The sequence below is a fragment of the Pseudomonas sp. NPDC096917 genome (assembly GCF_044762555.1).
Taxonomy (GTDB): domain Bacteria; phylum Pseudomonadota; class Gammaproteobacteria; order Pseudomonadales; family Pseudomonadaceae; genus Aquipseudomonas.
Window position 1 is genome coordinate 1 of the sequence record NZ_JBIWEO010000026.1, and the last position, 54,229, is coordinate 54,229.

A 54,229-nucleotide genomic window follows, 5' to 3' on the forward strand; every position below is an offset into this window, starting at 1 on the left:
GACAAAGACCGCAGCGGCCATCATCAGCTCGGTACATATGGCAAAGCTGAGTGTGATGAAGAATAAGCTAATGAACTAACCGCTCGAGACACTAGGTTCGCTATTTTGCGCCTATGCCATCACCAGATATGGGTCTCGCATTCCGTTGTTGATCTGTGCGTCCTTGGCCGCCCTGAGCGCTTTCGCGATGTTGGGCCTCGATATTAGTAATAACGCGGGTTTAGCCATTGCTGGCTTTGGGATCAACGGTTTCTTTGTTAATGCCGTACAGACTTCGCTCTATGGCTTGTGCGCTTATGTCTATCCGACAGAAGTTCGTGCAACTGGTATGGCTACAGCCCTGGCGTTCGGTAGGCTGGGGGGGATTTTGAGTGCTTTCATTGGAGCGGCCGTGATCACTTATGGGGGGATCTCTGGCTTCCTCGTAATGCTCGGCGCCGGCATGGCCGCCTCTGCCTTCGCGTTGTTGCTCGTACGCAGTCACCTGCCTAGCAAGAAACGATCCGGTCGCTTTGCCACTGCCAATGCGCATTAGAGAATCGTAGTGGCGCCATTTTTAAAACTAATACCCAGAGGGCGACCATTGTAGGTCCTCTCCGAAGACTAGAGGTGGGCCGAAGACTGACTCACCACTATTTTGAATGAAAACCATCTGTTTCATGGGAATAAAAATAATGAATCCCGCATACATTCACGCCCGTAAAAAGCTGATGCTGGTCATGATCATAATTTGCGCACCATTGTTCTCCTCTCTTGCTGCGGCCGATTTTATAAATGACAGTAAGGCCCGAATTGAAATGCGTAACTTCTATCTCAACCGCGATTTCCGTGAGGACAATGCACCGCAAGCTATGGCCGCTGAATGGGCCCAGAGTTTCACGGCACGGATAGAATCTGGCTATACCGATGGTACGTTCGGCCTTGGCCTCGATGCTCTAGGGAAATGGGGGATCAAGCTCGACTCCAGCCCTGACCAGCGAGGAACCGGCCTACTTCCATATGGTCCCGATAGCCACGAACCGGTAGACGAGTTCAGCACCCTAGGCTTGAACGGAAAATTGCGCGTATCCAAGAGCGTACTAAAAATCGGGACCCTACAACCGTTGTTACCAGTGGCTACCTATAACGACAACCGTATGCTGGCATCCACTTTCCAAGGAGGATTGCTTACCAGCCAGGAAATCAGCGGCCTGACGGTCAATACTGGACGTCTGACCAAAACCAATCTGCGCGACTCGTCGAGCAATGACGACATCGGTTACGGCATCGCCAGCAGCGACCACTTCGATTTTGCCGGTGGCAGCTTCGCCTTCAACCAGCAACTCAACCTAAGCTACTACTACGGTAAGCTCGATCAGATCTATCGCCAGCATTTCGTCGGTCTGGTACACACCCAGCCGTTGGGCAATGGCTTCAGCCTGCGCAGCGACCTGCGCTACTTCGACAGCCGCGGCGACGGCGCCGAACGCGCCGGGCGCATTGACAATCGCAACTTCAACAGCATGTTCACCTTGGCCCTGGGCGCACACAAAGTCAGCGCCACCTGGCAGCAGTTATCCGGGGCCAGCGCTTTCCCGTTTCTCAACGGTGGCGATCCCTACGTGGTCAACCTGGTGACCTACAACACTTACACCCGAACCGACGAGGACTCCTGGCAACTGCGCTACGACTATGACTTCGCCGCCCAAGACATTCCCGGCCTAACCTTTATGACCCGTTACACCGACGGCCGTCACGTCAAGACCGCCAGCGTCGATAACGGCACAGAGCGCGAACGCGACACTGATATCGCGTATGTCATCCAGAGCGGCGTATTAAAGGACGTCAGCATACGCTGGCGAAACGTGACGTTTCGCTCAGGCAATGGCTTGAGCACCGCTGTCGATGAGAACCGAATCATCCTCGGTTACACCTTGGCACTATGGTGATCCCTATCTGGCGCCACCGTTTATTCCAGAAGATCATCATCTGGGCGAGATCGCCGAAAAAACTCGTTCACGCTTAAAGTTAGACGGCGCCAGGTCGACGACGGGCAGCAACATCAGCGACGGGCAGCTTCTTTCGATTACTTGGTTAACCCTTCGGGATAACACGGGTTGCTCATGGCACCTCCTAATGGGCCTCAGTTTAAGGCAAAGAGGCGTCTACGAAACCCGGGGCGATTCACTGGAAGGGCTTGATTACCTTGATCAAACCGTACTATCCGAAGGGCGACGGCGGTCGTACGGCTTACCCGCTGATGGCGATGTTACGAAAACACGAGTTGGCCGGCGGAATTTTACAGGTCATCAACTTCGGGTCATCAAGCGTCAGTTTAGTTACACGAAAGTGCGTTTTCGCGGCTTGATGAAAAACACCGCGCAACAGGTCACGCTGTTTGCGCTTTCGCCTAAATGGCCTTAGCGCACAATCATTCGTATTCACGGGTGAAATCCACCAACGCAATAGGCTCAATCGCCCAAGCGCGAACATGACGACGTTCAGGACACGGTACCGCGCAAGCCTTTCGTCCCGTGAACGTTCGCGCAAGACGCTCTTCATCGATACGCCAGCCGCGCTGTTCAAGTACTTGTACACTTTTGCGAAAGGCGATCTGCAGGGCATCAGACTTTAGTGAAACCTCTTGCTGAAATGAGTCCGGTACACGCTCGGGACGTACCTTTTTTAGCACGGCATGATCTTGTTCAAAAATACGGAGGTTGCTGGCAATGAACTTGCGATCAAGCAGCCGCGAACGCAAAAACGTTCTGCCCATCATCCACCAGGTTCGTGTGCGGTTAGCGTCAATCGGGACATGCGCCGAGACGATGTAGATCCGCCAGCCGTTCGGTAACTGGAGCTCCAGCGTTGTACAGGGGCCGGACAAATGAAAACCCGGAACCGTGACCACGCTGACAAACTCACTTGATGACTTGCGCCTCAGCAGACCTTTGCGTACCGGCCTGCGCATGAGCATTTGTGCACGACCGCTCCACGTATCGCTTTCGACATCGAATGAATCAATCTCGGGATGATCCGGATCACCGAAGGTTGAACCATGTACAAAAGATGCGTGCGCGAAATCGAGGCCATTTTCGATAATTCGATCCCAACTGGCCTCCCAATCGAAATGCCCGGCAACTGTGCGGATCGCAGGATCGTCGACCCAGTCGAGCGTGGGTAAAGGGGGACGTTGCGCTTCGGGGAGGTCACCCAAAAAAGCCCAGATCCAACCGTATCGTTCCAACGTTGGGTACGCATCGACCCGGGCCTTCGCCGGAATACGCAGATCTGGCTGCGCGGGAATGAGCGTACAGATTCCGTCAGCCCCAAACCGCCAGCCGTGATAGGGGCACTGCACGCTGTTACCCACCTTATTACCGGCCGATAACGAACCGCCACGATGCACGCAAACATCCGATAGCAGGTGAGCGACACCCACGCCATCACGGAACGCTACGAAAGGTAGTCCAAGTAATCGGACTGGCTTCAGTCCGTCAGTCAACTGTGACGATGGGAGAACGACATACCAGAGGTTAGTGAGCATGGGGTGTGCGTCCTGTCAGGTTGTAGGCATGACTATAAAGACTCCATGTTGACTGCGTGAAGCGTTAAGTCGTTTCGTACCGGCCCCAGGAAAGAGGCTCATCACTTCAGCAATTGGATCTGCCGGCAATACTCAATGACTATTCTAGGGCAGAAGCCCCAAAGCGCAGCGTCGATTGGGCCTGACTAGTCGAGCTACATTGGCAAGCAAGTGTTCGCATTGTGGGATCAAGTTTTCGCGCACCATCGAGCTGTCTTTCGCCTAACTCAACTTCTGCATACGGGACAGAGCAATGAAGATTATCGTGACGCCAAAAAAAAGACCCCCAAGTAGCCAGTTGTAGTCCACACAACTGGCCGCTCAGAGGTCTCTAGTTTTTATCAGCGATTGGGCCTACATCATTTCCCTTTAGAATCGGGCAGCGCGTAAGCGATCAACGAGTCGCCCATCTTCGTACCGAACGAGCCATGGCCGCCGGCCATGATCACAACGTACTGTTTACCGTTCGACTCATAAGTCATCGGTGTCGCCTGACCACCAGCGGGCAAACGGGCCTGCCAAAGCAGATCGCCATTGGTGACGTCATAGGCGCGCAGGTAGTTGTCCTGAGTGCCCGCGATAAACATGAGGTTGCCTGCAGTCGAAATCGGGCCGCCCAACATAGGCACGCCAATCTTCATCGGCGGCAACTGGATACCCTTAAGGCTGTCCCGCGCCGTACCTATACGCTTACGCCACACGACCTCGTGGGTTTTCAGATCCACACCGGCAACGTAACCCCATGCCGGCGCTTTGCAGGGCAGACCCAGCGGCGAGAGAAATGCATTGATCTCAACGCCATATGGCACGCCATACTGAGGTTGAATGCCCATTTCAGTGCCAGAACCGGTCGCACCTTCTTCAGGCCACAGCGGGTTATTGGGCCCACGCGGAACCAGTTTGGATACGAAAGGCAGCGCCATCGGATTCATTAGCGCTATCTGGCGATCAGAGTTGACGGAAATACCGCCCCATTCAAATACACCGAGATTACCTGGGAAAACCAGCGTGCCATTTTCTGAAGGAGGCGTGTACTGGCCGTTATAGTTGAGCCGCTCGAAGATCACTCGACACATCAACTGGTCAAACATTGTGGCGCCCCACATGTTCTTGTCGGTCAATGTCTGGATCGGGGTAAGGTTCAGTGCGGAACGGGGCTGTGTCGGACTGACCCAGTCACCAGGAGCTGCTTCACCCTCAGGCACTGGCATTTCAGTGACAGGAACGATCGGCTTGCCGTCACGACGATCGAAAACGAACATGTTGCCCGCTTTAGTAGGCACATACACCGCAGGAACGGTGTCACCCGCCGCAGTTTTCACATCCGCCAAGGTCGGTTGCGACGGAACGTCCATATCCCACAGATCATGATGGGTAGTCTGGAAGCTCCACGCCAATTTACCTGTTGAAGCATTCAACGCCACAATCGCACTGGCATAACGCTCCATCACAGGCGTACGGTTACCACCCCAGATGTCAGGAGTAGGGTTGCCGGTCGGGATGTAGACCATATCGATCTTGGCATCGTACGCCAGTGGAGGCCAAGCGTTAGGCGAGTTGTTGACCAGTGTCTGGCCAGGGCCAGGAATTGCGTTTGGATCCTCTGCGCCCGTATCGAACACCCATTTCAAAGCGCCGGTGTTGACGTCGTAACCGCGAATGGCGCCAGAAGGCTCATGTACGGAAAAGTTATCGGTGGTAGAGCCAGCGATCACAACAGTTGTGCCAGTCACCACGGGTGGAGACGTCGGCATCAAAGCGCCCGGATAGGTATAGGGCTGCATTTTTTTGAGGTCCAGCTCGCCATTTTCCGCGAAGTCTGAACAGCGCTCGCCATTGTCGGCATTGATTGCGAACAGACGACCATCGTTGACCGGCAGCAGCACTTTACGAGGGCAACTGGTTTGGACCGGAGCAACGTCTTTCAAGCTGGTCGCAAATTCCTGCGTGTTGGCCTGGTCGTAATACGCAACACCACGGCAAGTTAGATGCTGAAACGAAGGGTCGGATACGAGTTGCGGATCGAATCTCCACTTTTCCTTGCCGGTCGCTGGATCAAGCGCCACCAGTATTTGGTGGGTAGTGCAGATATACATGTTGTCGCCGATCTTGATCGGCGTCACTTCGTTAGTGGTTTCACCCGAGTCATTATCAGTTTTGAACTCACCGGTGTGGAAAGTCCACGCGACCTGGAGATCTTTCACATTACTGTCGTTGATCTGGCTAAGTGGCGAATAACGGGTTCCTGCCTGGCTTCTGCCATAGGCAGGCCAGTCGCCTGGGGCAATGCCGTCAACCGGTTGGGCTTGCGCAGGTTGGGCCGAAGTCAGACTGCCGTTGATCTCCTGAGGGTCGTTGAAGATCGAGTAGACCAAAACAGCGATCGCGAAAGCCAGGGTGGCTGACAAAAACACTTTGCTGGCTTTCAAACGCGCATCAATGCCACGCGTCACTGCCGGAATCAGCAGCCAGATGCCCAGGACGCCGAGAATATCGAAGCGAGGCACTAATGCCCAGAAATCCGAGCCGGTCTCCCATAGCCCCCATAGAACGGTCGCCAGCATCAGCAATCCGTAAAGCCAGATCGCCGCTGCGGATCGTCGCCAAAGCAAGACCGCACACATGAGCAGCCCAATGCCGGCGATGATGTAATACAAAGAACCACCCAATGATGCCAGCCATATTCCGCCTATTAATAAAACAAGCGAAAAAATGGCCGTTATCACTGCGGTGAAAATTCTTAATCCTGAACCTTGCGCTTGCGCACTCACAATTTTTTCCTCAAAAACCTAATACAGTTAGTTCCTTCTCAATATTACCCAAATCAAAAATATGTGAATATTCGACCATTGGCGCCTAGTAAGCGTTTGCCCAGGGCTTATCCCACTCAATGCTGGTCTTGGCTGCCGCTCTTTTGTTCTTTATTTGCGTCAACCATTGGGTAAACCGACAGTCATCCTGAACATAGGGACTTACCATCATTCGAGATGGACGTGCTTATCGGTTTACCCGCTGCGCCCAAGGTTTGCAGCCTCAGGTGATCCTCAATCGCAAGTAGACGGGTAAACCGGGAACCGTCGGCACAACTGAGCGGCCTGCCGAGCGACCTGCGCTTGGACGTCGGCATCCCCCAAGTGATCAAGCACATCGCAGATCCAACCGGCGAGCGCCCGGCACTCCTCCCCCGTAAAGCCTCGCGTGGTCACCGCCGCCGTGCCTATGCGCAGCCCGGAAGTCACGAACGGCGACTGGGGATCATTCGGCACAGCGTTTTTGTTAACCGTGATGCCGCAGCGTTCCAGCGCAGCGTCGGCCTCCTTTCCGGTAATGCCTTGGCGAATCAGGCTGAGCAGAAACAGGTGGTTGTCGGTGCCTCCGGAGACGACGTCATAACCCCGCTCGATAAAGGTTTGCGCCATGACTTGGGCGTTCTCGATGACACTTGCCTGGTAGGTCTTGAAGGTCGGTAGCGCCGCTTCCTTGAAGCACACGGCCTTAGCGGCGATAACTTGCATCAACGGCCCGCCCTGACTACCGGGGAACACTGCCGAGTCGAGTTTTTTCTCAAGTTCAGGATTGCTTCTGGCCAGGATCAGCCCTCCGCGTGGGCCGCGCAGCGTTTTGTGCGTGGTGCTGGTCACGACATCAGCGTAAGGCAACGGATTCGGGTACAACCCTGCCGCCACCAGCCCCGCCACGTGCGCCATATCAACCATCAGCAACGCCCCGACTTATACCGAGCAACGTGTCGCCCGGCTTCAACAGTGCAAGGTAAACGGCACTGTTGGCCGACGAGCCTGAGTGTGGCTGGACGTTGGCGTAATCCGCACCGAACAGCTGTTTAGCCCGATCAATCGCCAGTTGTTCGATGACATCTACGTGGGCGCAACCACCGTAGTAGCGTTTTCCTGGATAGCCTTCGGCGTACTTATTGGTCAACAAGGTGCCTTGCGCCTGCATCACCTGTGGGCTGGCATAGTTCTCCGAAGCAATCAGCTCAATGTGTCGCTCCTGACGTCGGGACTCGTCGGTAATAGCGGCGGCCAATGTTGGATCGAAATCAGCGAGGGATAAGCTTTTCTGGAACATGAATTTTCCTTGAACAATGTTTTGAGGCTGATCAGGGTGGTCAGGCGAGAAAATCTTCCACCAGTTTTTCCCAGCAATCGGCGCCCAGTCGGATCAGCTCATCATTGAAGTCGTAGTGCGGGTTGTGCACGGAGCAACCGTGAAACTCGCCTTCACCATTACCCAGCAAGAAATAGCACCCCGGCACTTCTGTGAGCATCCAGGCGAAGTCCTCGGTGCCCATGACCTTCGGGCCGTGGCTTTGCAAGTGGCCTGGTTCAAAGAGTGGTGCAAGGCTTTCGCGCACTCGTTGTGTTTCGGTCACGTCATTGATTAGGGCGGGGGCCAGCGGGGTAATTTCCAGGTCAATGTTCACGCCGAATGATTGCTCGTGACCGCGGACGATCTGTTCGAGTCGCTGATTGATCTTTTGCTGAGTCTGCGGGGTGTCGGTACGCACACTGATCAGCATGCTGGCCTCATTAGGAATGATGTTGTAGACACTCCCGGCCTGCAGCATGCCGATGCTGATGACCGCGTATTCTTCCGGGCCGAGGTTGCGCGACTTGATGGTCTGGATCGCATTGATCAGGCTGGCCACCACGGGGAGTGGATCAACCGACTTCTCTGGCATAGCACCATGCCCACCTTGGCCGGTGATAAGCAGCGACACACGCTCGGAGGACGCCATGGTGGGTCCCGCCTGAACCACCGCCGTGCCCAAGGGGTAACCGGGCATGTTATGCAGCGCAAAAATCGCATCGCACGGAAAACGCTGAAACAGGCCGTCGTCGATCATGGCCTTGGCCCCACACAAGCCCTCCTCGTCGGGTTGGAAAATCAGGTTAAGGGTGCCGTTGAATTCGCCGTGAGTGGCCAGACGGTAAGCGGCCGCGAGCAGGATTGCGGTGTGCCCGTCATGCCCGCAGGCATGCATGCGATCGGCAATCTGGCTGGCATGCGCAAAGGTGTTTTTTTCTTGCATGGGCAGCGCGTCCATGTCGGCGCGCAGACCGATACGGCGTGTGCCCTCGCCTCTTTTCAGGACGCCGACCAGGCCATGTCCGCCGATACCGCGATGCACCTGATAGCCCCATTGCGTCAGTTTGGCGGCGATCAGTTCAGCGGTGTTCGGGGTTTCGCCACCCAGTTCAGGCGCTGCATGGATTTGCCGGCGCAAAGCGATGAAGCTTTGCAGTTCGGTGTCGCTCAACGCTGATGAGTTGTGTTGGTTGCGCATGGGTCAGTCTCGTCCAATGTTTTCAGGGAACAGTTTCAAGCAGCACAGGCTGATCACCCCGCCGACAAGCAGGTAGAACGCCGGGGCCGTGGGTGTGTCGAGCGCCGAGGTAAGCCATGTGGCGATCAACGGCGAGAAGCCGCCGAACAGGGTGACGCCGAAGCTGTAACTCACCGAGGTGCCGAGCGCTCGGTACTGCTTGGCAAAGCCTTCCATGATCATCGCGAAAAAAGCCCCGGAGCCCACACACCCGGGCAGTACCAGAAGCACGACGATCAGCATCGCGATGTACAAGTCAGTGGTATGCGACAACAGCCATAGCGCGGGCCATGCTGCGATAACCGGTAAAGTAATCGTCCAGACCAGCAGTTTTTTGCGCAGGCCGTGGCGGTCGGCGTAGCGCCCTGCTATCGGCGTGAGGATCGCCAGGCACGCGGCTGAAGCACAGGCAATCGCCAAGGCGCTGCGCTGCGGATAATGCAGTGCACTGACCAGATACGCCGGCATGTAGAAAATGAACAGGTACATGCCGATGGTTGCGCTCGCCATCAGTCCGGTGGCGAGTACGGTATTGCGCAGATCAATGACATCGCGCCAGCGGGTTTTATGCACGGTGGATGGTGAAGAGCTGATGACGGGCGCCTCAAGGGTTTCCGGCAGGCAGCGGCGGATGTACCAGCCGACAGGACCAATCAGCAAACCGATGACAAAAGGGATACGCCAACCCCACGCTTCCAGGTCCGGCGTGGTCATGACACTGCTCAGGAGAAGACCGATTCCAGCCCCTACCAGCGCCGCGTAACCCTGGCTTGCAGCCTGCCAGCTGACATTGCGGCAACGATTTTTCTTCGCCGACGATTCCATCATCAACACCGAGGCGGTGCCGACTTCTCCACCGGCAGAAAAACCTTGAGTCAGCCGGCCGATAACCAGCAGAACAGTGCCCAATACCCCTGCTTGCTGATAAGTGGGGGCGAATGCGATGAGCGCCGTACCCAGTGTCATCAGTGCAATGGTCAGCGTAAGCGCGGCCTTGCGCCCTTTCCTGTCAGCGAAGCGTCCAATGACCATCGCCCCGACCGGACGCATCAAAAAGCCCACCCCGAACGCCGTCAACGACATAAGCAATGAAGCTATCGGAGACTGGGACGGGAAAAAGTTCTTGGCGATGATCACGGCAAAAAAGCTGTAGATCGTGAAGTCATACATCTCCAGGGCATTGCCCAGGGCGCACGCTACGGTGGCTTTTCTGGAGTGGGTGGTGGCCGGACTGGAACGCAGCGTTCCGTTGGCCAGGGAAGTGTCCGAATGCAGGGTCGTCATGGCACGCTCCGATTTCTTATTGGCGTTATGCGAGACCAACTATCGGGGAACTCCGAAGACGAATCACTTGCGCTTTTTGCAGGCAATTAACCAATTGTTAACTTGATTGCGTCACGTCCATTGAATACGCCCTACAACGGTGCTGCGCGAGGACTTGAAGGGGGGTATCGCACCAATGGCTTCCATTTTTCAGACTCATGCAGCCGGCAAAGCGATGTAATCGTGCTTTTTTGAGACCTTTCCAAACGCCTGCTGGCCTCAATGAAGCGATCACTCCTTAGCAAATTAACCAATAGGCATACCCATGCAAAATTGACCATTTCCGTCGGTTTTTATTTTCGTGGAGGCTGCGACTCGTCAGCCATCACATCTATGGAGCGTCTTAAATGGTTACGTCCGCCGCGCGCACTTCTTCATTGACCGCTTTGCTGTTGGGGCTCGGGTTACCGACGTGTAGCCAGGCGGAGGGATTTCCTACCATCGCTCGATTAGCGCAAGGATTTGGCTATTACAACGTCGATAAAGGCTACACCGACAAGCTCAATGTCTACGGCACGCTCGATGCGTTTGTGAATTACCAGGACTCGGGGCATTACTCTGGAACCAAACTCGCGGGCGGCGGCGCCTGGACCAACAAGCTCGGACTTTACATGCGCAAGGCGCTCAACTCGGACACGGTGCTGGAGTTCGATGTCGAGGAAGGCTTCAACCTCAATGGCCAAGCGCTGGACGAGCACTGGAAGCAGGTCGGCACGCTACGCCTGGCAGTGGCGGCGCTGCGTTCGCGGGAGTACGGCAAGTTGGAGTTCGGTAAAACCTATGGCATGGGTACGCCGACGTTTGCTGATCCGTTCCTGGCCACCTACGGTTCGCCCTATACCTACCTGACCAGCCCGCCGGCCGGTCGCGGTGCCTATTATCTGGATATGCGCCCCAAGCACACCCTCGCCTACACCACGCCCAAATTCGCCGGTTTCAGCGTGGCCACTGCCGTAAGCCTGGGCCTGAACGATACCGCCAGCTCCGGCAAGACCGTGCGCGGCAAAGGCATGAGTGTTCAGTACAGCAATGCGCGGTGGATCTTGCTGGGCTCATTCAATGATTACTTGAGTGATCCGTGGGACGACGGCGACCGTCAGCGGCAGACCCACAACTACTTCAAAAGCGCTTCGGCGTTTTATGACTTCGGGCCGCTGTATGGCAATGTCACCTGGCAACGCCAGGACGTCGACTACCACGCGACACCGAGCATGAGCGCATGGACATTAGGCCTTTCCGCCCCCGTCGGCAAAGCCGATGTGGCGCGCATGGCATTGGTCAAGCGCCACATCGAATTCGGTGACAAGGATGCGATCGGGATCATGCTCGGCTACGACCACTTCCTGAAGAAAAACTGGGCTATATACGGTCGGGTCGCCATGATCAATAACCGTCCGGAATCCGCCATCAGCTATGCGGGAATCCCCCTCGATCAAACGGGTGACGACCCCAGTAACCTGGCAGTCGGTATGTATTACCACTTCTAGTAAGTCGGCCCTGCCGATGACTCAGCAGCCAGCTTGGATTTGAGACCGTAAAACAGATCTCTGGCCGGCGACGTCAGCGAATGGCGGTCAACGCACACGAGATAAATCGGGTATTCGGGAATGACCTCTTCGACTTCGACGAGGACCAGTTCGGGTACCCGTCCCGGCGGTAGTGCGTTGCCCAGCGCGAGAGTGCTCAGCGTCATGAACGCGTCGGCATTTTCCACCAGGCGCAAGGCCAAGAACAGCGAGGCGCACTCGATCACCTTCTGCGGCGGGTGAATATCGTTGACCTCAAACATTTGGTAGAACTGTGAAGATCGATCGTCGACCTCGTCCAGACTGATCCAGTTGGCGTACTGTAATTGCCGCAACGAGGGCGAATGCCGCAACGGGTTGTTCGGACTGCACACCACTGTGCCCTTTATCCGGTGCAGGGTTTCCCAATCGAGATTTAGACGTTGAGTGTTTTGTTGAGACGTCAGGGCAAAGTCCAGACTCCCGTCGCGCAAACGCTGGACGATATGGCTGGGGCGTTGCTCGATGAGTTTGATCCGCACCCGTGGATTTTTCGCCTGGTAGTCACTGATGCACTTCTCAAAACCCGGCAGCATGGCTGTCAGTGACGTGACTCCGACAGCCACCTCCCCCACGGCCATGTCACGGATATTATCGGCCTCGATCCGCAGACGCCGCATGCTCTCAACCGCCATGTGCGCATGACGGATGATCCGCCGGCCTTCATCAGTCAACGACATGCCTTTATAGGAACGCTGCAGCAGAGTCAGCCCTAACTCGCGCTCCAGGTCCTTGATTGAACGGCTCAATGCAGGTTGGGTGACATGCAGCATCTGCGAGGCTTCATTGATGCTGCCGCACTGGTTGATGGCTACCAAGGCTCTGATTTGATGAAATTTCACAGTGTCCGACTCGGTTTTTTATTTGGCGCCAACCATAAAGCAAGATACCGGCCAGCCACCACTTGTTGATTCAAGCTGTCGACTCGATCACGCAGCAAGTATCGCTACAAAATTCCACTCATGTGCGGGAAATCCAACTTCCCACGTCCGAAAGAAGAGCATTGCCACCTACCTCCGGGGCGCGCATAACGTGAGAGCTAGCTGCGGGACAAACCACACGGGTCAATTCTGAGCCTGTCAGGTTCTACCCGATTTCCAACCCTATCGAGCACACGAGGCTTCATGAATGGAGCGCTTCAACTATCGCGACAAACATCAAGCAGACGCTAGCCACGACGGTAAGCCGTAATCGCATCGGCAGGTACCAGGCGGGCAAGCTCATCACCCGCAAAAGCTGCCTGTCTTCCCGAAGATGGGCAACCAAGCCGATAACCAACAGCAAGCAACCCAATGGCATTGGCAGTAACGTGGCAATCCAAGCAATGAGCGCAGGAATGACACTCCAGATAAACCGGTGGCTGCCCTGCTCGACGCTCATGCCTTGCACCGTCATGGCGAAGCCCCAGTGCAAGGCGCCGACGAAGCTCAGGATGACTGCACCATAGTTAACAAGCGCAAGCGCAAACAACGGCCGATAGTCGAGAGAGAACGGAATCAGCAGCGCCAGAAAAATAAACGGCAAAAGACCGCCATAACCCAGCAGGCTGACGTGCTTTGGTAAAGAGGTTGAAGGCAACACGTTCATGGGTACTCCTTGCAGTGAGCGACATCCAAGACTGTAGGCCCAAAAGCCCCGATTGGGCGAGATTTTGATGGCGAGGTGGATTACATAGCGTCGCCCTGAGCTGTTGCGAACGTATCGCCCTGGGTTCTATAGGCACCTTGCAATACGGACAATACTTCTACAAAACGGGGCGTGCGGTTCCATCACTACGTCACCGCATAGTGCCCATTGTCAGTTCGTTTCTTTCAGCCTATCGTGTCTAAAACTTATACAAGAGCATTGCAGATGCACAAGAAACTGAATTGGCCGCTGACGCTTTACTTTGACGGTGAATGCCCTCTGTGTGCGCGCGAAATAAAGTTCCTGCAAGAACGCGCTGCAAAGGATCGACTGCTTTTTGTAGACATCAGCAGCGGTACATTCGATGCCAAGGCACTCGGGTTGACGTCTGAGCGCATGCAGTCTTTGCTGCACGCCCGTTTCGCTGATGGGCGCTGGGTAACAGGCCTGGATGCCACCCTGTGGAGCTGGCGAGCCGCCGGCTTGGGTTTTTGGGCAGCACCACTAACGTGGAATGTATTGCGCCCGCTTTTCGAATTCGGTTATCGCCTTTTTTGTCGCTTACGGCCCCATTTGGCGTGGTTACCTCACCCAGATAGTGGCCGTCGCTGCATCGATAATCGTTGCGAGGTGCCAGCGTCCAAACCCGCATCGGACAAACTGCCCACGTTGAAAAAAAAGCAGACCTAGAAAACCCATGATGTTTACGGCTATACCTCATCTACGTCGAGGTTCTTTTTAAATCCGCGAAGGTTCATTGCGAAAAGGCAAACCTGCAGGACGATGAGAGCATAGGCCTCTGCGTACACCCCCCACGTCACCCACAATATGTTGCTCAGGCTAAAGCATACAAATCCTGTCATCCGCCTTGCTGGTCGTTGAGACCCGATCAGCCAGGCCGCAAGCACCGTCACCAACATGGCAGGCCACTGAACCCAATCTAGATAAGCCAAGCTTTTCATCCCTTTCGACAATGGTGATTTACGCAGCGCCCATGGGGACAGCTGACTGTTGACACCATGATGGCGTTCAGCTCGTAAAGTCCTGCATATTCAGAACTCTGTATATCTGCGACACAATCTGCATCACTGCCTCTTCGATCGGCCCTTCATTAAGGCACATAACCCAGCCGTGATCGGCAATTGCCTGCTCGAACGCCTGGGTACAAGCGATCTGCTCTTCCAACTTATGGATCACCGTACTGCTCAGCCCGCGTTTTCGTGCAGCGGCTCTTGCCCATGAAGTGTCAGGGTTTGTGACAACCCCGACATGCAGGTCTGGTACTTGCACGTTTCGATCAATGTTTAATTGAAGAATCTCTGCAAAGGGGACTATGCGGCGAAACGCGGCATCGGATGGGTACCAGCGATCGATCAAGATGATGCTGTCTGATGGCTGTTGAGTCAGTACGTGTTGCGAAATCCAGGCGCGACTGTCAGCAAGGCGCTCACAAACTTCCCACTCCAAATCCCGGCCAGGATTTCTGACAAGTTTGTTAACAAGGGCCATTGTTGCACTTCTATAAGGATCACTTTTTTTCTCGCACAGTCGAATCACCTTTTGGTTGTCTGCCCTCAGTGATTTCGTCACGGCCTCCAACAGTGTGGTTTTGCCGGTGCCTTTGGGCCCATCTAGAGAAACAAACAGCGGACGATTCATTTTTCCCTTAACGATTGATATGCGTTTTTGGGGCGACTAAATAAGGTCCCCACACATTGCAGCGCTACGCCCTGCCGTTATCCATGCCAGCAGCGATACCAGCCATTGTTCTCTGACACCTGCAGTTGAGTTTGATAAAGAGCCGACAGGTTCTCGCTGGTAAGGATGTCGCGCTTTGGGCCATCGGCAATCAACTGGCCTTGGTTGATAAGAATCACGCGATCAATCTCTGGGATGATTTCGTCAATGTGGTGGGTCGTTATGATCATGGCGCGGCCATCACCACAGAAGCTGCGCATAAGCGACAATAGTCCCAGGCTCGCCCCCATGTCGAGACCGCTGGTGGGCTCATCGAGGATCAACGCCTGCGGGTGATGAACCAGTGCGCGTGCCAGCAGCAATCGACGTTTCTGACCGGTAGATAGACGCTGAAACATACGCTGCTCGTCGATATCGATGCTCAATTCTTTCATCAGGCTGCGCGCCAAGGTGATTTGCTCTTCGTTTGGCTGTAGATGCGCGTGGGCGCCCATGGAACCGAAAAAGCCGGAAAGTACGACATCCAGTGCAGAGGTATACGGCGTGTAGTCTTCCTGCATGTCCTGGGAAACGAAGCCGATCTTGCTGCGCAAGGCCCAAAGATTCACGGTTTCATCGCCGAATAGCTTCAGGTAGCTACCCTCTCGCTCAACCGGGTAAATCTCACGATTGATGAGCTTTAATAGCGTGCTCTTGCCTGCACCATTGGGCCCGAGAATCGCCACGCGTTCGTTATAGCCAATTTTCAGCGAGACTCGGTCGAACACCTGCGTCTGTTGTTGAAAAGCTGAGACTTGGTTCAGATCAATCATTGATATGCCTTGGTTAACGGTGGGCCACGTGGTGATTATTATTTTTAACGAGCGAGACTCTACGACGCATTTTCACGTTATGAAACCGTTTAGCAACACAGGCGCCAACGCACGTCACATTAAAATCTGAATCCGCTCAGCCCACGTACTGAAATAGGATCGTTCAGTTTGCCAACCAACTGTGCGCAGGCCACAGCGAACGTGAGGCGACTGAAGAAACGCCCTGTACGCTTGCGCCCTATCCTGATGACCACCGCCGCGCTAATCCTTAGGCATTGGTCTAAGCGCTTGAGCCCTGTCGTTGGGTAGCACAAGAATAACGGAAACGTTTCAGCCTTAACGGGTGCTGGCATTGAATTAAATTTTCTTCATCCAACCTCCTCAATTGCGTTGCTCTATGCGCATCCTGCATAGCCCATTCTGAAACGTCATAACCGTCTATTTTTCTGCGTGGTAGTCTCGCTGGACTATGAACAGGCATAGATCGTATTTCGATGATGGCCAGAACCAGGAAAGATCATGCCCAAAAAGTCCCACTCAGCTCTGCGTAATGAATTTCGTCAATTGCTCGCCACGCCTGCGTGCGTTGAAACCGCTTCCGTTTTTGACCCGATGTCTGCACGTATTGCCGCAGATCTGGGCTTCGAGGTCGGTATCCTCGGTGGCTCAGTCGCCTCGCTGCAAGTTCTGGCAGCACCCGATTTTGCCCTTATCACCCTGAGTGAGTTTGTCGAGCAGGCCACCCGTATCGGCCGTGTCGCTCAACTGCCTTTCATCGCCGACGCCGACCACGGCTATGGCAATGCCCTTAACGTGATGCGCACCGTCGAAGAACTCGAGCGCGCAGGCGTAGCCGCACTGACGATAGAAGATACCCTTCTGCCCGCGCAGTTTGCCCGTAAATCCACAGATCTGATTTCTGTCGAAGAAGGCATCGGCAAGGTCAAGGCCGCCCTTGAAGCACGTGTCGACCCCCTGCTCTCGATCATCGCGCGCACCAACGCGGGTGTATTGCCGGTTGAAGCGGTGATTGAACGGACACAGGCTTACGAAAAAGCCGGCGCCGACGGGATCTGCATTGTAGGCATCAGCGATTTCGACCACCTTGAAAAAATCTCTGAAAAGCTCACCGTGCCACTGATGCTGGTGACCTACGGCAATCCGAAACTCAATGACAGCCAGCGTCTGGCCAGTTTGGGCGTACGTATTGTAGTTGCCGGGCATGCCGCCTACTTTGCGGCGATCAAGGCCACCTACGACAGCCTCCGCGCTCAGCGTCACCTGACAAACAGCACCAGCAACCTCAGTGCTACAGAGCTGACTCACACCTACACGCAACCAGAAGACTACGTGGCCTGGGCCAAAGAGTTCATGGACGTCAAAGAGTGATCCTGAGCGGATTGAATAATACGGCCGTTACCTCACCACGCTGATACACCTGTGGTTGGTTAACGACCGGCTCTATAGCGTTGCCTCAAACAATGTCATCCAGTACACCGCCGTCTACCCTGAGTGCTGCCTCTGTCGTGGCTGACGCTTGAGGGGAACATACATAAACGACCATGTTGGCGACTTTGTCCACGGTTGCCGCTCGCTGAATGATCGAGCTGGGCCGATGCTGTGTAACAAAATCAGTCGCTACTGACTCGAGGGTTTTACCCGTGCGCTCAACCTCGGCTTTGAGCATGTTTGCCAGAATATCGACGCCTCCTACATCCTTTGCCAACGCCGAAACGCCGTCAGCCGAACTCAAGTCAGCCGCATTGCACCCCGCTACCCAGTAAAGACCATCAGACTTCAGCGCGTAGATTTTCAATTAAAAGGCGTCAAAATTTGACGTTCCTAAGCGTGAGCGATGTCGTCAAAAAGTCAGAATAATCGTTAGAGCTCATATGAAAACATGAACATCAACCCCTAAACTCATCTACAACTCACAAATAAAAACCCACTGAAACAATAACCGGAAACATAACGCATCATCGTGAATTTATCTGCAACTATTTATCAGCTGAAACAACCAAACTAGTCACTCCATAATCCCCACCTTCTTAGCGCTACAGTGGGAGCCACAGAAAGTCCATGAATGCGATTAGCTTAATCAGCAAACAGAAACTTGGCCTGATAGAACACGACTACATGGGTGCATTTACTGAGCACTCTGTCGAAATTGATATTGTACTATCAGGTATTTGCGGCACAGACTTGGCTGTGTTGTCGGGCCGCGAAGAGGGCCAAATTGGCATCATTCGCGGTCACGAAGCAGTCGGGGTCATTGTCAAAATAGGAGCGGCGGTAAATAACCTGCGCGTCGGTATGCGGGTCGTGATTGATCCTAATGAGTATTGCGGGTCGTGCAAACCTTGCCGCTCAGCCCAGACACATCTATGCCAGGGTGGGATGCACTTCACTCTAGATATAGCCGGCGTTAACAAACACGGTACTTTCGCTCAGCGATTTATCACTCGCGAATGCTTTGTACATGCACTCCCAGACAGTATGAGTTGGGAAACAGGCGTATTGATTGAACCCGTGGCCTGTATTTTGAACACTATCGACCGCGCGTCCATAAACGCTGGTGAACGTGTGCTACTGCTGGGGTCCGGCCCAATGAGTCTGGTCGCTCAATTACTTTTACGGGCCATGGGCGTGACTACCCTGGCCACCGATTTAAACAGCAATCGAATCAACTTCGGCCGCTCACTTGGCTTGGACATCGTTCATTCTGACGAACTTGAGTCAAGGTTGCAGACTCAAGACCCCGTTGATGCAGTCATAGACACCGTTGGCAATCAACTCGACACAGCGGCTCGCGCTATTCGCCGGGGCGGGCGGATTGTGCTCTTCGGCTTTAATGGCAACTACCTTTACCCGCTGCCTGTAAAACACTTTCTCGTCAACGCCATCAGCATCATTGCCGCGGGGGAATATAATCAGCACTTTCCTCGTGCGCTGGACTTGGCACTTAGCCTCCCCGACCTTGGAAAACTGGTCACTCACCGGTATGCCCTGGACGCATTTTCACACGCATTCGACAGTTTATTAAATAACCCTGCATCCCCCGCTATAAAAAGCGTTTTCGCGCCCAACCCCAAGTACTTATAAGTTCCAACCTCGAGCTAACAATAAAAAGGAATCATTGTGAAAGTCACTGTATTTAGCCAGATATCGATTGATGGCAAATTAACCCTGGGCAATGGCGGTTCCAGTAAAGGACTGTTCCAGCGCTTCAACGATGAAGACATGCGTTTTATCCATAAATTTCGTGGTGAGGTAGACGCCATCATGGTCGGGCGCAATACCATTGTTACTGACGACCCACAACTGACCAATCGCTATGAGGCCGAACGCAACCCTATTCGCATTATTCCAACCACCTCACTGGACTTCCCTGTTTCGGCCAAAGTCCTGAGTTCTCCAGAACACACCATTATTGCTACCACTGAATCAGCCCGCGATCACCACATGGTCGACCAGATCCGAGCCCAAGGAAAAGAGGTCGTGTTTGTCGGTGCCGACAAAGTGGACTTCCAATTGCTCTTCCCTCTACTGGAAGCGCGCGGAATAAACCACATCATGGTTGAGGGCGGTGGCCAGTTAAATTGGCAAGTATTCAATCTTGATCTGGTGGATGAAATCATTCTTATGCAACTACCCATTATTATCGGCGGATCAGATACCACCACACTCACTGATGGCGAAGGCTATCAGGACATTGCACTGACCAAGTCTTTCAAATTGCATACCTTTGAAGAGCGCTCCAATTACAACCTGTTGCATTTCACACGTGAACTTGAGCTTCAGAGGGCGCACTGATGCAGCGTTTTCAAGCGGTTATTTTCGATATGGACGGGGTTCTGGTCGACAGTGAACCTTTCTATATGGAACAGGAACTGATTTCTTATGCGCGCTATGGCATTGCCCTTGAAAAATCAGCCTTGTCTCGCTTTGTGGGCACGACCCAGGGCTCCATGTGGAGCACCATCAAAGATGAGTTCAGGCTCACCGAGCCACTGGAGTTTCTAGTGGCGCAGCATCATCGGCAATTAATTCAAGCCATGGGCAGTGATCCGCTGGCGAGCATGCCGGGAGCGCAAACGTTGCTTGCAGCATTAAATGCCGCAGGAACAGCCTGTGCCGTAGGGTCATCCTCTAGCGGTGAACTGGTTGAAGTCATTTTGCGCGACACTCAATTACGCCCCTATTTTCAGCACGTTGTTTGCGGCTCGGATGTCAAACAAGGCAAGCCTGCGCCCGATATTTTCCTGCTGACCGCCGAACGACTGGGCGTAAATCCCGATTTATGTCTGGTCATAGAGGACTCAAGCCATGGCGTGGCCGCTGCAAAAGCTGCCGGTATGTTTTGCATCGGCCTGTTAAACCCAAACTCAGGGGAGCAGAATCTGAGCGCAGCCGATAGGTGCGTTCATAGCCATGATGAAATCCGGCATTGGTTCATGGAGCACAAGCACCTATGAGGGCATTTAATACATCGGCATTGAGTTGGATTAATGCCCCTGAACACTCATCCATCACCGACAGCGAAATTGTCATTCATACTTCACCGGACACCGACTTCTGGCGAGGAACTTATTACGGTCTTGAATACAACAACGCCCCTGGCATTGTACTCACCAGTGATGAGCAATTCTGGACACTCAAAGCCAAGGTGGCTTTTCATTCAGATGCCTATTTCGATCAGTGTGGGCTCTTCATCTATCAAGATGAAAATAACTGGCTGAAAAGTGGAATCGAATATCAAAGCAATGGCTATCAGCAGCTTTTTTCGGTCGTGACCAATAACGGCTTTTCTGATTGGTCCATGACCAACCTCGATCGGGTGACGCAAACCATGTATTACCGATTGAGCCGTAGAGGCAGTGACTTTTTGCTTGAGAACTCTGCTGACGGCCTGCATTTCTCCATGATGCGCATGTTCCATTTGTTTCATGCACAACACAGCGTTCGCTTCGGCTTCTTTGCCAGTAGCCCTGGAGACTCTTCCTTTGCCGCGCACTTCTCTGAGATCGAATGGACGCAATGCCTTTGGAAAGAGCACAACAGCCCGCGTTTTTAATCTCCAGAGTCTCGCAAGCCATGATGATTTCACCCACTCAGAACCGCCATGCGCTTTATGCGTGTTATGCCGCCATGATGTGCCTGGCCATGGCTCTCAACTTTCTACCGGTATACCTGACCACCTTCAGCCACACCTTTGGTGCCGGCTCAGTGCTCACCACCGAGCAGTTGGGCCGAATCCCGGCCATCATGTTTCTCAGTTTTATCATTGCCATTTTGCTCACGGGGCCGTTGGCAGACCGCTTCAACGCCAGGCTAATCGCAGTGTTTGGGCTGGTGACCACAACGCTGGGGTTGGCAGCAGTCGCGGCTGCACCGTCCTATGCGTTGCTGCTGTTCGCTGTCGCCCTCATGGGGTTTGGCGCGGGGGTGCTGGACATGATTCTCAGCCCCCTTGTAGCGGCCCTGCAGCCAAACCGTCGCAGTGCGGCTATGAACTGGCTGCACGCGTTTTTCTGCGCAGGAGCGGTCGGAGCGGTGTTGATCGCCAGCCTGGCGCTGAAATGGAATGTCTCGTGGCGAATGGTGGCACTGATCCTCATGCTTGCACCGCTGGCGACCTTGCTGGTGTTTGTGCGGCTACCGCTGCCGCCCTTGATACAGGAACACGTGCAGCGTGAATCCCTGCCAAAGCTCATCAAACAACCCTATTTCATCGCCTGTCTGATCGCCATCTTCCTGGGCGGTGCGACGGAAATGGGACTTTCTCAATGGCTACCGACTTATGCCGAACAAACACTCGGCTATTCGAAAGAATTCGCCGGGCTTGCCTTGGCCGGTTTTTCCATCGGCATGGCGCTCGGGCGCATTGGCGCGGCGATGCTGCATGAGCGGATACCGGCGATCCCCCTGATGCTCGGGTGCTGCGCCGTTACCGCGGCGCTGTTTATCGTCATAAGCGTTGCCACGAGCCCTGCACTTGCGATTGCCGCGGCAATGGCTGCCGGTTTCAGCGGCAGTTGTCTGTGGCCAACCATGCTCGCCATCACGGCGGATGCCTACCCTCAGGGCGGAGCCACCATGTTTGGGGTGCTGACAGCGTTCGGCAATGCAGGGTGCAGTCTGATCCCATGGCTGGTGGGGATCATTTCAGAATACTCAGACCTGCGCATGGGGCTGTTGGCAGTCACGCTGTGTCCAGCAGGCATGCTGGTACTGCTGGTGTGGATGTCACGCTCACCACGACATACCAGACGCGTGTCAGGTCCGGATTGACTTAGCAGTCGCCGTCACCACCAGCAGCGCAATCGCCACCACCGCCAAGGCGATTGGCAAGATTCGTCGGCAACACCTGCGCAATGCCACGGTACTATTGCCCAGCGATCTATCGCTGCCACTGGAAGTGCGCGAGTACATGACGGGAGATAACGCCACCATCATTTGGGGTGGGCAGGACTGAATCTTGGCCTGACGTGCCAAGGTCAGCTCTCACCCATCAATGCGCACGAATTCGTAGCAGTTGCCGAGCCTGCAAGGCTGCGTCTGCTAGGTGCGGCACCCTGACGCAGCAGTCGTAACATCAAGCACTGCGGTGTTGCAGTGAAACCCTGCACTCAGGGTTTACGATCGCTTCGCAATCGGATGTAGCCTTGCAGGCTCGGCACTGCTACGAAATCGCTTGGCTGCCCGCAATAGAATCTCGCACAGGAATTAAAACTCTATTTCTACCGGCTCAAGCACGTAAAACTGCTCGTCAACCAGGCAACCGCTGCGCCATTTGTCGAAGGTCAGGCATGGGTGCGAGGTACCAAAGCTGATGATGTCGCCAATGTGCAGCTGTACGCCCGGCGCGAGAGTCATGAAGGCGTGCTGGTCCATCACGGCCGTCACCCTACACTCACTGATGTCATCGCTCGCAGCAGGTACGATACCTTCGCGGTAGCGGATTAACGGCATCGGCAACCCGGCATCGTAGGCAACATCACGTTTGCCCAGGGCGATGACCGCCAACCCTGGCTCTGGCAACGATTGCACATGCGCCCAGACTTCCAGCGCCGGGCGCAAGCCTTCTTGCAGGTCGGTACGACGGTCCAGCACGCAGCATTGCGCGTCTTTGTAGATGCCATGATCGTGGACCACGTAGCTGCCAGGACGCAGCACGCTGAGGAAACGCCCGTTGGCCGCTTCTGCGGCAAACGCTTCGGCGATCAGGTCGTACCAGGCTGAACCGGAGGCGGTGATGATGGGTTTGTCTAACGCAAACGCGCCGTCCTGTTGCAGTTGCAAGGCCAGACCTACCAACGATGCAGCAAAACCCCGAATCCCGCTGACGGCCTGCTCGCCGTGTATCACCCCTTCGTAGCCTTCAATGCCGGTCAGGGCCAAGGCCGGTTGTGCCTTGATTGCGGCCGCCAGTGCCAGCACTTCTTGCTCGCTGCGACAGCCACAGCGCCCACCCACTACCCCATACTCGATCATCACGTTGAGACGCTGACCGCGTTCGGCGAAAAACTCGCCCAGCGCAGCGACGTTGTCCGTGTGATCCACCAGGCAGTAAAACTCGAACACCGGGTCGGTTTGCAACTCGGCAATCAGCGCCATGTTGGGGCGCCCCACCAATTGGTTGGCCATGAGCACTCGACGCACGCCACCCGCATAGGCCGCACGGGTTTGCACCGCGTTGGCCAGGGTCAAGCCCCAGGCGCCCTGCTCCAACTGACGGCGAAACAAGGCCGGGGCCATGCTGGTTTTGCCGTGTGGAGCCAACACCGCGCCGCTGCGGGTGGCGAAGTCCTGCATCCAGCGAATATTGTGCTCAAGCGCAGCACGGTGAATCACCAGCGCAGGCAAACTGACGTCGCGCAGCAGGTTATCGCCAGGGTTGGCAACCCCCTTGGGCACCTGTGCTTTGATCAATGGCATTGGCAGACCTCGTGCTCAGGTTTTGGCTTTGTAGGCGATACAGTCGATTTCGACTTTGCAGTCGACCATCATCATGGCCTGCACACAGGCGCGAGCCGGGGCATGCTCGCTTTTGAAGTACGAGGCGAAGACCTTGTTGAAGCTCCAGAAGTCACGCGGGTCTTGCAGCCAGACACCGGCGCGCACGACGTCTTCCAGGCCATAACCCGCTTCTTCGAGGATGGCGATCAGGTTTTGCATGGTTTTGTGGGTTTGCTCCACAATCCCGCCGTTGATGATTTCACCGTTCTCCATGGCCACCTGCCCCGACACGTGCAACCAGCCATCGGCCTCAACAGCACGGGCGAATGGCAAGGGTTGACCGCCAGCGCCCACAGCGCCGGTTCCGAAACGTTTGATGCTCATCGTATTGAACTCGCTTGACTAAAGAACAGGCTGGGCAGTGTGCCACACGCCACATGTTCAACCCAATTGCCACCAACTGGGCAGCAACTGCTGCACCTTGGGCTCGGCAAATCGGTCGTCGATCAAGAACAAAGTGCCCTGGTCGGTCTGGGTACGAATCACGCGCCCAGCGGCCTGTACCACTTTTTGTACCCCTGGATAAAGGTAGGTGTAGTCATAACCGGCGCCAAATAGCCCGGCCATGCGCTGTTTGATCTGCTCGTTGACGGGGTTTAATTGCGCCAGACCCAAGGTGGCAACAAACGCGCCAATCAACCGCGCACCGGGCAAGTCGATGCCTTCGCCAAAGGCACCGCCCAGCACCGCAAAACCGACACCTTGACTCGACAAGGTGAATTGATCGAGAAACCCCTGACGCGCCGCTTCATCCATGCGCCGCGATTGCAACCACTGCGGCACATGCGGATAGCGCTCGGCGAGTAATTCGGCAATTTGCTGCAGGTAGTCAAAGCTGCTGAAAAAAGCCAGGTAGTTACCGGGGCGCTGTTCAAACTGGCGTGCGATCAATTCTACAATCGGCGCCAACGACGCCTGGCGGTGTGTGTATCGGGTTGAAATCTGGCTGACCACCCGCACTGTCAGTTGCTCGGCACTGAACGGCGACTCGACGTCGATCCATACCGTGTCAGCGGGCAACCCTAGAAGATTGGTGTAATACGTTCGGGGACTGAGCGTGGCTGAAAACAGCACATTACTGTGTGCGCTGGCCAGTCGCGGGCCGATAAACCCGGCCGGCACGATGTTGCGCAGATTGAGCTGCGACAAACGCTTTTTGGCCCCATCACGCACGCTGATGTCGAATAAAAAGTGCGAATCAAACAACTCTGCGAGTCGATTGAATTGCAGGGCTTCGAAATAGAACGCTTGCAGGTTGCCCGAGAGCCCTTGCGGGTGATCGTTGAGGTAGTCGCCGATGGCGGTAATACAGCCCGACAATGCGTTCAGCCATTTGGCCGGGAGTTGCGGGTGCACCTGGTAAGGTCCGACCTGATCCTTGTGCAGGGCATTCCACTCCCGATTCAGACGCTTGAAAGGTTTGTCGAGGGGTACCGGGGCGTTTAGGCGCACGTTGTTGAGCGTTTGCTGATCCAGGCTGGCGCTGTACATCTGCCGAGCCCGCTCCACCAGATTGTGCGCTTCGTCCACCAGCGTTGCGACCCGCCACTGGTTGGCCTGGCCCAAGCCATACAGCAAGGCCGTGAAGTCGAAGTAGTAGTTGTAGTCGGCAATGACCAGATCCGCCCAGCGAGCCATTTCCTGCCCCAGGTAGTACGGGCACACCTGGTGCGCCAGGGCTACGCTGCGCAGTGTTTGCTGGTCCAGCGGTGACTGGTCAACCGCTGCCTGGCGCGCAGCAGGCAAGCGATCATAGAAACCCTTGGCCAACGGGCAGGCCTCGCCATTGCAGGCGTTCTGCGGGTACTCGCAGGCCTTGTCCCGCGCAACCAGCTCCAACACCCGCAGAGCCACGTCAGTTCCTGCCGGAAACAGGACCTGCGCCGCATCCAGGGCCAGCTTGCGCCCGGGGGTCTTGGCCGTCAGAAACATCAGCTTGTCGAGTTGCTGCTTGGGCATGGCCTTGATCAGGGGAAACAAGGTGCCGATGGTTTTACCAATTCCGGTGGGCGCTTGCGCCATCAGACAACGGCCACCGCTGGCGGTTTTGTATACCGCCTCGGCCAAGGCTCGTTGGCCGGTACGAAACTGCGCATGAGGGAACGCCAACTGCTGCGCCGCGTCGTCACGGGCCTGACGATGACGCATCTCTTGTTCTGCCCAGTTCAAAAACAGCGCGCATTGCTGATTGAAGAACTGCTCCAGGTCGCTCGCGCTCCAGTGTTCCTGAACCCGGGTTTCCTTCTCGCTGACAATATCAAAGTACACCAGCGCCAGACTGACCGCGGGCAGCTGCCGGGTCTGGCACAGCAACCAGCCATAGATTCGGGCCTGAGCCCAGTGCAGTTGCCGATGATTGGCCGGGATAGAGGCGAAGTCGCCGCGAAAGGTTTTGACCTCTTCGAGCACATTGCCCTGCGGGTCGTAACCGTCCGCGCGACCGCGTACGTCAAGGTTTTGGTACTGCCCTTCCAGACTCACTTCGGCCTGATAGTCAGGGCTGCGGCGCGAGGCCACGGTGCGGTGCCCCGCGATGCCTTGCTGCGCGGTGGGCGACGGGGTAAACCGCAGGTCGAGGTCGCCGACCTTGGCCGTGAATTCGCACAAGGCACGTACGGCTACGCGATAGCTCAAGCGCCGGATTCCTGCCATTGCACATAACACACGGTCACTGGCATTTGGTGCTGCTCGCACAGTGCCAGCCAGCGCAGCTGGTTGTCTTGCAGGCGGTCACCGGGACCTTTGACTTCAATCATGCGGTAGGTTTTTTGCGCGGGCCAAAATTGAATCAGGTCAGGCATGCCTGCACGGTTGGTTTTTATATCCTGCAGCAAACGTCGGAACCAGACCTTCAGGTGTGCCGGCGGCAGGCACAACAAGGCGTCTTCAAGCAGGCTCTGGCTCACGTAATCCCACGCCACAAATGGCGATTGCACGCCAAATTTGGCGGTATAGGTGGCACGGATGGTGTCGAGGTAATCGCCGTTGTCCAACTGCGCCAGACAGACATCGAACAAAGTGACCCGCCTCGGGTAAAAATCTTGTTCCAGCAAGTCGGCCGGGCCACTTTGATAAGGATTGAAAAACGCTCCGGGTAACGGCGCAAAAATGGCGGGCCAGCACAGCAAGCCGAATAAACCATTTATCAGGGTGTTTTCTACGTAGTACACCGGCGCTTCGGGAGCTTGCAGGTGACTCACCACTTTGAACTCAACGGACAGCGCTTGGTTGTGCTCCAGGCTGAGGTCCAAACGCTGGATCGGCAAGGCCTTGGGGCGCGCAAGTGCCGCCAGCCCCAGCTTGCGCCGCAGACGAGGGATCATACGCAGCAGTTGCTGCTCTTCGGCATCAGTGAAAGGCGCGTCTTCGGAGGGTTCCGTCAGGGCCATGGCCTGCTCGTACTCACCCAGCAGTTCAAGCACTCGAACTTTGCGCAGTCGCGCTTCTGAGTGGCCACTGTGCTGGTAAACCTGCAATGCCAAAGCCAACGCCCCAGCCCGCTCGTGATACTGCCCCAACTGGAACAACAAACGTGCGCGACGCCTTTGCAGCCAGCTATTGTCGGTGTGGTAGTCGAGAACCTGCGCCAATACCTGGTTCGCATCGCCCCCCGCTTCAAACTGTTCGCGGCAGGCATAAAGGTGCAGATAGCCGTCAATATCGGCACGGGAGCGCAAGGCGCGGGATTCGGGGCTGAAATCAACCTTTTCATAGTTGAACAACCCCAGATCGGCTAATACAAGATCTGACCAGCCTTGGCTCAAGTTGCCAAAAAACATCAGCCGCAAGCGATCGCACAACGCACGATGATTGAGAGTGTAAAGGTGTTCGTCCAACGTTGGATGCCATTCGGCCAGGCTCTGCAACTGAGTGAAATCGACGGCCAATTGCTCAAGCCATTCGCTTTTTTTACCCTTGGGTTGGGTGAGGTATGGACCAAAACAGCCAATAATTTCGGGCTTGGTCAACACATCAAACACCTCGACCAGTGCTAAAGGCGCGTGATCACACACCCACCCATGCGCCACCAGGTCTGTCGCCGCAGAGCGCGTATCACCGATTTCGGGGTAATTCAGTTTGCTGGCCCGAAAATGCGCGCCTTTGCGCATGGCCATGCGGACCCACAAGGCTTGTGCAGCCCCAGGCAACTCTGCGAAACCGGCAATGAACTGTTGCTCGTCGAGGGTCAAGACGTCCGCGTAGCGCGCGGCAACCCAGTCAAGCACATGCTGAAAGTTTTTAAGGTAATAAAGCGGGTCTTCAAGGGGATCAGAAATCACAGGCAGAACAAACCACTGGTTTTGGTTACTGGTTATGCATACAGATAGCAGTTAGCCCATTGCTGTGGCAAATCCTATTGGATGAGCGGCTGCTTTCACTGTGCCCGTCAGTCAGGCTGGCGGGCACTGGATAAAGCCATTCAGGTTTGATGGTTAGGGTCGTGGACCCACAGGGCGGCAATCAGGGAGTTGCAGGACGTGAGATCGGTCTTGTGCATGTTGAACAACACGCGAAGCGATGACAAAGGCAACCCGCTCACAGATTCAAGCCACAGGGCGTCAGGGGTTGAAGCACCACTCGAGCTCATCAGGATCCGTCGAAACTCATCGAGTGATTGCAGTTTTCCGGGGTGGCAATGTGCCAGAAAAGCCTCGAGGCCAAGCGCTTGCTCGACAAAAGGTGAATACATGAGGCACCCCAAGTGCTCGTCGCTGATCGCGTGTAACTCAGCTAAGTATTGCGTCGCAGTGATACGCAACTTCTCTATGCGCTTAGGCGTATTAAAGGTGACACCCAGCTGTTTTATCAATTGCCCTTTATAGCGATCGTTCGTTTGATTTTCGATGGCCATGCGACGCAAGTAATCTTCTACCCCCACACGATACTCAAGCCCCTGCCGATAGATGCCGCGCAAGCCTTGCAAGTGTGCGGCCAACAACACCACAGCGGCTTGCGGCTCTTCAATATCCAGCACTTTTATATTCCATACGCCCTCAACAAACATCAGTACCTGAGACTGCAAAATATCTATTTCGTAGGAAAGGCAGTCGAACACGTTAATCACATTCACTTCATTATCAGCCTCTGCCGCAATGAACCGCATCGACGCCGCCAGGCACAACAAATGTTTATAGTCATCGTCCAGTTTTGAACATAACTTCACTGCCCCCTGAAAACCTTGCAAGTGCGGGTCATTCAGCACATACCCCTGTTGATGTGCGACCCGCTGAACCCACGCCATGTATTTGCCCAAGTGTTTGGGTGGGCGTCGATCGATTAAAGCATCCACCTCCCCGCCCCATTCGCAGGCACGGCGATAGAGTTCAGCGCGTGACAACAGATCCGGATAAAAGAAGGTGGCGCGGGCTTCGCCTTGAGTGAGGTGGCCTGACATCAACACTTTCGTGCGATCCATGACCGGCTGCAGTCGCTCAAAGGCTATGGGACTGTTTTTGTCCAGTCGGCTGACTTGAGTCTCATCCACGAGCACTAACTCTACGCGCGGATCGTCATACATAAACAACTCACTGTATTGAGTGTGTATCCGCTCCATCACCTTTGCAGTCACTCGGGGCTGGCGCAATACAGCAATACGCAAGACAAACGTTTCGGGCGTTCGGCCCGCAATACTGAGTTGAGCGGCCCGCAGAAAAGCCAACGTGTAGGCGCATTCTTTGCCCCCTTCATGCACCACCATGACCCGATAACTACCAATCCCTTCAACGCCCCCCGCTGCGACCATTAAGCGTTGAATAAGTAACTGCAAGGCAACGCGCTCAGAGCGACTAAAGAAACCCAATAGCCGGTGCAGAACTTGTTGATAAACAAAACGCATGGCTTGTTCATGATAATTACTCATGGGCTATCCCTCCATTTAGAGCGCTGTATTATCGGCAGCCCTATGGAACACGCCCACACTTACCTTACCGCTTAAGCCCATTACAGACAGGACTCACATATGCACAGGAATAGACCTACACAAAAAGCACATCCAAAAGAATATTTATGCAGCCAGAGAGCATCTAAATAAATCTATTGAAATGTTCGAAAATACATCTACCCAGCTCCCGGATAAACACAATCGAACAAATGCGTTTAATACTGCCCATAAAAATACGCCCCTGAACTCAGCGTTCAAGGGCGGCATCATTAATATCAGGTGTGGCGTTTTGCAGGCAGCGTCAGGCTTCAAGGAGTGGTCAATTGCAACGCCACTCGGCCTCGACATGGACAGTCGTCCATAAAGCGATGGGCTTCAACGAAGTCTTCAAACGGGAAGACTTTTACTTCCAGGGGCAGCAACACACGGTCGGCAGTCAACTGGTTAATCGCAAGCAAGGCCCGCTGTATAGCCTCTACGTTCTGGGCAATACCCAACTCCGGCTTGCCGGTGAAGTTGCCGATGCAGTGAACATAAAACTGAATATTCTTCTGAAAGCATGCATACGCAGGTAGCCGAGTTTGATTGCCACCTTGCAGGCCATACAACACCAGGCTGCCACGAGGGGCCAGAACATCGCCCAACTGCGACATTTGGGGGCCGCCAAGGCCGTCAAAAACTGCGTCGACACCTCTGTTATCGGTGATTTTGTTAATTTGCATCAACAAGTCTTGTTCTTCGGTCACGATCACGTGGTCGGCCCCCAGGCCTATCAGACAATCACGCTCTTCGCTTTCTTTGGTTGCAGCAATCACCTTGACGCCCAAGGCCTTGCCTAACTGCACAAACGAGGGCCCGGCACAGTGGCTGGCATCGGTAATAAGCACCGTTTGCCCAGGCTTGACCCGCGCCAGATCGACGTATGCGAAATACGCGATCAGCAGGGGGGTGTAATGAGTGCTGGCCTGAACCGGGGTCAAAATGTCCGGATAACGCGTAAGAGCTGAGCGCGGCATCACAATCAGCTCGCCGTACACGGGATAGTCGTTAGCGCTTTGGGCGGGAAAGCTCGCTACTTTGTCGCCTACCGACAAATCATCAACACCCGCTCCGACAGCGGTAACAATACCCGCCATTTCATGGCCGATGCCCGCTGGCAAACGTGCAGGGCTTGGAGCCAGGTTCTGCCGCCAGAGCACGTCATACCAGCTTATGCCGATAGCCTCGACACGCACCTGGACTTCGCCAGGCGCAGGCGCAGCGGCTTCGTGCTCTTCACACTTGAGCACCTCAGCTGAGCCAAACTTGTGAAAACGGATCGTGCGCGACATCGCAAACCTCGCCTTATTAATCGCTAATACCACAGGACTTTATCCGGGCTTTGTCCGCAAGACTAACAGACAGCATTAATAGTCGACATGCCTGTCATTGATCGGCAGACATTTTCTCACCCTGAAACGGGGCTACTTGTGTCGATAAAGAGGGAGAAATTCGCGTTTATGATGGGCGACATCGCGAGCATCAAACCAAGAAAGCCAATCTACCGAGTGACGATTTATCATCTTTGCCAGTAAGATCCGTACCCTTACCTCGTTGACCCTCCAGTGAAACCGCCAGATGAACCGTAACGACTTACGTCGCGTCGATCTGAACTTGCTGATCGTCTTCGAAACTTTGATGCATGAACGCAGTGTGACCCGTGCGGCCGAAAAGCTTTTTTTGGGGCAGCCGGCGATCAGTGCTGCGTTGTCACGCCTGCGGAATCTGTTCGATGATCCCCTATTTGTCCGCACTGGGCGCAGCATGGAACCGACAGCGCGGGCGATTGAAATCTTCGCCTTGCTGTCACCCGCGCTGGACTCCATCTCCACCGCCGTAAGCCGTGCATCAGAGTTCAATCCTGCCACCAGCACCTCAGTGTTTCGCATTGGATTATCCGATGATGTAGAGTTTGCGCTGCTGCCCATGCTGCTCAAGCGCTTGCGCGCAGAGGCGCCGGGCATCGTACTGGTGGTTCGCAGGGTCAACTACATTCTGATGCCACCGCTGCTGGCTTCGGGCGAAATATCGGTGGGCGTCAGCTACACCAACGACCTGCCCGCCAACGCCAAGCGCAAAGTGCTGCGACGCAGTAAATCCAAATTATTGCGTGCCGACACCATGCCTGGCGCACTGAGCCTGGATGACTTTTGTGAGCGACCGCATGCCCTGGTTTCATTCGCGGGTGATTTAAGCGGCTTTATCGATACCGAACTGGAAAAAATGGGCCGTAAACGTCACGTAGTGCTGGCCGTGCCACAGTTCAATGGCCTTAGCACACTGCTGGCCGGCACCGACATTATCGCCACCGTGCCTGACTACACCGCCGAAGCCCTCACCGCCGCGGGTGGGGTACGGGCAGAAGACCCGCCACTGGACACTCAGGCCTTTGAATTACACATGGCCTGGCGTGGGGCTCAGGACAACGATCCGGGGGAGCGTTGGTTGCGCTCACGGATTCAGATGTTTTTCGGCGACCCGGATAGTCTTTAGGCCGTTTTAGAGCCCCCTCAATGCGAGCTGACATAAGTCCTGAATCGTGAAAACCTCATTCCTGTTAACTTGATAGCCGCTCAAGAGCGCAGCGAGGCTGCGAGCGGGTGACGCGGCGTTTGATGCATTTCAAGGTCAAGGTTTACGAACGCCCTTCAAAGGTGGCGAGTCACCCCGCCACCTCACATCAGAACGCGTAGCTTAAACGGGTGTAGTAAAACGTGCCTTCAGGTGCAGCCGGTGACAGGTAGCTGTATTTCTGGCTTGGGGTTTGACGCAGGTGAGTGTCGAAATCATCCGGCTTGCTGTTGAACACGTTATTGGCCCCCACCGACAAACGCAGTTGCTTGGTAAAGGCGTAGTTGATGTCAAGGTCAGTGATCCATTGCGCCGCAAAGGTTTGGTCGTATTGCGAATCGCTGGCCGAAGATGCGAACTTGCTGTACTCGCCGTAACGGGTTTCGCTCAGCGCGACGCTCCATGGGCCGTAACGATGAATCGCGCCCAGTACGAATTTGTCTTTCGGGTAACCATGCTCCAGATACCCACGGCTTTCACGGGTGACGGTTTCAAAGCCGTTAGCGTTTTCATAGGTCTTTTCGATGGTGGTTTTGGCTCGGGTATACCCGGCAGTCAGTGCCAGCGCACCGTATTGCTGCAAGTCCAGGTTGTACTTGCCGACGATGTCGACACCACGGGTTCGGGTGTCAACGGCGTTGGTCATGAATTGCGCCCAGCTGTACTGGCTATAGCCAGCGGCAGCGAGAATGCGCTCAGCTTCCGGCCCCGAAATGCCACCGCTGAACAGCAACCGGTCGCGAATGGAGATCTGATAAGCATCGATGGTCACAGACGCTTGCTCGGTCGCACGCAACACCAGGCCCAGCGAGTAGTTGGTGGATTTTTCAGGTTTGAGCGGTTCAGCGCCCAAGGCACGCGCCGCCGGGTTATTGGCTGGCAGCATGCGCGTCAGTACCGGGTTGCCATTGGCATCAACGTTGGTTGTGGTGGTCCAAGAGGTGCCAATCTGGCCCAGGGTCGGGGCGCGGTAAGCGTTGTTGACGGTGGCACGCACACCAATCTGAGGCGTGAAGTCGTAGCGTGCCGAGAGTTTGCCTGTGGTGGCAGAGCCAAAATCCGAGTAGTGTTCGGTACGCGCCGCCAGCCCCAATTGCAGTTTGTCGGTGACTTGGTTTTCGAGGCCGAAATACACGCCGGCCACCTCTCGCTTATAGGTGGCCGCATCGTCCGGGGTCAAGCCTGAAGCCTGAACACCCCCCACTTGCACGCCGTCTACGCCGCCGAACGAGTAGGAGTCCGGATCCCCTGCCTCCAGTCGATAACGCTCATTGCGGTAACCAACCCCGGCCGAAATGTTTAACGGGTTGCTCAACCACTCCACTGGCAGGTCTTTGACGTAATCCAGGCCGAGGTTGGTTTGCTCATTGATCAAGGTGGCGATGTCGAACTTGGTCGGGCTGGCCACGCCAAAGCTTGGATTGAGGGTGTTGTAGGCCAGCTCGTCATGCTCGTCCCGGCCATAAGTCGCGCTCAGGTCGAAGCGACCCAGGCTTTCATCTTCGTAGCGTGTCCCCACCGTCAACGCGCCATCTTCATAGCGATAACGGTATTTGGGAATAGTGCCGTTGGGGTAAATCGCCAAGACGTTATTCGGGCTGCTGGCCAACAGTTGTGGCGTGTTGTTGACCGACTTGTCCTGGCCAAAGGTGCCGAAGCTGTAGAGCCGCCACTGATCGTCCAGACCGACCTCGGCATTCGCCGCCAGATTGTATTTGTCACGCCCGGCACCGCCCCAGCGTGGGTCCTGCACATGGCCATCGGCGACGTACTTATCGCCGATGTCGTCAGGTTTGTTGTTCAACGCGTTAAAGCTGACAGTCAAAAAGCCGTCCCCCGGCAAGCCCAGACCGTACCAGCCGTCAGTGGTTTTGCTGAAGCCATCACCCTGAGAATATTTGCCCAGCTGGGTATTGATCTGTCCGCCACTGTCACGCTCTTTGAGCACGATGTTGATAACCCCTGCCACTGCATCGGAGCCGTATTGTGCAGAGGCACCGTCACGCAGCACTTCTACGTGGTCGATGGCGCTGATCGGGATCATGTCCAGATCCACCGGCTGGGCGCCAATAAACGGAACCCCGCCCGAAATGTTGACCACTGCCGAGGCGTGGCGGCGCTTGCCGTTGATCAATACCAGGGTTTCATCCGGTGACAGGCCACGCAAAGAAGCGCCTTTGGGATCCTGGCCGCGGGTTGCACTCTGGTTTTGCGGAAAGTTGAACGAGGGCAGCAACTGGAACAGCGCCTGGTTGAGCGTGACTGCACCGGTTTGCACCAACTCTTCGTTGTTGATGACATCCACGGGCGCGGCGCTGCTCAATACGGTGGCATTGGCACGTCGGGTGCCAATTGCGACAACGCGATCCAGTGCGGTCGTGGGTGCCGCGTTTTGCGCCTGAGCGCTGGCCTTGCCTGTGCTCACTGCGCCCGGCTTGATGATGAACGCCCCATCCGGGCTGACTTGCAATTGCAAGCCAGTACCACGCAATGCTTCACCAACGGCCTGCTCGGCCGACATTGAACCATTCACGGCGGCTGACGAGTAACGGCGCAGTTGCGGGGTAAAAGAAATCACCTGACCACTCTGGCGACTGATGTTCAACAGCACTTCATCCAGTGGTCCGCAAGCAATGTGGTACACCTGCCGGACTTCTTCGGCCGCATAGGCGCAGGTCAGGAACAGGCTTGCCAAAGGACCGATGGTAAAAGCCCGCAAAGGGCGAGGTGTGAAAAAAATAGACGCGCTCAAACTGAATCTCCCCAAAAACTTTGAACAACGCTGCTCGCCGCAGCGTTTACGGGAGAGATGTGTAACGAAGGATTGAAAACTTGCAGATCGTTTGGTTATGAACTTAGAACCGGGCTTTGACGGAGGGCTCAAGCCGGGCTGACGGTGACCCAGTAGTCGGTGCGACGAACAATCCGGATCGGCAAGGTCCGCGCCAGCGTATCGAGCACTTGTTCTGATTTATCCAGTCGAAATAACCCGCTGACACATAGCCCAGCAATGACCGGATCCAGGCGCAGCACGCCGTTGCGATAGGGGCGCAACGCCTCGACAATCTCAGTCAGCGGTGTATCACGCACTTCCAGTAAACCCTCGACCCAGGCTGTTGCGCCAAGACTCATGGGCCGCACAACGCCGAATCCAAAGCGGTCATAAGACACTTCATGCCCCGCCTGCAGTTGCAGCGTGTCCAGGCCCGGACGGGCGATCCGGGCCGCCCCCTTAAGCGCAATCACCAACCCTTGCCCCTCGCGCTCGCGCACTGACAATTCGCCCCCTGGCACCTGGATCCGCGCCTGCGGCGTCAACAGCTGAAACGGGGTGGACGAGTTGAGCGTCACCTTGGCCCGCAGTTCGCCATCAAGCAGTCGCACCACCCGTTGCGCGTGTGAAAAATCCGTGTCTACAGCACTTTTGGCGTTCAACAACAATTCGCTGCCATCCGGCAGATTGACTGTTCGACGCTCAGCAGTGCCAGTCGACAGATCGGCCGTGAGCTCGCCCAGCCATGAGCCGCGCTGACCGATAAACAGACTGGCGCCGATGGCTACCCCGGTACAGGCCAACATGCCCTGCACCAGTTTGCGTCGGCTGACGGAGGGCGCAGTCAGCGCCTGCTGCAACACCGTGCCACTGACCCCTTGGGCTATCGGCACCTTAAACATTCCAAGGCGGGTTTCCAGTTGCGCGCAAAGCTGCTCATGACGCGGGTCTTGCGCGCGCCATTGGCGATACGCCTGCCAATCGGCATCGCCGGCATGGCCTGAACGCAACAGCACCATCCAGCGAGTGGCGTGGTCGATCAACTCATCGTGCGAGGTTTCGGTATTCATTTCATTCCATACAAGCACGCAGGCAACGATTGAAGGCCTTGGTCATATAGTCACTGACTGAGCGTTGGGAAATACCCAGCTCAGCGGCAATTTCAGGGTAAGTCAGACCGTTGACCTGAGACAGCAGAAAAGTGGCCTTGACCTTGGCCGGCAAGCCATCCAGCAACTGGTCAATACGCTCCAGCGCTTCGAGCATTTGCGCCAGGTCTTCAGGCGATGGCGCCTCGAAGGTTTCATCCAGCTGCAAGGCGTCCAGATAGGCCCGCTCCAGATCACGACGCCGCCAGAGCTGGTACATCAAGCGCTGGGCAATGGTGGTCAACAACGCTCGAGGCTGGCGGATAGGCTCCACGCCGGGCGAACTCAGAAGCTGGACGAACGTATCCGCCGCTATGTCTTCGGCATGGGCGCTGGAGTCGAGATGGCGGCGCAGACGCACGCACAGCCATTGGTAATGACTGCGGAACAATCCGCCCACGTATTCGCTGTGAGAAGTGTCGGCGCCGGACATGGGGGCTCCAATCAAGATGAAATGCGCTGTGTGTCCGGTGTTCCGGCGGTGCAATGCTATCAAAAGGCGTTATTCGCCAATAAGACTTAAAACATATTTTTATATAACCGTTTATAGCAGTAAGCCGCCCTCTCCTTCTCTTAAAAATCCCAGGAAATAATGGCTTAACTGATAGGTGGCGCAAGACCCGTTTTTCTTGCAAATTATGGGGTTATGTAGGTTGGCAAAGGATCAACACGACAGGGCAAGAGCATTATTCGCTGCCAACTCAAACACCTTGCGCGAGGGATTCAACAAAACCTGAAGGTCCAGCGTGCCGGCCTCTACTGCCGCCACAATCGCTTGGGCAATCGCATCCAGCCCCGACTCACTGGACACCAGCAACAGATGCGCTCCAGCGGCAAGTGAATTGACTGCTGTATCGGTAATCGAGTTACCCCTGAGAATGGAAACGGCATCAAGGTCATCAGAAATGATCAAACCGTCGAATCCGATCGCGTCACGCAACAGGGCAATGACTTTGGACGGCGTCCAAGCAGATGGGTCCAGGTCGATTGCCGGAAATACCGCAGGGCCTGGCATCACGGCTTGCGCACCCGCCCAAATCACTTGCCGAACAACATCCAGATTGTCGCGCAGCAGCGCCAGAGAGCCGTCAACGGTGGCTTGGGCTAGAGCATTACGCCCTGTACTGTGAAGACCCGGACAAGATCAAGGTTGAGATCATCGCACCCGACTGCGACGCCTAAGGCTCGACAAAGGGCAGCGGTGCAAGGGTGTCGCGTCGTACGGCAAACACATTGAGCGTCATGGCGACCAGCGCGTAGTAGCCCAACACGCCCACCAGTTCGACCACCGCCACCTCACCAAAGGTTTCGACCGCCTGCGCATAGAGCCCCTCGTCTACCCGGCGAGTCTGATACAGCGTCTTGGCAAGCAGGTACACGACGCGCTCGTCTTCGCGCTCGAAATCAGGCTCACGTTGCTGATGCAATGCCTCAATCACCGCGTCGCTGACGCCCGCCTGACGAGCGATGGGCTCATGGATCTGCCACTCGGCCTGGGACTGCCACCAACTGGCGGTGAACAAAATCGCCAACTCGGTCAGGCGCAACTCAAGGCGCGTGTGATAACGACAAAAAGCCCCCAGACGCTGCGCATGATCGGCTAGCTGCGGGCTGCGGATCCAGGCCAGGAAAGGGCCATCCAGATTCCCTCTTGGGCCACTGAGGATTTCAGCCAGAACCGCCCGCTGGGCGTCATCCATTTGTTCATTGGCAAGGGGTGTGAGGCGTGATTGAAGCGGCATCGAGCAATCTCCCTAGAGGTATTTGAGCATTGTGCGAACGGTATTCAGCAAAGTGCAGGCACTTTCGTCCGAATAGCGGTTATCCAGGATAAAGGCCGTATTAGAGGCGATGGATCCACTCGCCTCAGTCGACACCAACAATCGTCAGCCACGGCCAACGCTCCTGATAACTCTTGGCCTTGTTAACAAACAGATCGGGCTGCGGCGTCTTGGGGTTCGAGCGCAAAAGTCCCAGCCCGATATCATCCAGGCCATAGGGCGCATACACGTCTGCGGTTTCTGTGCTGAGCCCCACGCACGTACCGGCCACAAGATAACGGTCAATACCGTCCTTGACTGAAAGCAACTGAGGGTAAGGCCTGCCGAAACGCTCTGCATACCAGAGATGAACCCGGGCCTGATTCTTGATATCGACATTGACGCCCAGATCCTCGAACAATCGCCGAGACTCGACAATAACCTCGTTCTCGGCCTCCCACGACACGTCCTTATCAAAGTAAAAAACGTCGTAGTCCTTGACCCCAAACGCCGGCGGTAAATGAGAGCGTTGATTCCAGACGGCCTGGAACAGGCACCCCGCGGTCAGCATGCACTGATCCACCCCCAACAAAGGCAAACGAGTCATAAGTGCCGCGTTGACCGGGTTGGTCATCGCGACACAGACCAACTGTTCAGGCGTCAAGTTCATGAGTAGTCCTTATCGATGAGCCTACCAAACGATGGCGGCCGCTCTACCGCGGGTCATTGGAATGTGTGCAGTTCTTGGGCATCAGAAGAAAAACTGCAAATGGTTTTTACGTCTTCGGCCTTCACAGGTCTGTGATTCAGTTTCAGGGTGCGTCCTTGAGATCCAGGTTTCAGCTTTCTGGCTGAGCACAATCTACCCAAATACTGCACAGGGTTAAACGGCCATTTGGGGTCAGATATAGCGCCGCGGCATGCGTAGCAAGATCCTTCAAGACATCAGAAAACAGATGGTTTAGCGTACCAGCGCGCTCTAACATAAGGAGTACCGGCCATGACCCTAACAGTTTTCTGGGATGATCCTTCTCTCACCACGCTCGACTGGAATAACAACCTCATACAGCCTATGCACCCCACCCTACCCAGCCAGCAATTGTGCCGCCAAGATGCCCCGATTGATCTGGCACTGCGGAAACTTAGACAATGCCAAAGAAACAAGCTGCAAAATCTGCCGAAGCGACTGCTGCTGATATAGAACGATCCATTCTGACCCTTAACAAAATGGCAGAGCGCCTATGGGGAGATGGTAGAGAGGCAGAAGCTAAAGCCCTGCTAGATGCATTGGACGCTTTAAACAGAGCATTGGACAGAATCCGGATGGGCGAAAGTCGCAGAGTTAAAACGCTTCACTGAAGGCAATCGTATCCCTAACAATACGCCCTGGGTTCCTGAAGCGTTGCTTGAGAGCGGCTGTGACTCATTTAAAAAAGGATTTACGCATGCCTTTTTCAATGGAAGAAAGAACCGCTTTGCTCGCCCTCAAAGGCGCAGGACCTTCCATCCGCAACCGCAGAAAGAAAAATACCGCTAACACAGTGAATGCCAGAGCAAGGTCTAAAATTGCGCAGCGGAAAAACAAAGGGCCTGCACGCCAAATGCGTGCAAGCCCTTTATGTTCATGGTGTCCAAAGCATGAGCCTCATGAAAATAAAACAACATCAAGACACATCAAAAAAAACACACAACCCTGAAATAGATGAACTAACTGCCAAGCCATTTAAATTGCACTGAGATGTACCTTTTAACGACAGCACCAAAGTTTTGACATCTCCTGCGGCAACCTAACGAATTAGCATAATTTCTACAACCTACCCAATTAGTCCAGCCGTACGGTTTTTTTGATCACTGGCTTCTTTATCCACACTCGCATCAAATCTCATTTGACGGGTGACATGAAGTTCTGCGCGAACTTCTTCTATTAATTTCGTTATCTCTTGATTACCTACAAGCTCAGACTGAGAAATACCCGTCACCAAAAGCTTGCGACTACCTGATTCAGAGTCGTAGATTTCAATTTGAAGATAGCCCAATGACTCAACCCGACAGCAGCAGCGTGTCGGAAGGAATGCAGATTCAATAACGTGACGTAATTCTAATGTCGAAAGCATAGTCATGACTCCATCAGCCGTGCCACAGAGCGCAAGCTGCTTGCTGAAACGGGAAAATCCCAATACATCACTGAATACAAGCAATCTAATGTCAGTATGCGCTTGGTGCGAAGCAGGCATTAGACCCTTTGGCTATGCTTACCTATGATTTTCGATCTGCTGGGCACGCTCATTGCTTTAATACAACTCGAGTGCTTATCTAACGCCCCCATAAAACCATCTGCCAAACTTAAGCACTCGACCTAAACACAACCAACTACCCACTGAACGAAAAACCATTGACCACTGGGTTAACCATCATAGATCCAGCCACCCCCTTTAAGCAGTCAAGGCATCCGGAGATCAAAACACCATTAAATCAATATTAAAAAATGAATAACCAACACCTTGTGCTGAAAAACACGCTTGAGCGCCTATTGGGAAGTATGGAGCGCGCACGGCCACCAAGTTTGTTACCGCCTGCACGCCAAATTGCCTGGATCGCGGCATCAGGCATTAAGAATATTGATTTCCAAATGCGCGACTTACGCGCAAAGGCTGGCACAGATAAAGCAGAATCCGGCGCCTACAGACTGAAAGCCAAAGATCAACGTGGGCATACGAGTGTCGTTATGACCGAGCAATGCACCCCGAACCGCAAAGGAAAAGTGGATCACCTCTAGAACGGATTGGCTGGCCAGCAGGTGGCTGCCTGGTTGATTCCGAGCTAAAGCAAGGAATGGACATTCCGGACTCTATAAATACCCCTCGCGATGGAAGCTCTCTTCCCAGCGAAGAGCTGTATACGATCTCTCAACAAACGACTTACATAGGCATAGGGGGTATGCCTATAATGCCGAAAATATAGGTATCAGGGGTATCCCATGGGGCATATTGCAGCAAACAAAAACGATCTTCTCAAACGCGTAAAACGTATAGCCGGACAACTCCAAGCGGTTGAACGGGCGTTGGAATCTGATCTCGATTGCGCCAAAACACTGCACCTTGTTGCCGCCACTCGTGGTGCTATGAACGGCTTGATGGAGGAAATCATCGAGGAGCACGCGCGCGAACATGTCGCGAACCCTTCTCTGAGCGAAGAGGAGCGTAAAAAAGGCATCGAAGAGCTTCTTGAAGCCATTCGTCGTTACTCCAAGTGAGCACTTTTCAGGAAGCACGAATGAGCCGCATCAACATAAATCACACGCACGATCATGTGTTCCTTGGCTCGGCACACGACGAAAATGCCAAGCGCACACTTTGGGTTGTGGCACTGACCGTGGTGACGATGGTTGGCGAGATCATCGCAGGCTACATCACAGGTTCGATGGCGTTATTGGCCGATGGCTTTCATATGGCAACCCACGCAGGCGCATTGGGTATCGCGGCCGCAGCTTACGCATACGCAAAACGCCATGCTTTAAGCCAGCGCTACAGCTTCGGTACCGGAAAGGTAGGAGACCTGGGCGGGTTCGCCTCGGCTTTGATTCTCGGCATGGTCTCCCTGGGAATTGGCGTTGAATCTGTCATGCGCCTCTTGCAGCCAACGCACGTTCAGTTTGGTACCGCGACGCTCATTGCGTTTGCCGGCTTGATCGTCAACATACTCAGTGCCCTGCTGCTAGGCCATGGGCACGATCATGATGATCATGCCCATCACGGGAGCGATAACAATCTGAAGTCGGCCTACGTTCACGTCATCGCGGACGCGCTGACTTCGGTTCTGGCCATTGCCGCGCTGCTTGCCGGCCGGTATCTGGGTTGGGTGTGGCTGGACCCGGTCATAGGCATAGTCGGCGCCATCGTTATTGCGCGTTGGGCATGGACCTTGATGAAAGCCACTGCAAGTGTACTGCTGGATGAGACCGATGCGCATGTTGCCGAGGAAATCCGCGAACTGGTTGAGACGCCGGGGGATGCCACTATCACGGACTTGCACGTCTGGCGGGTTGGACCGCAAGCCCATGCGGCCATCGTCAGCGTGATGGGTGAGGCCTCTGCCAACGCCGACAGCATTCGTGAACGTCTTAAGCCGGTCCACGAAGTGAGCCATCTGACGGTCGAATTTCGAACAGTCTGATTCCGCGTTTCCCACCATGCCTTCGAAGTAACCTGCAAGGCCTCCAGGAAAACCTGAACATGTTCGGGGTGAGCGCCTTACACCTTCAGACCACAGTATCCGCTTCGATTCTGATCAAGAGTGTCAAGGCACTCACGGTGGCGACTGGGAAAGTCGCCTGGCTCAATTTCATATGACCAAGGTGACTGACAATGGCTAAAGAAATCGAAAACCCCTGCATCTCGGTTTGCCATATCAGTGGTGATCTGTGTGTGAGTTGCGGGCGAAGCAAGGAAGACATCAAAAAGTGGAAACGCATGAAGCGGCCTGAAAAAATGGCCGCTGTACAAAGGGCGAATGTGCGCTTGAAAGGGCTTAAAAAGCGCACGGATAATCACTGCGTTGGGTGACTGCCATGGCGAGCGGCTGCTTCTTGGACACTAAGGGTTTCACCAGGGCTGTAACGATCACATCGCAGGTCACATCACTGGGCGCCAGAACGACGGCACTTACTTGGCCAACCCGTGGGCGCTCACCTCGGTAGACGTGACCGCCTCGGATATCGTGCGCCTTGATCAGGAGGGCAAGGTGAGAAATGGGGGTTGCTCGCCAACCATGGTGTGCTGGTGGGGGCCAACGGCATTCGCCAGGCGCATTTGCGCGCGATCACACTGGAGTGGCGCAGCCGCCTGATAGCGCCCATTAATTAGCTAAGCGTACGCTCCCCTATAGATAGCTCGGCTACTGCAAAAAGCAGTCTTTCAGGTACTTCTATAACTTAAAGAGGGATTTACTGTGCTAACTGCACACCAGTACTTTGCGGTTCATCGGGCAGTAAACAACCTTTAGCCATGCTTGTGCACTCTCTAGCCCAGTGATAGCCGACTTCCAGGTCACCTCCCTCATCGTAATAAGCTAACCGTAGTCGATGGGCATCTAGGTCGAGCTTGGAAAATCCGGCTCGCGATGAGGTGAACGTACTATCAGGCCTCGGAGCACTGAGATCATAAAGTGTCTGGCCTCCAGCACCAGAGATGACCCATGCGGGCTCCCCTGCACGTAACAGCAATTGCTGGTTGTGATCATGACCGGATAAAAGCACATCAACCTTGTTGCGTAGTAACGCCGGCAAAAGCCTGACAACCAGATCCTGGTCCTCACCGTGCTGGCCTTGGTTGCGTATGGGGTGATGGGACGCAACAATTCGCCATACAGGAGCCGCTCCGACTGCCTGAAACGTCTGATCGATGAAGTCAATTTGCTGTTGCAAACTCTCACGCGGTGCCGATGTGTCAAGGAATACCATTCGCACCAATGGCCGCCCGCCGACATCACCAAAATCCCTGGCGTAATAGTTCGCCGGCATTTGCCAGCGGCCTGACCCCTTGTGCTGTTGCCCGTACTCGATCTCATACTTTTGCGACACCGGGTAATCATGATTCCCCAAGACGGCGAAGAACGGTACATGACTGAGCCAGTGGCCCCAATAAACGCGCTCGAACCTGGTTTGCCACCTGAGGTCATGGGTACTGGTGAGCGAGTTACCGTAAAAATTGTCGCCGAGAAACACCACCATGTTCAGCCCCCCTTCATTGGACGCAACTTTCTCCATGGCTTGCCCCACTCGCCACTGCTGCAACTTGCCACTTCCTTGATCGCCAACAACAATCATCGACAGTGACGCGGGGTTCTGGTCAGCCTGAGGTACATAAGGGGAAGGTGGACTAAATAGCCAGTAACCACCAGCTGTCAGCAGAAGAGCGAAGGTGACGCCTGAGCAAAGCGCGATTTTCCTGGCAGTGAAATGTTTTGCGGCTACCAAAGAGAAAGTTGTGCGTTTCAATTAATGCACTCACAGGGTACCGCCAGAATGGCGGAAAAGTTAAGGTCAACCTTCCATTCAATAAATCACATCAGTTGTTCAATCTTTGTTAAAAAACCTTTAGAAACGCCCTATCTCCAACGTTGCGCAGAGCCCTCCGGACACACGATTTTCCAGGCGGACCTGCCCGCCCAAACGGACGGCTATCGCCTGCACAATAGTCAAGCCCAACCCGGCTCCCTGAGCATTTTCGCGGCTATAAAAACGCTCGAAAAGCCGCTCACGCTCCGACTCGTCTATGCCCGGCCCGTCGTCTTCAACTGAAAGTTCGTAGTGATCATTTTTTTGCGCTAACCGCACGGTAATCAAGCCGTTGGCAGGGGAGAAATTTGCAGCATTGGTGACCAAGTTATTCAATGCAATATTGATTGCCGAAGCATCAACCCTGGCTGAACTTATCTCGCCGCTGACATCGAAAGCCAGTTCTAACTTTTTACTCATTAGCCAGGGCGTCAATTGAACCAGGCTTTCACGAACCGTAGCCGCAAGATCAATACGTTGAGAAGTGGTTGCACTTGGTTGCGGTTCCATTCGAGCCATAGTGAGCAACTGATTAACGAGACGGCTGGTACGGTCCACTCCCGCAATCAGATGCTCGAGTGATTCACGACGCTCCTGCTCGGTACCCGCCTCCAGCAGGTTTTGCGCATGTACCCGCAGCACAGCCAAAGGCGTGCGCATTTCATGGGCAGCATCCGCGATGAAGCGCCTCTCGCGCCCTAGCACCTCCTGAATTTGCGCGAGCATACGATTAAGCGCTGCTTGCATCGGTTCCAGCTCGGCCGCCAACGGTGCCAGGTTTAGCGGCTCCAGAGATCCGCTATGGCGCGCCCGCAATGTTGCCGCCATATTGGCCAGAGGCTTGAGCCCCCAGCCAATTGCGAGCCAGATCATTGCGGCCAAAATCAGACTGCCCAGAATATTGGGCCACAAGGTATGCCGTACGATCCGGTCCACCAGGTCCGTACGTACGTCGGAACGCTCACCGACCCAGACACGCAACTGGTTCTGTTTGTCTTCAAGCATGAACCCACGCCATTGATGGTTGTTCAGGTCGATGACATCGTTAAAACCTGGCGTGGATGGAGGTGCACTCAAGGATGGGGCACTGGCAGTGTGCACCAGCACGTCACCCTTGGCGTTCCAAACCTGAAAAGCTATTTTGGATTCATAGGGATGACCATCAATCCTGGGTTCAGCTTCGCCCAAGGCTTTGTTGAAAGCCTGATAAAGATCCGCTTGCTCCTTGCTAGCCAGCGGCATGCGCATGACGCCCTGCAATAATCGAGCGTTTTGTGCCAGCTGAGCATCATAGACTTCAGCGATTTCGTGATTGCTATCGTGCAGGTTATACACGCTGATCACCCCCAGGCCGGCGAGCAGCAAACCAATGATAAGTGTCAGGGTGCGGCGCCGGATCGACATCATCCACGCTCCTCCATCAAGTAGCCGACGCCACGAATCGTGCGGATCAGATCGCTTGAAAACTTTTTGCGCAGATGATGGATATGCACTTCCAGGGTGTTGCTTTCTGCTTCCTCGCTCCAACCGTAGAGTAACTGCATCAGGTGATCGCGGGTCATCACGCGACCCGGTGGCGAGAGCAGCTCATGGAGTAACTGGTACTCCTTGGGCGTCAGCGCCACCGGCTTGCCCTGATAGCTAACTTGTTGAGTTCCCGGGTTCAGACAGATTCCAGCGTGTTCTATCAACAACTGAGCTCGCCCGGCACTGCGTCTTAACAGGGCGCGTATACGAGCTTTGAGCTCCGCCAGATCGAAGGGCTTGATCAAGTAGTCGTCTGCCCCGGCATCCAGACCTGCAATACGGTCTTCGGTAGCATCACGGGCGGTCAGAATCAGCACGGGCAGATTAGAGCTGCTGTCGCGCAAACGACGCAGTACCTCCAGACCGTCCATGCGTGGAAGTCCCAGATCGAGTATTGCCAGGTCGAAGCTTTCACTGAGGAGCGCATGCAAAGCGCTGCTACCGTCCTGCAGCCAGTCGACGGTGTAACCCTCACGTACCAGGGCTTGATGGATACCTTCGCCGAGAGCCACGTCATCCTCGATCAGTAATAAGCGCACACGGGCTCCTGTCAGTTGATTTTTTATTAACGTCCGCCAGCAACGGTTCGATCTCCTTGCGTCGTCCTGCATCGGCCGTTTCCCGCCCTGGTCGGGGCGCATCAAACAAGGCGCTTTGCAAAGCGACTTTGGCTTCAGCGTAACGGTTTTGACGGTAAAGGTGCTCATTACAGAAGTACAGACTATCGATGCCCGTGGGGTTCAGTGACAAGGCCTGTTTGAGTAACGGCTCAGCTTTGGCGGCATTGCCAAAACCTACAGGCCAGCCAAGCGCCCTTGATCAGCAGTATCCATGGCCCAGACACCTGGGCTCAAAGCCAGCAACAGAAAGCATACGGTGTAGTTTTTCATGGTTCGTGCTTCTCTTTTTCTGGCTTGATACTGAGGCGGCGAATCAAAGGCAGGTGTTTACGTAACCCCTTGTCCACCAAATGAGGCAGGAGACTATTGAGCCTGACGAAAAAACGCTCCTGCCAACCTAAATACAAATCCCGTCGGTCACCTGCAATCGAATGGATCACTGCCAAAGCCACGGTTTGTGGATCATCCACGCTAGCATTCAATGCCTCGTTCAGCGCTTGGGCCGCTGGGCTGTTCATTGTGGTACGAGTCGCACGCGGGGCAACATAGAGCACGCCAACCCGGGTGTCCGCCAGTTCCCGCCTGAGGGCTTCAGAAAACCCACGCAGTGCAAACTTGGTCGCGCAGTAGCTGGCATAACCGGCATAACCAATGGAGCCATACGTCGAACCAACGTTCACCACCATCGCACTGTCGGCCTGCTTGAGCAGCGGCAATAGCAGCTTGGTCAAGCAAATCGGCGCGCTGACATTCAGCGCCATCATCGCGTTGATCTCGCTGTCATCGAGCTGTTCAAGCATCGCAAAGTGATTGACCCCCGCGGCATTGATCAACAGGTTAATACCGCTCATGGCCTGCGCGGCGACTAACACTTTGTGCCGGTCAGAAGGCGTCGTCAGGTCTGCAGCGACCCAACACAAATGCTGCGGATAGCGTGCCAGCAGTGGTTCAAGCGCTTTGCGGTGTCGGGCTACGGCCAAAACGCGAGCACCACTGGCGCAAAGGGCGCTGGCAATCGCTAGGCCAATCCCGCCACTGGCACCGGTCAGGACCACTCGGGCATCAGACAGTCGCATTCATGTTCTCCAGGTCACGCGGCAAACCCCGGAACATATCGGCATACAGTCGATAGACTACTTTCGAGGCGTGAATAACGGCCGCCTGGTCTGCAGGATCATCGAGTGAGTTCATCAGACGGCGGTAAGTTTGCATGTGCTCAACGTCGAGAGAGCCGTGGGAGCTCAGATAACTGAATGCACTTTGCGGCAGTTCAAGACGCTCGCGAATGCTTCCCGCGGCGTGGGTGGCCAACGCAATGCTGGTGCCTTCCAGAACATTGACCATTCCGAACAGACCTACCGGGTTGTCACGGGCGATCAGGTCGTAAAGGAAGCTGACCATCAACTCGATCGGCAACGACGGACGTCCATCACGTACCGCTGCCATGTCTGCGCCACACGCTGCAATGTCGTTGAGTACCCATTGCTCGTGCCCGTACTCGTCTTCGATGTATTCGCAGACTGCTTTGCGCAGCCATTCCAGGCGCGACGGCAAACGGCTTCCACACGCCATCATCAACGGCACGGTATGACGCACATGGTAATAGGCCTGGGCCAGAAAGGCCCGGTAGCTCTCCAGGCTAACCTTACCTTCGAGGGCATCGCGGATGATCGGCAAATTGAACAGTTCATGGCGTTCTTGCTGAGTGGCTTCTTGTAGAGTGTCGAAAAAACTCATGATGCGGATCCTTCGGAAAAAGCGAACTGAGTGAGTTGCACTTGGTAATGCTCGACGATAGCGTCGCGACGTGGACGACCATTGGCAGTGAGAAAACCATTGGCAGATGTGAACGGTTGATCCAGCCTGGTCCAGTGATGGACTTGGGCGTAATCGGGCAAGGCTTCGTTGGCTTCAGCGACGGCAGCGGCCAGATCTGCGTCGACACAATCGGGGCGATGGGGCCAGAGCAGCGCATGGTTGCCAGGCATGGCTTCGCCGTAGACAAAGGCCTGTGCAATGTGGCGGCGCTGGGTCAACTCGGCTTCAACCCACTCAGGGTTTACATTGCGGCCAAAACTGGTGACAAACTGATGTTTCTTGCGCCCCCTGAGGTAGAGATAACCCTCGGGGTCAAACTCTCCAAGATCGCCGCTTGGCCACCACGGCTCAACGTGCGGCGCATCTCCCAGATAGCCGAGCAGAGGCGACCCCTTGATCAGTACTTCGCCGTCGTCGGCCAAACGGATGTCCACATGCGCCAGGGGCCGGCCCACACTGCCGGGCCGATGCGAGCCCGGCCGATTCAGGCAGACCACCGAGGCGCACTCCGACAGCCCGTAACCTTCGTAAACTGGCAGGCCCTCCCGTTGTGCACGATGCAGTAATGCCTCACTGACTCGAGCTCCGCCAACCGCTACAAAGCGCAACGATTGTGGATTGAACATTTTCTGCTCGGCGGCGCTGACCAATATCAACAGCAATTGCGGCACCAGAATCAGACTTGCAGGCGCACGATTGGCCAGATAACCGAGCAGACGCGCCACATCGACGCCACTGGCGCCCTGAATGCCCAGGGTGTTCTGGCTGGGTAAACTCAAGGTCGCACCCGCGTACAACGCGGCGTAGCACCCGATATTTTCCAGCAGAATCGCCAGAGGCAGCAGGGCCAAGTGATGGTGCGAATCGGTGGATTTACTTGCATGATCCAGCTCACGAACTACCCGTAGAATCGCCTCGGCGCTTAAACAAACGCCTTTGGGGGTTCCTGTCGTACCCGACGTGAAGGTCAGCTTGGCGGTACCTTCGTGCATCGGACTCGCGGTGCTGAAGGCTTTACTCCAGAACACCCCGCTTCGCTCATAGCCAGCGCTCTGCAGTTCTTGTTCTAGCTCCGGCTCGGCAATCACCCGTTGCGCCTGGCTCTGGAGCAAGCAATGCTTACGTTGTGCCGGGCTAAAAAATGGCTGTAGACAAACGCAGGTCACGCCTTCAAACAGAGCAGCCAAATCCCAGAGAATAAGTTCAGCTCCGTTGTCCAGCGCCAAAGCAAGGACCTTTATCTGCTCATCGCGCAGACGCTGCTGGCGGTACACAACCTCAGCGTAAAGCGTGGCGTAGTCCAGTTTCAGTTGGTCACCCCACAGGGCGATGGTGCTGGCTTTGTGTTCAGCATGGCTACGCAAGGTGTATTTGAAACGCTGCACTTCAAGCGACATGACTGGACTCCTGACAGGACGGCGTCAGTCCAAGGCGACTGAACACCCCCATATTGCGAAGATGGATGAACCCGGCGCGGATGTTGCCGACATGCACCCAAGGCTTGCTTTCGTAGTAACTGCCCCACTCGTGCCGGTCGTTACCCAGACGCGCCGGATCGGCGGCGCAGAGTGTCATTGGCTTCAACCCAAGCCGATGAAAGCTGTTCACCAAGCCGGCGTTGCCCGTGAACGCCACCCACTCCTGTCCACCCATGGCCAGTAAATAGGTGATCGCAATGATGCTCAAACGCGCGCTGCCCGTGTCGCTGGCTGCCAAGTTACCCACCTCAACGATGCCCGCTCGTTCCACCGCACGCCCCGCAGCGTTACTTATCAGCGGCTCAATCGACTCATCCAGATAACACTCCAGAAAGAGTGGCTCGGCGTTGGCTCGGCGTACACCCGCTACCGCACACAGCTCACCACCAGCATCACTCATACCGAATAACTCGGGCATAAAATGACGAATATCGGCGCCGTGGGCCTTACGAAAACGTTGTTGAATGAAGGTCTCAAATACGGGACGTAGGGGTTCATCTGGCAACGCTCTGGCCAGACACATCTGCCGGTTTTCGACGTGACCGAAACGCAGGGGTATGGGGATTTTCCAGTCGAAATGGGGCATTGCGGACTCCTCCCGTGATGATGTTGGGAGGAGTATCGGGGCCATTTCTTAACGAAGTCTGAAGGTCACCTTCAGATTGCCTTAAGACTCTCTATATAAATTGGCAAGCGTCGATTCGGTAACCGGCCGATCCAGGCAGCGCGAATAATTCGGCTGCCTGCAATGACTCTTTCGAGGCCTCTCATGACCCGCGATTCAGTGGCTCAGCGTTACGCAACTCTATCGATTATCTTGCATTGGTTAATGCTGGCGTTATTTGTCGGTGTATACGCATGCATAGAAATCAAGGGTTTACTGCCTCGAGGCAGCACACTCAAGGGCCCCTTGCTGGGGATGCATGCCATGTTCGGGATGGCTATTTTCGCACTGGTATGGGTCCGGCTTCTGGGTCGTTTGAAAAAAAGCCCGCCAATCTTGCCCTGTCCTCCAGCCTGGCAGAGGGCATTAGCGTTTCTGACACATCTGTCACTTTACGTACTCATGATTGCCACACCCGTGCTCGCCTGGTTAATGCTCAGTGCCGCAGGCAAACCCGTTCCATATTTCGGCTTCACTCTCCCCTCGCCCATAGCTCTGGATCCCGATATGGCGAGGCAGTTTAAACATTGGCATGAGTGGTTAGGCAGTGCTGGATATTGGCTAATTGGCCTGCACGCCGGCGCAGGACTTTTCCATCATTACCTGGTTGGCGACAACACACTGATTCGAATGCTGCCCAAACGCCCATAGCCCGACTGTCTGACACCCATTGTGTGTTTATCTGTGCCTCACTCGATTATCGACGGGGCTCACACTTCACATGCGATGGTGCTGATCGAGATCACCCTCCCTTTTTTCACAACCTGCTAAGGTCTGAGACACGCGCCTTCTCAATGAAGATGACAGTTAAGTCTCACCCCCTACCTTGGGTTGCTAAAAGGAGCATAAGCGTTGAAGAACTGGCACTGGATCGTCGGTTTATTGGTAATCACAGCCATTTCTCTGCTGATCGAGATCCCTGCCGATACTTGGCTAACCTCGGCGACCCTGAGTTTGGTGCTCGGCGCTACAGCCTTGGTTTACATGGCTGTGTCCTGCCTGCTGGCGAGTCGATGGAGGGTGATTGAGAACATTTTTGGTGGCTTGGACCGAGTCTATGATGCACACAAATGGTTAGGTGTCTGGGCCTTGGTATTCGCCACCTACCACTTTGTTTTCAAGGCCAACCTGGATGTATGGAACAGCGTACCTATTTGGGAGCTGCCCAAGTACTGGACTCGGCTCGTACGTCAATTGAGCTACGTCGCCCTGGGCTTGATTGTGTTGCTCGCCTTAAACCGTAATATTCCCTATAACGTCTGGCGCTGGTGGCACAAACTGTCCGGCCCCTTGTTCTTGATCGTGATTGTGCACTGGCTCAGTTTCAAATCACCGATCACTTTGAGTAGCCCTTGCGGAATATGGCTGGCCTCACTCTGCGGATTAGGTGTGATTGCAGCCGTCTACAAATTAACGCTGTACCCCTTTGTCGCCCGCGCTGGAGAATATCGGGTAACCGCCGTTACGAGCAAAAACGGAACACTTCACTTAACCCTTACTCCGGTACACAAAGGGTTTGCCTTCAAAGCTGGGCAATTTGCTTTTCTGGCGATGAAGCAAAATGGCCTGCGCGAGCCTCATCCTTTCACCATTGCCAGCGCCAATGATGAAAGTGGACAGATCGAGTTCTTGATCCGGCCACTGGGGGACTACACCAAAAAACTGAGTGAACAGGTCAAGATTGGCATGCTCGCAGATATCTACGCCCCTTATGGCCGCTTTAAACGCCAGCCACAGGCTGAACGCGAAATCTGGATTGGCGCAGGCGTGGGCATCTCACCCTTTGTTTCCTGGCTGAAAGACCCTAACGCAAAAAATCTGGATAAAGCGACCCTTGTATATTGCTTTAATCCCGCACGCGCCTTCCCGCCCGCAGAACACTTGCTGGGTATGGCACACGCTCGAGGCGTCGAGTTTGTGAGCAATGACAAGGGCCTCGATGTACTGGCCGAAACAATGCGTCAAGCCGTTAACAAAACTTCCCCCGACAAGGTTCAAATCAGTTTCTGCGGTCCTAAGGGCCTATTGGTTAACGTTCGTGAAATGATGCGAGCACTGAACATTCCACAAACCAACTTGCACATCGAACTTTTTGAATTCCGCTAAGGGTGGTCTGAAATAGCCGGGTGGTCTGCGGCTATTGAACCGTCAGCAGTTTTCAAACAATGACAGACGTCACACCATCAAGTGCCGAGGCTCGTGGGGTAAATCAGACGCAAACCCAGTCGCCCCGGAAGCATTTCCCGGCGGCGCGAAAGCAATCGAGCGCAGACATCCTGCAAGCGCGGGATCAACCAGGCGATACAATTGTCGTGATGACTGAGAACTCTATCCGCAAGCGAATTGGCAAAAAGGTCACGCCGACAAAGTGAATTGCGGAGCAAGGGTAATCCCCCCTGAAAAAAGTGCTCATCAGAAGTAGAATTTTCTCCTGACCGGATCAAGGAAATTTTGCGTGAAGACATCGCGTTTTTCAGACGGTCAAATCATGGCCATCCTCAAGCAAGCTGAGGCTGGAACCCCTGCGCCAGAACTATGTCGCGAACATGACATCAGTTCAGCTACGTTCTACAAGTGGCGCACCAAGTTCGGCGGTATGGACGCATCGTTGCTGTCTCGGCTGCGTGAGTTGGAGGACGAGAATCGGCGACTTAAAAAAATGCACGCCGATGAGCGTCTTAAAGCCGAAATTATCCAGGAAGCCATGGCAAAAAAGTGGTGAAGCCATCTCGGCGACGAGAGATGGCGCAGGATGCGGTTCGCTGAGGTCGGTGCAGCATCAAGTTGGCGTGTCTGGCTTTCAGGGTCAGCCTCAAGTGCTATCGCTATCAGCCGCGTTTGGCGCCTGAAAACGCCGAGATCGCCGATAAACTGATCCAACTCACGTATAACCAGCGTAACTGGGGATTTGGCTTGTGCTTTCTGTACCTGCGCAACGTGAAGGGCTATCGCTGGAACCACAAGCGGGTGTATCGAATTTACCGCGAGCTGGAACTGAATCTGCGTATCAAGCCGCATAAACGTATTGTGCGCGAAAAGCCTGAACCGCTGGCCGTTCCCGAGGCGACTAACCAGTGCTGGTCGATGGACTTCATGCACGATCAATTAGCGGATGGGCGCAGCTTTCGGGTTTTTAATCTGATTGATGATTTCAACCGGGAAGCCCTGAGTATGGAAATTGATTCTTCGCTTCCAGCTGAGCGCGTAGTGCGGGCACTGGATCAGGTCATTGAATGGCGCGGGAAACCTCAAGTAATCCGCAGTGATAACGGCCCCGAATTCATCAGCGCCAAGCTCACTGGTTGGGCCGAGAAACAGGGCATCCGTTTGGACTATATTCAGCCGGGCAACCCGCAGCAGAACGCCTAGGTCGAACGCTATAACCGCACGGTCCGTTACGACTGGCTGGGCCATTAGTTGTTTGAATCGATAACAGAAGTTCAGGACTACGGCACGAACTGGATCTGGACATACAATCACGAGCGCCCGAATATGGCCCTCGGAGGCATTACCCCTAAACGAAAGTTGGCCCTTGTGGCCTGATCTCTATTTCTGGTTAGTATTAGAAATGGGGGGATTACCGAGCCGTCGTCCGCCACGGTATTGCCCAAGTCCGCCCTGCCCTCGTATTTGACCTGAGCCTTGGTTGGGCCCCAGATCTCTTTCACGTAACTGAGCTGGCCGGACTCATGGCCGGTTTGAGCGATGAAGGCCAACACGTGCTTCACGCCAACGATCTGATAGTGGTTCATGGCGGTGTTTAAAACGGACACAAAAACACTGGCTGATTGGCCGGCGTTTGGGAGGTTCTGCAGCAATTGCTGCGTAGTGATGGGCATTGGTTTGTAAGCGCTCCATAAACCCCACCCGACTCAAGATGGGCGGTGCGCTCAGCTAGGCGATGCGGGTGAGCAATTCCACGGCAGCAAGGCTTCGTAAT

General features: G+C 54.9%; 48 protein-coding genes and 8 pseudogenes. 23 read left to right on the top strand and 33 right to left on the bottom strand.

Annotated features, from left to right (window positions below; genetic code table 11):
• Positions 1 to 103: 103 nt before the first annotated feature.
• From ACIQYF_RS21925 to ACIQYF_RS21935, 3 genes and pseudogenes are all read left to right on the top strand, one after another.
• Positions 104 to 535 (top strand): annotated as a pseudogene (locus ACIQYF_RS21925) (MFS transporter); the annotation flags it as partial.
• Positions 536 to 710: 175 nt separating this feature from the next.
• Complete coding sequence (locus ACIQYF_RS21930; RefSeq protein WP_402866085.1) at positions 711 to 1,928, top strand: OprD family porin; 1,218 nt, start codon at positions 711 to 713, stop codon at positions 1,926 to 1,928.
• A gap of 358 nt (positions 1,929 to 2,286) precedes the next feature.
• Positions 2,287 to 2,403, top strand: a pseudogene (locus tag ACIQYF_RS21935) (IS5/IS1182 family transposase); the annotation flags it as partial.
• A gap of 7 nt (positions 2,404 to 2,410) precedes the next feature.
• On the opposite strand, the gene ACIQYF_RS21940 reads toward ACIQYF_RS21935, so the two are convergent.
• The 5 genes and pseudogenes from ACIQYF_RS21940 to ACIQYF_RS21960 all read right to left on the bottom strand — a co-directional run bounded on the left by ACIQYF_RS21940 (position 2,411) and on the right by ACIQYF_RS21960 (position 10,196).
• A complete protein-coding gene (locus tag ACIQYF_RS21940) occupies positions 2,411 to 3,526 on the bottom strand; it encodes a Rieske 2Fe-2S domain-containing protein (protein ID WP_402866001.1) in 1,116 nt (371 codons plus the stop codon).
• Between the two features lie 398 nt (positions 3,527 to 3,924).
• On the bottom strand, positions 3,925 to 6,336 hold the full coding sequence (locus ACIQYF_RS21945) for a glucose/quinate/shikimate family membrane-bound PQQ-dependent dehydrogenase (protein WP_402866003.1): 2,412 nt from the start codon (positions 6,334 to 6,336) through the stop codon (positions 3,925 to 3,927).
• 273 nt (positions 6,337 to 6,609) lie between these two features.
• Positions 6,610 to 7,654: pseudogene (gene glyA / locus ACIQYF_RS21950) on the bottom strand (serine hydroxymethyltransferase).
• Between the two features lie 40 nt (positions 7,655 to 7,694).
• Positions 7,695 to 8,873 carry a M20 aminoacylase family protein gene (locus ACIQYF_RS21955; protein ID WP_402866005.1) on the bottom strand — a complete coding sequence of 393 codons (1,179 nt, stop codon included), beginning with the start codon at positions 8,871 to 8,873 and terminating at the stop codon, positions 7,695 to 7,697.
• 3 nt (positions 8,874 to 8,876) lie between these two features.
• Positions 8,877 to 10,196: an MFS transporter gene (locus tag ACIQYF_RS21960; RefSeq protein ID WP_402866007.1), complete on the bottom strand. Its 1,320-nt coding sequence runs from the start codon at positions 10,194 to 10,196 to the stop codon at positions 8,877 to 8,879.
• A gap of 386 nt (positions 10,197 to 10,582) precedes the next feature.
• Here ACIQYF_RS21960 and ACIQYF_RS21965 point away from each other — a divergent pair, with 386 nt between their 5' ends.
• Positions 10,583 to 11,722, top strand: a complete 1,140-nt coding sequence (locus tag ACIQYF_RS21965; protein ID WP_402866009.1) for a porin — start codon at positions 10,583 to 10,585, stop codon at positions 11,720 to 11,722.
• Here ACIQYF_RS21965 and ACIQYF_RS21970 read toward each other — a convergent pair.
• Complete coding sequence (locus ACIQYF_RS21970) at positions 11,719 to 12,642, bottom strand: LysR family transcriptional regulator (protein WP_402866011.1); 924 nt, start codon at positions 12,640 to 12,642, stop codon at positions 11,719 to 11,721. The genes ACIQYF_RS21965 and ACIQYF_RS21970 overlap by 4 nt on opposite strands.
• Positions 12,643 to 12,922: 280 nt before the next feature.
• Positions 12,923 to 13,387, bottom strand: a complete 465-nt coding sequence (locus ACIQYF_RS21975) for a DUF3429 domain-containing protein (protein WP_402866013.1) — start codon at positions 13,385 to 13,387, stop codon at positions 12,923 to 12,925.
• Between the two features lie 264 nt (positions 13,388 to 13,651).
• On the opposite strand from ACIQYF_RS21975, the gene ACIQYF_RS21980 reads away from it, so the two are divergent.
• The gene (locus ACIQYF_RS21980; RefSeq protein ID WP_402866087.1) at positions 13,652 to 14,116 is read left to right on the top strand and encodes a thiol-disulfide oxidoreductase DCC family protein; all 465 of its coding nucleotides are present in this window, start codon (positions 13,652 to 13,654) and stop codon (positions 14,114 to 14,116) included.
• Positions 14,117 to 14,136: 20 nt separating this feature from the next.
• Here ACIQYF_RS21980 and ACIQYF_RS21985 read toward each other — a convergent pair whose 3' ends face one another.
• The 3 genes from ACIQYF_RS21985 to ACIQYF_RS21995 all read right to left on the bottom strand — a co-directional run bounded on the left by ACIQYF_RS21985 (position 14,137) and on the right by ACIQYF_RS21995 (position 15,936).
• Positions 14,137 to 14,388, bottom strand: coding sequence for a hypothetical protein (locus ACIQYF_RS21985; RefSeq protein ID WP_402866014.1), 252 nt, complete (start codon positions 14,386 to 14,388; stop codon positions 14,137 to 14,139).
• A 67-nt stretch (positions 14,389 to 14,455) separates the two neighbouring features.
• Positions 14,456 to 15,085 carry a dTMP kinase gene (locus ACIQYF_RS21990; RefSeq protein WP_402866015.1) on the bottom strand — a complete coding sequence of 210 codons (630 nt, stop codon included), beginning with the start codon at positions 15,083 to 15,085 and terminating at the stop codon, positions 14,456 to 14,458.
• A gap of 77 nt (positions 15,086 to 15,162) precedes the next feature.
• Entirely contained in the window at positions 15,163 to 15,936 is a 774-nt protein-coding gene (locus ACIQYF_RS21995; RefSeq protein WP_402866017.1) for an ABC transporter ATP-binding protein, read from the bottom strand.
• Between the two features lie 519 nt (positions 15,937 to 16,455).
• Between ACIQYF_RS21995 and ACIQYF_RS22000 the strand changes: the two genes are divergently transcribed.
• The gene (locus tag ACIQYF_RS22000; protein WP_402866019.1) at positions 16,456 to 17,325 is read left to right on the top strand and encodes an oxaloacetate decarboxylase; all 870 of its coding nucleotides are present in this window, start codon (positions 16,456 to 16,458) and stop codon (positions 17,323 to 17,325) included.
• 85 nt (positions 17,326 to 17,410) lie between these two features.
• On the opposite strand, the gene ACIQYF_RS22005 is transcribed toward ACIQYF_RS22000, so the two are convergent.
• On the bottom strand, positions 17,411 to 17,689 hold the full coding sequence (locus ACIQYF_RS22005) for an SDR family oxidoreductase (protein ID WP_402866089.1): 279 nt from the start codon (positions 17,687 to 17,689) through the stop codon (positions 17,411 to 17,413).
• 326 nt (positions 17,690 to 18,015) lie between these two features.
• On the opposite strand from ACIQYF_RS22005, the gene ACIQYF_RS22010 reads away from it, so the two are divergent.
• Genes ACIQYF_RS22010 through ACIQYF_RS22030 form a run of 5 tightly spaced genes read left to right on the top strand, consistent with a single transcriptional unit; the run spans position 18,016 to position 22,227 of the window.
• A complete protein-coding gene (locus tag ACIQYF_RS22010) occupies positions 18,016 to 19,038 on the top strand; it encodes a zinc-binding dehydrogenase (protein ID WP_402866021.1) in 1,023 nt (340 codons plus the stop codon).
• 36 nt (positions 19,039 to 19,074) lie between these two features.
• Positions 19,075 to 19,749, top strand: coding sequence for a dihydrofolate reductase family protein (locus tag ACIQYF_RS22015; protein WP_402866023.1), 675 nt, complete (start codon positions 19,075 to 19,077; stop codon positions 19,747 to 19,749).
• The gene (locus tag ACIQYF_RS22020) at positions 19,749 to 20,411 is read left to right on the top strand and encodes an HAD family hydrolase (RefSeq protein WP_402866025.1); all 663 of its coding nucleotides are present in this window, start codon (positions 19,749 to 19,751) and stop codon (positions 20,409 to 20,411) included. The genes ACIQYF_RS22015 and ACIQYF_RS22020 overlap by 1 nt, the downstream gene beginning before the upstream one ends.
• Positions 20,408 to 21,010 (top strand): DUF1349 domain-containing protein, encoded by a 603-nt coding sequence (locus tag ACIQYF_RS22025; RefSeq protein WP_402866027.1) that lies wholly within the window; start codon positions 20,408 to 20,410, stop codon positions 21,008 to 21,010. Before ACIQYF_RS22020 ends, ACIQYF_RS22025 begins: the two co-directional genes overlap by 4 nt.
• 20 nt (positions 21,011 to 21,030) lie before the next feature.
• Positions 21,031 to 22,227, top strand: coding sequence for an MFS transporter (locus ACIQYF_RS22030; RefSeq protein WP_402866029.1), 1,197 nt, complete (start codon positions 21,031 to 21,033; stop codon positions 22,225 to 22,227).
• 435 nt (positions 22,228 to 22,662) lie between these two features.
• Here ACIQYF_RS22030 and ACIQYF_RS22035 read toward each other — a convergent pair whose 3' ends face one another.
• The 6 genes from ACIQYF_RS22035 to ACIQYF_RS22060 form a co-directional block, all read right to left on the bottom strand.
• Positions 22,663 to 23,874: an amino acid deaminase gene (locus ACIQYF_RS22035; RefSeq protein ID WP_402866031.1), complete on the bottom strand. Its 1,212-nt coding sequence runs from the start codon at positions 23,872 to 23,874 to the stop codon at positions 22,663 to 22,665.
• A gap of 15 nt (positions 23,875 to 23,889) precedes the next feature.
• Positions 23,890 to 24,279, bottom strand: a complete 390-nt coding sequence (locus ACIQYF_RS22040; RefSeq protein WP_402866033.1) for a RidA family protein — start codon at positions 24,277 to 24,279, stop codon at positions 23,890 to 23,892.
• A 57-nt stretch (positions 24,280 to 24,336) separates the two neighbouring features.
• Positions 24,337 to 26,589, bottom strand: coding sequence for an ATP-dependent DNA helicase (locus ACIQYF_RS22045; protein ID WP_402866035.1), 2,253 nt, complete (start codon positions 26,587 to 26,589; stop codon positions 24,337 to 24,339).
• Complete coding sequence (locus ACIQYF_RS22050) at positions 26,586 to 28,235, bottom strand: VRR-NUC domain-containing protein (protein WP_402866037.1); 1,650 nt, start codon at positions 28,233 to 28,235, stop codon at positions 26,586 to 26,588. Before ACIQYF_RS22050 ends, ACIQYF_RS22045 begins: the two co-directional genes overlap by 4 nt.
• A gap of 140 nt (positions 28,236 to 28,375) precedes the next feature.
• Positions 28,376 to 29,815, bottom strand: coding sequence for a hypothetical protein (locus ACIQYF_RS22055; protein WP_402866039.1), 1,440 nt, complete (start codon positions 29,813 to 29,815; stop codon positions 28,376 to 28,378).
• A 329-nt stretch (positions 29,816 to 30,144) separates the two neighbouring features.
• Complete coding sequence (locus ACIQYF_RS22060; RefSeq protein WP_402866041.1) at positions 30,145 to 31,167, bottom strand: zinc-dependent alcohol dehydrogenase family protein; 1,023 nt, start codon at positions 31,165 to 31,167, stop codon at positions 30,145 to 30,147.
• 286 nt (positions 31,168 to 31,453) lie between these two features.
• On the opposite strand from ACIQYF_RS22060, the gene ACIQYF_RS22065 reads away from it, so the two are divergent.
• Positions 31,454 to 32,368, top strand: coding sequence for a LysR family transcriptional regulator (locus ACIQYF_RS22065; protein WP_402866043.1), 915 nt, complete (start codon positions 31,454 to 31,456; stop codon positions 32,366 to 32,368).
• 187 nt (positions 32,369 to 32,555) lie between these two features.
• Here ACIQYF_RS22065 and ACIQYF_RS22070 read toward each other — a convergent pair whose 3' ends face one another.
• From ACIQYF_RS22070 to ACIQYF_RS22095, 6 genes and pseudogenes are all read right to left on the bottom strand, one after another.
• Complete coding sequence (locus ACIQYF_RS22070; protein WP_402866045.1) at positions 32,556 to 35,198, bottom strand: TonB-dependent receptor domain-containing protein; 2,643 nt, start codon at positions 35,196 to 35,198, stop codon at positions 32,556 to 32,558.
• 128 nt (positions 35,199 to 35,326) lie between these two features.
• The gene (locus ACIQYF_RS22075) at positions 35,327 to 36,289 is read right to left on the bottom strand and encodes a FecR domain-containing protein (protein WP_402866047.1); all 963 of its coding nucleotides are present in this window, start codon (positions 36,287 to 36,289) and stop codon (positions 35,327 to 35,329) included.
• Position 36,290: 1 nt separating this feature from the next.
• Positions 36,291 to 36,800 carry a sigma-70 family RNA polymerase sigma factor gene (locus tag ACIQYF_RS22080; RefSeq protein ID WP_402866049.1) on the bottom strand — a complete coding sequence of 170 codons (510 nt, stop codon included), beginning with the start codon at positions 36,798 to 36,800 and terminating at the stop codon, positions 36,291 to 36,293.
• 231 nt (positions 36,801 to 37,031) lie between these two features.
• Positions 37,032 to 37,484 (bottom strand): annotated as a pseudogene (locus tag ACIQYF_RS22085) (glycoside hydrolase family 3 N-terminal domain-containing protein); the annotation flags it as partial.
• Between the two features lie 61 nt (positions 37,485 to 37,545).
• Positions 37,546 to 38,109, bottom strand: coding sequence for a carboxymuconolactone decarboxylase family protein (locus ACIQYF_RS22090; RefSeq protein ID WP_402866051.1), 564 nt, complete (start codon positions 38,107 to 38,109; stop codon positions 37,546 to 37,548).
• Positions 38,110 to 38,233: 124 nt separating this feature from the next.
• The gene (locus ACIQYF_RS22095) at positions 38,234 to 38,797 is read right to left on the bottom strand and encodes a nucleotidyltransferase family protein (RefSeq protein ID WP_402866053.1); all 564 of its coding nucleotides are present in this window, start codon (positions 38,795 to 38,797) and stop codon (positions 38,234 to 38,236) included.
• Positions 38,798 to 39,127: 330 nt separating this feature from the next.
• On the opposite strand from ACIQYF_RS22095, the gene ACIQYF_RS22100 reads away from it, so the two are divergent.
• Genes ACIQYF_RS22100 through ACIQYF_RS22110 form a run of 3 tightly spaced genes read left to right on the top strand, consistent with a single transcriptional unit; the run spans position 39,128 to position 39,824 of the window.
• On the top strand, positions 39,128 to 39,328 hold the full coding sequence (locus ACIQYF_RS22100) for a hypothetical protein (protein WP_402866093.1): 201 nt from the start codon (positions 39,128 to 39,130) through the stop codon (positions 39,326 to 39,328).
• Positions 39,277 to 39,486 carry a hypothetical protein gene (locus tag ACIQYF_RS22105; protein ID WP_402866055.1) on the top strand — a complete coding sequence of 70 codons (210 nt, stop codon included), beginning with the start codon at positions 39,277 to 39,279 and terminating at the stop codon, positions 39,484 to 39,486. The genes ACIQYF_RS22100 and ACIQYF_RS22105 overlap by 52 nt, the downstream gene beginning before the upstream one ends.
• Before the next feature lie 59 nt (positions 39,487 to 39,545).
• Positions 39,546 to 39,824: a hypothetical protein gene (locus tag ACIQYF_RS22110; protein ID WP_402866057.1), complete on the top strand. Its 279-nt coding sequence runs from the start codon at positions 39,546 to 39,548 to the stop codon at positions 39,822 to 39,824.
• A 117-nt stretch (positions 39,825 to 39,941) separates the two neighbouring features.
• Here ACIQYF_RS22110 and ACIQYF_RS22115 read toward each other — a convergent pair whose 3' ends face one another.
• Positions 39,942 to 40,241, bottom strand: a complete 300-nt coding sequence (locus ACIQYF_RS22115; RefSeq protein WP_402866059.1) for a DUF1652 domain-containing protein — start codon at positions 40,239 to 40,241, stop codon at positions 39,942 to 39,944.
• 371 nt (positions 40,242 to 40,612) lie between these two features.
• Between ACIQYF_RS22115 and ACIQYF_RS22120 the strand changes: the two genes are divergently transcribed.
• From ACIQYF_RS22120 to ACIQYF_RS22140, 5 genes and pseudogenes are all read left to right on the top strand, one after another.
• Positions 40,613 to 40,903, top strand: coding sequence for a hypothetical protein (locus ACIQYF_RS22120; RefSeq protein WP_402866061.1), 291 nt, complete (start codon positions 40,613 to 40,615; stop codon positions 40,901 to 40,903).
• Positions 40,904 to 41,104: 201 nt separating this feature from the next.
• Complete coding sequence (locus ACIQYF_RS22125) at positions 41,105 to 41,380, top strand: metal/formaldehyde-sensitive transcriptional repressor (RefSeq protein ID WP_402866063.1); 276 nt, start codon at positions 41,105 to 41,107, stop codon at positions 41,378 to 41,380.
• Positions 41,381 to 41,400: 20 nt separating this feature from the next.
• On the top strand, positions 41,401 to 42,300 hold the full coding sequence (gene dmeF, locus ACIQYF_RS22130) for a CDF family Co(II)/Ni(II) efflux transporter DmeF (protein ID WP_402866065.1): 900 nt from the start codon (positions 41,401 to 41,403) through the stop codon (positions 42,298 to 42,300).
• A gap of 191 nt (positions 42,301 to 42,491) precedes the next feature.
• Positions 42,492 to 42,689, top strand: a complete 198-nt coding sequence (locus ACIQYF_RS22135) for a DUF1289 domain-containing protein (protein ID WP_402866067.1) — start codon at positions 42,492 to 42,494, stop codon at positions 42,687 to 42,689.
• A gap of 73 nt (positions 42,690 to 42,762) precedes the next feature.
• Positions 42,763 to 42,831, top strand: a pseudogene (locus tag ACIQYF_RS22140) (hypothetical protein); the annotation flags it as partial.
• A 238-nt stretch (positions 42,832 to 43,069) separates the two neighbouring features.
• On the opposite strand, the gene ACIQYF_RS22145 reads toward ACIQYF_RS22140, so the two are convergent.
• The 8 genes and pseudogenes from ACIQYF_RS22145 to ACIQYF_RS22180 all read right to left on the bottom strand — a co-directional run bounded on the left by ACIQYF_RS22145 (position 43,070) and on the right by ACIQYF_RS22180 (position 50,211).
• A complete protein-coding gene (locus ACIQYF_RS22145) occupies positions 43,070 to 44,122 on the bottom strand; it encodes a metallophosphoesterase (RefSeq protein WP_402866069.1) in 1,053 nt (350 codons plus the stop codon).
• 99 nt (positions 44,123 to 44,221) lie between these two features.
• A complete protein-coding gene (locus ACIQYF_RS22150; RefSeq protein ID WP_402866091.1) occupies positions 44,222 to 45,589 on the bottom strand; it encodes an ATP-binding protein in 1,368 nt (455 codons plus the stop codon).
• Complete coding sequence (locus ACIQYF_RS22155) at positions 45,586 to 46,248, bottom strand: response regulator (RefSeq protein WP_402866071.1); 663 nt, start codon at positions 46,246 to 46,248, stop codon at positions 45,586 to 45,588. The genes ACIQYF_RS22150 and ACIQYF_RS22155 overlap by 4 nt, the downstream gene beginning before the upstream one ends.
• Positions 46,223 to 46,525, bottom strand: a pseudogene (locus ACIQYF_RS22160) (tetratricopeptide repeat protein); the annotation flags it as partial. The pseudogene ACIQYF_RS22160 and the gene ACIQYF_RS22155, both read right to left, overlap by 26 nt.
• Positions 46,526 to 46,595: 70 nt before the next feature.
• Entirely contained in the window at positions 46,596 to 47,405 is an 810-nt protein-coding gene (locus ACIQYF_RS22165; RefSeq protein ID WP_402866073.1) for an SDR family oxidoreductase, read from the bottom strand.
• Entirely contained in the window at positions 47,392 to 48,066 is a 675-nt protein-coding gene (locus ACIQYF_RS22170; RefSeq protein WP_402866075.1) for a TenA family transcriptional regulator, read from the bottom strand. The genes ACIQYF_RS22165 and ACIQYF_RS22170 overlap by 14 nt, the downstream gene beginning before the upstream one ends.
• Positions 48,063 to 49,544 (bottom strand): AMP-binding protein, encoded by a 1,482-nt coding sequence (locus tag ACIQYF_RS22175; protein WP_402866077.1) that lies wholly within the window; start codon positions 49,542 to 49,544, stop codon positions 48,063 to 48,065. The genes ACIQYF_RS22170 and ACIQYF_RS22175 overlap by 4 nt, the downstream gene beginning before the upstream one ends.
• Positions 49,534 to 50,211, bottom strand: coding sequence for a thermostable hemolysin (locus ACIQYF_RS22180; RefSeq protein ID WP_402866079.1), 678 nt, complete (start codon positions 50,209 to 50,211; stop codon positions 49,534 to 49,536). The genes ACIQYF_RS22175 and ACIQYF_RS22180 overlap by 11 nt, the downstream gene beginning before the upstream one ends.
• 183 nt (positions 50,212 to 50,394) lie before the next feature.
• On the opposite strand from ACIQYF_RS22180, the gene ACIQYF_RS22185 reads away from it, so the two are divergent.
• The 3 genes and pseudogenes from ACIQYF_RS22185 to ACIQYF_RS22195 all read left to right on the top strand — a co-directional run bounded on the left by ACIQYF_RS22185 (position 50,395) and on the right by ACIQYF_RS22195 (position 53,832).
• Positions 50,395 to 50,940 (top strand): cytochrome b, encoded by a 546-nt coding sequence (locus ACIQYF_RS22185; protein WP_402866081.1) that lies wholly within the window; start codon positions 50,395 to 50,397, stop codon positions 50,938 to 50,940.
• Between the two features lie 201 nt (positions 50,941 to 51,141).
• Positions 51,142 to 52,395, top strand: a complete 1,254-nt coding sequence (locus ACIQYF_RS22190; protein ID WP_402866083.1) for a ferric reductase-like transmembrane domain-containing protein — start codon at positions 51,142 to 51,144, stop codon at positions 52,393 to 52,395.
• A gap of 349 nt (positions 52,396 to 52,744) precedes the next feature.
• Positions 52,745 to 53,832, top strand: a pseudogene (locus ACIQYF_RS22195) (IS3 family transposase).
• Between the two features lie 38 nt (positions 53,833 to 53,870).
• Here ACIQYF_RS22195 and ACIQYF_RS22200 read toward each other — a convergent pair.
• Positions 53,871 to 54,128, bottom strand: a pseudogene (locus ACIQYF_RS22200) (glycoside hydrolase family 19 protein); the annotation flags it as partial.
• Positions 54,129 to 54,229: the final 101 nt, after the last annotated feature.

Bases quoted from the DNA above. Each gene is read 5' to 3' on its own strand.
- ACIQYF_RS21930 (WP_402866085.1), top strand. From the start codon at position 711: ATGCTGGTCATGATCATAATTTGCGCACCATTGTTCTCCTCTCTTGCT.
- ACIQYF_RS21940 (WP_402866001.1), bottom strand. From the start codon at position 3,526: ATGCTCACTAACCTCTGGTATGTCGTTCTCCCATCGTCACAGTTGACT.
- ACIQYF_RS21955 (WP_402866005.1), bottom strand. From the start codon at position 8,873: ATGCGCAACCAACACAACTCATCAGCGTTGAGCGACACCGAACTGCAA.
- ACIQYF_RS21960 (WP_402866007.1), bottom strand. From the start codon at position 10,196: ATGACGACCCTGCATTCGGACACTTCCCTGGCCAACGGAACGCTGCGT.
- ACIQYF_RS21965 (WP_402866009.1), top strand. From the start codon at position 10,583: ATGGTTACGTCCGCCGCGCGCACTTCTTCATTGACCGCTTTGCTGTTG.
- ACIQYF_RS21975 (WP_402866013.1), bottom strand. From the start codon at position 13,387: ATGAACGTGTTGCCTTCAACCTCTTTACCAAAGCACGTCAGCCTGCTG.
- ACIQYF_RS21980 (WP_402866087.1), top strand. From the start codon at position 13,652: ATGCACAAGAAACTGAATTGGCCGCTGACGCTTTACTTTGACGGTGAA.
- ACIQYF_RS21985 (WP_402866014.1), bottom strand. From the start codon at position 14,388: ATGAAAAGCTTGGCTTATCTAGATTGGGTTCAGTGGCCTGCCATGTTG.
- ACIQYF_RS21990 (WP_402866015.1), bottom strand. From the start codon at position 15,085: ATGAATCGTCCGCTGTTTGTTTCTCTAGATGGGCCCAAAGGCACCGGC.
- ACIQYF_RS21995 (WP_402866017.1), bottom strand. From the start codon at position 15,936: ATGATTGATCTGAACCAAGTCTCAGCTTTTCAACAACAGACGCAGGTG.
- ACIQYF_RS22000 (WP_402866019.1), top strand. From the start codon at position 16,456: ATGCCCAAAAAGTCCCACTCAGCTCTGCGTAATGAATTTCGTCAATTG.
- ACIQYF_RS22010 (WP_402866021.1), top strand. From the start codon at position 18,016: ATGAATGCGATTAGCTTAATCAGCAAACAGAAACTTGGCCTGATAGAA.
- ACIQYF_RS22020 (WP_402866025.1), top strand. From the start codon at position 19,749: ATGCAGCGTTTTCAAGCGGTTATTTTCGATATGGACGGGGTTCTGGTC.
- ACIQYF_RS22025 (WP_402866027.1), top strand. From the start codon at position 20,408: ATGAGGGCATTTAATACATCGGCATTGAGTTGGATTAATGCCCCTGAA.
- ACIQYF_RS22030 (WP_402866029.1), top strand. From the start codon at position 21,031: ATGATGATTTCACCCACTCAGAACCGCCATGCGCTTTATGCGTGTTAT.
- ACIQYF_RS22035 (WP_402866031.1), bottom strand. From the start codon at position 23,874: ATGCCATTGATCAAAGCACAGGTGCCCAAGGGGGTTGCCAACCCTGGC.
- ACIQYF_RS22040 (WP_402866033.1), bottom strand. From the start codon at position 24,279: ATGAGCATCAAACGTTTCGGAACCGGCGCTGTGGGCGCTGGCGGTCAA.
- ACIQYF_RS22055 (WP_402866039.1), bottom strand. From the start codon at position 29,815: ATGAGTAATTATCATGAACAAGCCATGCGTTTTGTTTATCAACAAGTT.
- ACIQYF_RS22060 (WP_402866041.1), bottom strand. From the start codon at position 31,167: ATGTCGCGCACGATCCGTTTTCACAAGTTTGGCTCAGCTGAGGTGCTC.
- ACIQYF_RS22065 (WP_402866043.1), top strand. From the start codon at position 31,454: ATGAACCGTAACGACTTACGTCGCGTCGATCTGAACTTGCTGATCGTC.
- ACIQYF_RS22075 (WP_402866047.1), bottom strand. From the start codon at position 36,289: ATGAATACCGAAACCTCGCACGATGAGTTGATCGACCACGCCACTCGC.
- ACIQYF_RS22080 (WP_402866049.1), bottom strand. From the start codon at position 36,800: ATGTCCGGCGCCGACACTTCTCACAGCGAATACGTGGGCGGATTGTTC.
- ACIQYF_RS22090 (WP_402866051.1), bottom strand. From the start codon at position 38,109: ATGCCGCTTCAATCACGCCTCACACCCCTTGCCAATGAACAAATGGAT.
- ACIQYF_RS22095 (WP_402866053.1), bottom strand. From the start codon at position 38,797: ATGAACTTGACGCCTGAACAGTTGGTCTGTGTCGCGATGACCAACCCG.
- ACIQYF_RS22100 (WP_402866093.1), top strand. From the start codon at position 39,128: ATGACCCTAACAGTTTTCTGGGATGATCCTTCTCTCACCACGCTCGAC.
- ACIQYF_RS22105 (WP_402866055.1), top strand. From the start codon at position 39,277: ATGCCAAAGAAACAAGCTGCAAAATCTGCCGAAGCGACTGCTGCTGAT.
- ACIQYF_RS22115 (WP_402866059.1), bottom strand. From the start codon at position 40,241: ATGCTTTCGACATTAGAATTACGTCACGTTATTGAATCTGCATTCCTT.
- ACIQYF_RS22120 (WP_402866061.1), top strand. From the start codon at position 40,613: ATGAATAACCAACACCTTGTGCTGAAAAACACGCTTGAGCGCCTATTG.
- ACIQYF_RS22125 (WP_402866063.1), top strand. From the start codon at position 41,105: ATGGGGCATATTGCAGCAAACAAAAACGATCTTCTCAAACGCGTAAAA.
- dmeF (WP_402866065.1), top strand. From the start codon at position 41,401: ATGAGCCGCATCAACATAAATCACACGCACGATCATGTGTTCCTTGGC.
- ACIQYF_RS22135 (WP_402866067.1), top strand. From the start codon at position 42,492: ATGGCTAAAGAAATCGAAAACCCCTGCATCTCGGTTTGCCATATCAGT.
- ACIQYF_RS22150 (WP_402866091.1), bottom strand. From the start codon at position 45,589: ATGATGTCGATCCGGCGCCGCACCCTGACACTTATCATTGGTTTGCTG.
- ACIQYF_RS22165 (WP_402866073.1), bottom strand. From the start codon at position 47,405: ATGCGACTGTCTGATGCCCGAGTGGTCCTGACCGGTGCCAGTGGCGGG.
- ACIQYF_RS22170 (WP_402866075.1), bottom strand. From the start codon at position 48,066: ATGAGTTTTTTCGACACTCTACAAGAAGCCACTCAGCAAGAACGCCAT.
- ACIQYF_RS22175 (WP_402866077.1), bottom strand. From the start codon at position 49,544: ATGTCGCTTGAAGTGCAGCGTTTCAAATACACCTTGCGTAGCCATGCT.
- ACIQYF_RS22180 (WP_402866079.1), bottom strand. From the start codon at position 50,211: ATGCCCCATTTCGACTGGAAAATCCCCATACCCCTGCGTTTCGGTCAC.
- ACIQYF_RS22185 (WP_402866081.1), top strand. From the start codon at position 50,395: ATGACCCGCGATTCAGTGGCTCAGCGTTACGCAACTCTATCGATTATC.